General features: G+C 71.3%; 51 protein-coding genes and 1 tRNA gene (1 of these 52 running past the window's edge). 28 read left to right on the forward strand and 24 right to left on the reverse strand.

The window, feature by feature from the left end; genetic code table 11:
- Window positions 1-60: 60 nt before the first annotated feature.
- The 9 genes from PV682_RS08270 to PV682_RS08310 all read left to right on the forward strand — a co-directional run bounded on the left by PV682_RS08270 (window position 61) and on the right by PV682_RS08310 (window position 11730).
- Window positions 61-1152 carry an IS630 family transposase gene (locus tag PV682_RS08270; protein WP_319725628.1) on the forward strand — a complete coding sequence of 364 codons (1092 nt, stop codon included), beginning with the start codon at window positions 61-63 and terminating at the stop codon, window positions 1150-1152.
- An 81-nt stretch (window positions 1153-1233) separates the two neighbouring features.
- Window positions 1234-1851, forward strand: coding sequence for a TetR/AcrR family transcriptional regulator (locus PV682_RS08275; RefSeq protein ID WP_319725631.1), 618 nt, complete (start codon window positions 1234-1236; stop codon window positions 1849-1851).
- A gap of 177 nt (window positions 1852-2028) precedes the next feature.
- A complete protein-coding gene (locus PV682_RS08280) occupies window positions 2029-4260 on the forward strand; it encodes a molybdopterin oxidoreductase family protein (RefSeq protein ID WP_319725632.1) in 2232 nt (743 codons plus the stop codon).
- A gap of 153 nt (window positions 4261-4413) precedes the next feature.
- The gene (locus PV682_RS08285; RefSeq protein ID WP_319725634.1) at window positions 4414-5835 is read left to right on the forward strand and encodes a CitMHS family transporter; all 1422 of its coding nucleotides are present in this window, start codon (window positions 4414-4416) and stop codon (window positions 5833-5835) included.
- 41 nt (window positions 5836-5876) lie between these two features.
- Window positions 5877-7160 carry an MFS transporter gene (locus PV682_RS08290; RefSeq protein ID WP_319725637.1) on the forward strand — a complete coding sequence of 428 codons (1284 nt, stop codon included), beginning with the start codon at window positions 5877-5879 and terminating at the stop codon, window positions 7158-7160.
- Between the two features lie 164 nt (window positions 7161-7324).
- Window positions 7325-7873 (forward strand): hypothetical protein, encoded by a 549-nt coding sequence (locus PV682_RS08295; RefSeq protein WP_319726278.1) that lies wholly within the window; start codon window positions 7325-7327, stop codon window positions 7871-7873.
- Window positions 7874-7889: 16 nt separating this feature from the next.
- Window positions 7890-8771, forward strand: a complete 882-nt coding sequence (locus PV682_RS08300) for a class F sortase (RefSeq protein ID WP_319725639.1) — start codon at window positions 7890-7892, stop codon at window positions 8769-8771.
- A gap of 188 nt (window positions 8772-8959) precedes the next feature.
- Entirely contained in the window at window positions 8960-10255 is a 1296-nt protein-coding gene (locus PV682_RS08305) for an ABC transporter ATP-binding protein (RefSeq protein ID WP_319725641.1), read from the forward strand.
- 155 nt (window positions 10256-10410) lie between these two features.
- A complete protein-coding gene (locus tag PV682_RS08310; RefSeq protein ID WP_319725643.1) occupies window positions 10411-11730 on the forward strand; it encodes an MFS transporter in 1320 nt (439 codons plus the stop codon).
- Here PV682_RS08310 and PV682_RS08315 read toward each other — a convergent pair.
- Complete coding sequence (locus tag PV682_RS08315; protein WP_112472855.1) at window positions 11696-12355, reverse strand: TetR/AcrR family transcriptional regulator; 660 nt, start codon at window positions 12353-12355, stop codon at window positions 11696-11698. The two genes, PV682_RS08310 and PV682_RS08315, sit on opposite strands and share 35 nt — an antisense overlap.
- A 126-nt stretch (window positions 12356-12481) precedes the next feature.
- Between PV682_RS08315 and PV682_RS08320 the strand changes: the two genes are divergently transcribed.
- The 3 genes from PV682_RS08320 to PV682_RS08330 all read left to right on the forward strand — a co-directional run bounded on the left by PV682_RS08320 (window position 12482) and on the right by PV682_RS08330 (window position 14750).
- Window positions 12482-13633 (forward strand): acyl-CoA dehydrogenase family protein, encoded by a 1152-nt coding sequence (locus tag PV682_RS08320; protein ID WP_319725648.1) that lies wholly within the window; start codon window positions 12482-12484, stop codon window positions 13631-13633.
- A gap of 97 nt (window positions 13634-13730) precedes the next feature.
- Window positions 13731-14015, forward strand: a complete 285-nt coding sequence (locus tag PV682_RS08325) for a YiaA/YiaB family inner membrane protein (RefSeq protein WP_319725650.1) — start codon at window positions 13731-13733, stop codon at window positions 14013-14015.
- A 108-nt stretch (window positions 14016-14123) separates the two neighbouring features.
- Window positions 14124-14750 (forward strand): TetR/AcrR family transcriptional regulator, encoded by a 627-nt coding sequence (locus PV682_RS08330; RefSeq protein ID WP_055720743.1) that lies wholly within the window; start codon window positions 14124-14126, stop codon window positions 14748-14750.
- A gap of 60 nt (window positions 14751-14810) precedes the next feature.
- Here PV682_RS08330 and PV682_RS08335 read toward each other — a convergent pair whose 3' ends face one another.
- Entirely contained in the window at window positions 14811-15272 is a 462-nt protein-coding gene (locus PV682_RS08335; RefSeq protein ID WP_319725655.1) for a MaoC family dehydratase, read from the reverse strand.
- Window positions 15273-15387: 115 nt separating this feature from the next.
- Here PV682_RS08335 and soxR point away from each other — a divergent pair, with 115 nt between their 5' ends.
- A complete protein-coding gene (soxR, locus tag PV682_RS08340; protein WP_055720745.1) occupies window positions 15388-15852 on the forward strand; it encodes a redox-sensitive transcriptional activator SoxR in 465 nt (154 codons plus the stop codon).
- Between the two features lie 76 nt (window positions 15853-15928).
- Here soxR and PV682_RS08345 read toward each other — a convergent pair whose 3' ends face one another.
- A complete protein-coding gene (locus PV682_RS08345; protein ID WP_319725658.1) occupies window positions 15929-16996 on the reverse strand; it encodes an RNA ligase (ATP) in 1068 nt (355 codons plus the stop codon).
- Window positions 16997-17107: 111 nt separating this feature from the next.
- Window positions 17108-18007, reverse strand: a complete 900-nt coding sequence (locus PV682_RS08350; protein WP_319725660.1) for a helix-turn-helix domain-containing protein — start codon at window positions 18005-18007, stop codon at window positions 17108-17110.
- Between the two features lie 250 nt (window positions 18008-18257).
- On the opposite strand from PV682_RS08350, the gene PV682_RS08355 reads away from it, so the two are divergent.
- Window positions 18258-19064 carry a G1 family glutamic endopeptidase gene (locus tag PV682_RS08355; RefSeq protein ID WP_319725662.1) on the forward strand — a complete coding sequence of 269 codons (807 nt, stop codon included), beginning with the start codon at window positions 18258-18260 and terminating at the stop codon, window positions 19062-19064.
- A gap of 146 nt (window positions 19065-19210) precedes the next feature.
- Here PV682_RS08355 and PV682_RS08360 read toward each other — a convergent pair whose 3' ends face one another.
- Window positions 19211-19813 (reverse strand): hypothetical protein, encoded by a 603-nt coding sequence (locus PV682_RS08360; RefSeq protein WP_055720749.1) that lies wholly within the window; start codon window positions 19811-19813, stop codon window positions 19211-19213.
- Window positions 19814-20044: 231 nt separating this feature from the next.
- Here PV682_RS08360 and PV682_RS08365 point away from each other — a divergent pair, with 231 nt between their 5' ends.
- Window positions 20045-22801, forward strand: coding sequence for a penicillin acylase family protein (locus tag PV682_RS08365; RefSeq protein ID WP_319725666.1), 2757 nt, complete (start codon window positions 20045-20047; stop codon window positions 22799-22801).
- A gap of 68 nt (window positions 22802-22869) precedes the next feature.
- On the opposite strand, the gene PV682_RS08370 is transcribed toward PV682_RS08365, so the two are convergent.
- Window positions 22870-24132: a serine-threonine protein kinase gene (locus tag PV682_RS08370; protein ID WP_319725669.1), complete on the reverse strand. Its 1263-nt coding sequence runs from the start codon at window positions 24130-24132 to the stop codon at window positions 22870-22872.
- A 211-nt stretch (window positions 24133-24343) separates the two neighbouring features.
- Here PV682_RS08370 and PV682_RS08375 point away from each other — a divergent pair, with 211 nt between their 5' ends.
- The 3 genes from PV682_RS08375 to PV682_RS08385 are packed head-to-tail and all read left to right on the forward strand — an operon-like array spanning window position 24344 to window position 27378.
- Window positions 24344-25108, forward strand: coding sequence for an SDR family oxidoreductase (locus tag PV682_RS08375; RefSeq protein ID WP_319725671.1), 765 nt, complete (start codon window positions 24344-24346; stop codon window positions 25106-25108).
- Window positions 25105-26760: a class I adenylate-forming enzyme family protein gene (locus PV682_RS08380; RefSeq protein WP_319725673.1), complete on the forward strand. Its 1656-nt coding sequence runs from the start codon at window positions 25105-25107 to the stop codon at window positions 26758-26760. Before PV682_RS08375 ends, PV682_RS08380 begins: the two co-directional genes overlap by 4 nt.
- A 24-nt stretch (window positions 26761-26784) precedes the next feature.
- Entirely contained in the window at window positions 26785-27378 is a 594-nt protein-coding gene (locus PV682_RS08385; protein ID WP_055720753.1) for a TetR/AcrR family transcriptional regulator, read from the forward strand.
- Between the two features lie 73 nt (window positions 27379-27451).
- On the opposite strand, the gene PV682_RS08390 is transcribed toward PV682_RS08385, so the two are convergent.
- The 3 genes from PV682_RS08390 to PV682_RS08400 form a co-directional block, all read right to left on the reverse strand.
- Entirely contained in the window at window positions 27452-28666 is a 1215-nt protein-coding gene (locus PV682_RS08390; protein WP_319725675.1) for an acyl-CoA dehydrogenase family protein, read from the reverse strand.
- A gap of 5 nt (window positions 28667-28671) precedes the next feature.
- Window positions 28672-29697, reverse strand: coding sequence for a phosphotransferase family protein (locus PV682_RS08395; RefSeq protein ID WP_319725678.1), 1026 nt, complete (start codon window positions 29695-29697; stop codon window positions 28672-28674).
- Window positions 29698-29870: 173 nt separating this feature from the next.
- On the reverse strand, window positions 29871-30167 hold the full coding sequence (locus PV682_RS08400; protein WP_055720756.1) for a hypothetical protein: 297 nt from the start codon (window positions 30165-30167) through the stop codon (window positions 29871-29873).
- 124 nt (window positions 30168-30291) lie between these two features.
- On the opposite strand from PV682_RS08400, the gene PV682_RS08405 reads away from it, so the two are divergent.
- A complete protein-coding gene (locus PV682_RS08405) occupies window positions 30292-31236 on the forward strand; it encodes an NADP-dependent oxidoreductase (RefSeq protein WP_319725681.1) in 945 nt (314 codons plus the stop codon).
- 128 nt (window positions 31237-31364) lie between these two features.
- Here the strand turns inward: PV682_RS08405 and PV682_RS08410 are convergent, their stop codons facing one another.
- The 4 genes from PV682_RS08410 to PV682_RS08425 form a co-directional block, all read right to left on the reverse strand.
- Window positions 31365-31784, reverse strand: coding sequence for a DUF202 domain-containing protein (locus tag PV682_RS08410; protein WP_319725683.1), 420 nt, complete (start codon window positions 31782-31784; stop codon window positions 31365-31367).
- Window positions 31781-32173, reverse strand: coding sequence for a YidH family protein (locus tag PV682_RS08415; RefSeq protein WP_112472843.1), 393 nt, complete (start codon window positions 32171-32173; stop codon window positions 31781-31783). The genes PV682_RS08410 and PV682_RS08415 overlap by 4 nt, the downstream gene beginning before the upstream one ends.
- Before the next feature lie 455 nt (window positions 32174-32628).
- Window positions 32629-33141, reverse strand: a complete 513-nt coding sequence (locus PV682_RS08420; RefSeq protein ID WP_319725685.1) for an NUDIX domain-containing protein — start codon at window positions 33139-33141, stop codon at window positions 32629-32631.
- Between the two features lie 737 nt (window positions 33142-33878).
- On the reverse strand, window positions 33879-34766 hold the full coding sequence (locus tag PV682_RS08425) for a DMT family transporter (RefSeq protein ID WP_319725687.1): 888 nt from the start codon (window positions 34764-34766) through the stop codon (window positions 33879-33881).
- Window positions 34767-35242: 476 nt separating this feature from the next.
- Here PV682_RS08425 and PV682_RS08430 point away from each other — a divergent pair, with 476 nt between their 5' ends.
- From PV682_RS08430 to PV682_RS08440, 3 genes are all read left to right on the forward strand, one after another.
- Complete coding sequence (locus PV682_RS08430) at window positions 35243-36313, forward strand: hypothetical protein (protein ID WP_319725688.1); 1071 nt, start codon at window positions 35243-35245, stop codon at window positions 36311-36313.
- 81 nt (window positions 36314-36394) lie between these two features.
- Entirely contained in the window at window positions 36395-37129 is a 735-nt protein-coding gene (locus PV682_RS08435; protein WP_319725691.1) for a molybdopterin-dependent oxidoreductase, read from the forward strand.
- Window positions 37113-37748 (forward strand): cytochrome b/b6 domain-containing protein, encoded by a 636-nt coding sequence (locus PV682_RS08440; RefSeq protein ID WP_319725693.1) that lies wholly within the window; start codon window positions 37113-37115, stop codon window positions 37746-37748. The genes PV682_RS08435 and PV682_RS08440 overlap by 17 nt, the downstream gene beginning before the upstream one ends.
- Here PV682_RS08440 and PV682_RS08445 read toward each other — a convergent pair.
- From PV682_RS08445 to PV682_RS08465, 5 genes are all read right to left on the reverse strand, one after another.
- Entirely contained in the window at window positions 37690-38721 is a 1032-nt protein-coding gene (locus tag PV682_RS08445; RefSeq protein ID WP_319725694.1) for a hypothetical protein, read from the reverse strand. The genes PV682_RS08440 and PV682_RS08445 overlap by 59 nt on opposite strands.
- Window positions 38722-39000: 279 nt before the next feature.
- Window positions 39001-40008: an L-idonate 5-dehydrogenase gene (locus PV682_RS08450; RefSeq protein ID WP_319725695.1), complete on the reverse strand. Its 1008-nt coding sequence runs from the start codon at window positions 40006-40008 to the stop codon at window positions 39001-39003.
- A 14-nt stretch (window positions 40009-40022) separates the two neighbouring features.
- The gene (locus PV682_RS08455) at window positions 40023-40781 is read right to left on the reverse strand and encodes a glucose 1-dehydrogenase (protein ID WP_112477305.1); all 759 of its coding nucleotides are present in this window, start codon (window positions 40779-40781) and stop codon (window positions 40023-40025) included.
- A gap of 10 nt (window positions 40782-40791) precedes the next feature.
- Complete coding sequence (locus PV682_RS08460) at window positions 40792-42189, reverse strand: GntT/GntP/DsdX family permease (RefSeq protein WP_109364583.1); 1398 nt, start codon at window positions 42187-42189, stop codon at window positions 40792-40794.
- A 176-nt stretch (window positions 42190-42365) separates the two neighbouring features.
- Window positions 42366-42884: a gluconokinase gene (locus PV682_RS08465; RefSeq protein WP_319725699.1), complete on the reverse strand. Its 519-nt coding sequence runs from the start codon at window positions 42882-42884 to the stop codon at window positions 42366-42368.
- Between the two features lie 141 nt (window positions 42885-43025).
- On the opposite strand from PV682_RS08465, the gene PV682_RS08470 reads away from it, so the two are divergent.
- The gene (locus PV682_RS08470; protein WP_319725702.1) at window positions 43026-43727 is read left to right on the forward strand and encodes a FadR/GntR family transcriptional regulator; all 702 of its coding nucleotides are present in this window, start codon (window positions 43026-43028) and stop codon (window positions 43725-43727) included.
- Between the two features lie 3 nt (window positions 43728-43730).
- Here the strand turns inward: PV682_RS08470 and PV682_RS08475 are convergent, their stop codons facing one another.
- Window positions 43731-44111: a YchJ family protein gene (locus PV682_RS08475; protein WP_319725704.1), complete on the reverse strand. Its 381-nt coding sequence runs from the start codon at window positions 44109-44111 to the stop codon at window positions 43731-43733.
- Here PV682_RS08475 and PV682_RS08480 point away from each other — a divergent pair.
- A complete protein-coding gene (locus PV682_RS08480) occupies window positions 44110-47715 on the forward strand; it encodes a helix-turn-helix domain-containing protein (protein WP_319725707.1) in 3606 nt (1201 codons plus the stop codon). The genes PV682_RS08475 and PV682_RS08480 overlap by 2 nt on opposite strands.
- A 158-nt stretch (window positions 47716-47873) precedes the next feature.
- On the opposite strand, the gene PV682_RS08485 is transcribed toward PV682_RS08480, so the two are convergent.
- The 3 genes from PV682_RS08485 to PV682_RS08495 form a co-directional block, all read right to left on the reverse strand.
- On the reverse strand, window positions 47874-49220 hold the full coding sequence (locus PV682_RS08485) for a M1 family metallopeptidase (RefSeq protein ID WP_319725710.1): 1347 nt from the start codon (window positions 49218-49220) through the stop codon (window positions 47874-47876).
- Between the two features lie 83 nt (window positions 49221-49303).
- On the reverse strand, window positions 49304-53146 hold the full coding sequence (locus PV682_RS08490) for a Pls/PosA family non-ribosomal peptide synthetase (protein ID WP_319725712.1): 3843 nt from the start codon (window positions 53144-53146) through the stop codon (window positions 49304-49306).
- 270 nt (window positions 53147-53416) lie between these two features.
- Window positions 53417-53501, reverse strand: a tRNA-Leu gene (locus tag PV682_RS08495).
- Between the two features lie 183 nt (window positions 53502-53684).
- On the opposite strand from PV682_RS08495, the gene PV682_RS08500 reads away from it, so the two are divergent.
- The 3 genes from PV682_RS08500 (at window position 53685) to PV682_RS08510 (ending at window position 56301) form a co-directional block, all read left to right on the forward strand.
- A complete protein-coding gene (locus PV682_RS08500) occupies window positions 53685-55010 on the forward strand; it encodes a M20/M25/M40 family metallo-hydrolase (protein ID WP_319725714.1) in 1326 nt (441 codons plus the stop codon).
- Between the two features lie 133 nt (window positions 55011-55143).
- Entirely contained in the window at window positions 55144-55377 is a 234-nt protein-coding gene (chpH, locus tag PV682_RS08505; protein ID WP_010350369.1) for a chaplin ChpH, read from the forward strand.
- Between the two features lie 123 nt (window positions 55378-55500).
- On the forward strand, window positions 55501-56301 hold the full coding sequence (locus PV682_RS08510) for a chaplin (protein WP_319725716.1): 801 nt from the start codon (window positions 55501-55503) through the stop codon (window positions 56299-56301).
- Window positions 56302-56497: 196 nt separating this feature from the next.
- Here the strand turns inward: PV682_RS08510 and PV682_RS08515 are convergent, their stop codons facing one another.
- Window positions 56498-56686, reverse strand: a complete 189-nt coding sequence (locus tag PV682_RS08515) for a DUF5703 family protein (protein WP_010350366.1) — start codon at window positions 56684-56686, stop codon at window positions 56498-56500.
- Between the two features lie 47 nt (window positions 56687-56733).
- On the opposite strand from PV682_RS08515, the gene PV682_RS08520 reads away from it, so the two are divergent.
- The gene (locus PV682_RS08520; protein ID WP_319725719.1) at window positions 56734-57435 is read left to right on the forward strand and encodes a hypothetical protein; all 702 of its coding nucleotides are present in this window, start codon (window positions 56734-56736) and stop codon (window positions 57433-57435) included.
- A 112-nt stretch (window positions 57436-57547) separates the two neighbouring features.
- On the opposite strand, the gene PV682_RS08525 is transcribed toward PV682_RS08520, so the two are convergent.
- Window positions 57548-57671: the 3' portion of a helix-hairpin-helix domain-containing protein gene (locus PV682_RS08525; RefSeq protein WP_319726280.1), read on the reverse strand. Its footprint extends 2372 nt past the window's final position; 124 of the gene's 2496 nt are visible here — the last part of the coding sequence; its start codon lies off the right edge, out of view; the stop codon is at window positions 57548-57550.

The raw sequence follows: 57671 nt of genomic DNA on the forward strand, positions 1-57671 counted from the left end.
CTAGTGTCCTGAGTCGGGAATTCGCTGCGTAAGTCAGTGCTGGTTCGGCATGATGGCCGGATGGCGAGGACGGGACGGCCGAAGGCCGAGCTGGTGCTGACCGACGACGAGCGTGAGACATTGGCCCGCTGGGCCAGGCGCCGGACTTCCTCTCAAGCGCTGGCCCTGCGGTGCCGGATCGTGCTGGAGAGCGCAACGGGTGCCACCAACAAGGATGTTGCGGACCGGCTGGGCGTCGAGGCACACACGGTGAGCCGGTGGCGGGCCCGGTTCGTGCGGGACCGGCTGGACGGCCTGACCGACGAACCGCGTCCGGGCGGGCCTCGGAAGATCTCCGACGACCAGGTCGAGGAAGTGGTTGTCAGGACGCTGGAAGCCGCACCGAAGGACGCCACGCACTGGTCGACGCGGTCGATGGCCAAGGAGGTGGGCCTGTCGCAGTCGGCAGTCTCACGGATCTGGCGGACCTTCGGTCTCAAGCCGCACCTGGTGAACACCTTCAAGCTCTCGAAGGATCCGCAGTTCATCGAGAAGGTCCGTGACGTGGTCGGGCTGTACCTCGCTCCGCCCGAGCATGCGCTGGTGCTGTGCGTGGACGAAAAGACGCAGATCCAGGCGCTGGACCGGTCGGCACCGGTGCTGCCGATGATGCCGGGGATGCCCGAGCGCCGTACTCATGACTATGTGCGCGGCGGTGTCACCACCCTGTTCGCCGCGCTGAACACCGCCACCGGCGAGGTGATCGGCCAGATCCACCGCCGGCATCGTGCCGTGGAGTTCAGGAAGTTCCTCGTGCGGATCGACAAGGAGGTGCCCGACGGGCTGGACGTGCACCTGATCTGTGACAACGCCTCGACGCACAAGACACCCGCCATCCAGCGGTGGCTGACCGCACACCCGCGCTTCCACGTGCACTTCACCCCCACCAGCAGTTCCTGGCTCAACCAGGTCGAGCGGTGGTTCGGCCTGCTCACCGACAAGCAGATACGGCGAGGCGTCCACAAGAACGTCCAGGCCCTGGAGAAGGACATCCGCACCTGGATCAAGATGTGGAACGAAGACCCGAAACCGTTCGTCTGGACGAAGACCGCGGACGAGATCCTCGAACGCCTCGCCGGATATCTGAACCGAATTCCCGACTCAGGACACTAGCACCCCCGCGCGGCCGAGCGTGGCCGGCGGCCCGTTCCGTCCCGAGGAGCGGGGTACCCCGGCCACCGGCGGAAAGGCATCATGAACTCCGTGCCTCAAGCGACATCGCTGCGCCGAGCGCCCGTCCAGCGCCGGAGTGCGGAACGGCTGACCAGGATCCTCGACGCGTGCGCGGACCTCCTCGACGAGGTGGGCTACGACGACCTCTCCACGCGGGCCGTCGCTCAGCGGGCCGGTGTGCCCATCGGCTCGGTGTACCGCTTCTTCGGGAACAAGCGGCAGATGGCCGACGCGCTGGCCCAGCGCAACCTGGAGAGGTACTCCGCCCGGGTGACCGAGCGCCTCGCGCGGGCCGGTACGGGGGACTGGCGGGCGGCGATGGACGCGGTGCTCGACGAGTACCTGGAGATGACCCGTACCGCCCCCGGCTTCTCCCTCGTCGACTTCGGCAACCAGATCCCGGTCGGCTCCCGGCACGCCGAGCCCAACACGCGCGTCGCCGACCGCCTCACGGAACTCCTCTCGGCGTACCTCGACCGGACGCCGGACGACGACCTGCGCCGTACGTTCCTGATCGCCGTCGAGACCGCCGACACCCTCGTCCACCTGGCCTTCCGCCTGTCCCCCGAGGGGGACGAGCAGGTGATCGAGGAGACGCGGCAGCTGCTGCGGGCGTATCTGGCGCGGGTGCTGGACTGAGAGAGCCGGGCCGGGGGCGTCGTAGCCCCCTCCCTCTCAAGGACCAGCCCCAAAGGACTCCCCGTAATACCTACCGGTCGGTACGCTCGGAGTAGCACTACGCACGTACTAGTACCCGCGTACTAGTACCCGCGTACCAGTACCCGCGCCGAAGCCGTCGCCTCTCCGGGAGGACCCGTGTCCCGAACCGCCCTGCGTGTCTGCCCCCTGTGCGAGGCCACCTGCGGTCTGACGCTCACGATCGAGGGGACCGCGGTCACCCGGGCCAGGGGAGACCGGGACGACGTGTTCAGCAAGGGCTTCGTGTGCCCCAAGGGCGCGTCCTTCGGCGCGCTCGACGGCGACCCCGACCGGCTGCGGACGCCACTCGTCCGCCGGGACGGCGAACTGCGGGAGGCGACCTGGACGGAGGCGTTCGACGCCGTGGCCGCCGGGGTGCGCGGCGTCGTCGAGCGGTACGGCGCCGACTCGGTCGGCGTGGTGCTGGGCAACCCCAACGTGCACACCGTCGCCGGCGCGCTCTACCCGCCCGTCCTGCTCGCCGGCCTCGGCACGCGCAGCTACTTCACCGCCTCGACGGTGGACCAGATGCCCAAGCACGTCTCCTCCGGCCTCCTCTTCGGCGACGCGAACGCCATCCCCGTACCCGACCTCGACCGCACCGACCACCTCCTGCTGATCGGCGCCAACCCCCTTGAGTCCAACGGGAGTCTGTGCACGGCCCCCGACTTCCCGGGCCGCCTCAAGGCGCTGAAGGCGCGCGGCGGCACCCTCGTCGTCATCGACCCGCGCCGCACCCGCACCGCGAAGCTCGCCGACCGCCACGTCCCGATCCGCCCGGGTACGGACGCCCTGCTGCTCGCGGCGATGGCGCACACCCTGTTCGCCGAAGACCTCGTGGAGACCGGGGAGTTGACCCCGCACCTCCAGGGCCTGGCCGAACTCCGCGACGCCGTCGGCGAGTTCACCCCCGACGCCGTGGCCGCCGCCTGCGACGTCGACGCGGACACGATCCGTACGCTCGCCCGGGACCTCGCAGCCGCCCCAACTGCCGCCGTGTACGCGCGGATCGGCAGCTGCACGGTCCCGTACGGCACGCTCGCGAGCTGGCTCGTGGACGTCCTCAACATCCTCACCGGCAACCTCGACCGCGTCGGCGGCGCCCTCTTCCCGCAAGCGGCGACGGACAGGACCCCGCGCCCGGCGGGCCCGAGCCACGGGTTCGCGCTGGGGCGGTGGCGGTCCAGGGTGAGCCGACATCCCGAGGCCAAGGGCGAGTTGCCGCTCTCCGCGCTGGCCGAGGAGATCGACACGGCGACGGCGGAGGGCGAGCCGATCCGCGCGCTGATCGCGGTCGCCGCGAACCCCGTGCTGTCCGCGCCCGACGGCGACCGGCTCGACAAGGCCCTGTCCGGGCTGGAGTTCATGGTCAGCGTCGACCCCTACCTCAACGAGACGTCCCGGCACGCCGACGTGGTCCTGCCCCCGCCGCCGCCCTCGCAGAGCCCGCACCACGACTTCGCGCTCAACACCCTCGCGATCCGCGCGCAGGTCCGCTACAACCGGGCCGCGATCCCGCTGGAGCCCGGCCGCATGGCCGAGAGCGAGATCCTCGCCCGCCTCACCCTCGCCGCGACCGGCATGCACGGCGCCGACCCGTCCGCCGTCGACGACATGGTCATCGCCCAGACCCTCGGCAAGGCCGTCAAAGAGGCCCACTCCCCGGCCCACGGCCGCGACCCGGAGGACCTCGCCGGTCAACTCACCGGCGAGAACGGCGTGGAGCGCCGCCTCGACCTGATGCTGCGCCTCGGCCCGTACGGCGACGGCTTCGGCGTACGGCCCGACGGCGTCACCCTGGAGAAGGTGCTCGCGCACCCGCACGGCATCGACCTCGGCCCCCTGCGCCCGCGCCTGCCGCAGCCGCTGAAGACGAGGAGCGGCAAGGTCGAGCTGTTCCCGGAGCCGATCGCCGCCGATCTCCCGCGACTTGCCCGCGCGATGACTCAACTCCCCGACGGACTGGTCCTGGTGGGCCGTCGCCACCTGCGCTCCAACAACAGCTGGATGCACAACGTGCCGCCTCTGACCGGCGGTTCGAACCGCTGCACCCTGCACATGCACCCCGAGGACGCCGAACGCCTCGGTGTCGCCGACGGCGGGTACGTCCGCGTCAAGGGCGCCGGGGGAGCGGTCACCGCACCCGTCGAGGTCACCGACTCGGTCCGGCGCGGCGTCGTCAGCCTCCCGCACGGCTGGGGCCACGACCGCCCCGGCACCCGGATGAGCCACGCCGCGCTCGATCCCGGCGTCAACGTCAACCAGCTCCTCGACGGCCGACTGCTGGACCCCCTGTCGGGGAACGCGGTCCTCAACGGCGTACCCGTCGAGCTGGACCCCGTCCGCTGATACCGCAGTACTAGAGCTCTAGTACCTGACCAGGAGTTTTGCGCTTATTGCTCGCGTGTCAACGTCTTGTTAACACTCTCGCGCGCCACCTAACGTCGTCGCACCGCCAGCCCCCGGTGGGATGTTCAAGGGCGAACGTTAGGTATCCAACTCATGCTGACCATCCTCGGCTTCACCATGATCGCGACATTCCTTGTCCTGATCATGCTGAAGAAGATGTCGCCGATCGCGGCGCTCGTGCTGATCCCCGCGCTGTTCTGCGTGTTCGTCGGCAAGGGCGCCCACCTCGGCGACTACGTCATCGACGGCGTCACCGGCCTCGCCCCCACCGCGGCCATGCTCATGTTCGCGATCGTCTACTTCGGTGTGATGATCGACGTCGGCCTCTTCGACCCGATCGTGCGGGGCATCCTGAAGTTCTGCAAGGCCGACCCGCTCAGGATCGTCGTCGGTACGGCGATCCTCGCGGCGATCGTCTCCCTCGACGGCGACGGCTCCACGACCTTCATGATCACCGTCTCGGCGATGTACCCCCTCTACAAGCGGCTCAAGATGAGCCTGGTCGTGATGACCGGCGTCGCCGCGATGGCCAACGGCGTGATGAACACGCTGCCCTGGGGCGGCCCGACGGCCCGCGCGGCGACCGCGCTGAAGCTCGACGCGAGCGACATCTTCGTCCCGATGATCCCGGCGCTGGCCGTCGGCCTGGTCTTCGTGATCGCCCTCAGCTACGTCCTCGGCCGCCGCGAGCGCAAGCGGCTCGGCGTGCTGACGCTGGACGAGGTGCTGGTCAAGGAGACGGAGACGGAGACGGTGCTGGTGGGCGCCGGTACTACGGGTACTACGGGTACTACGGGTACTGCGGCTGGCGGCAAGAGCAACGCTTCCCTCCCCGAGAACCCGCACGACCCCGAGGACTCCGACGACGACGGCTTCCGGGTCCTCGACCCCGACCGCCCCACCCTGCGCCCCAAGCTGTACTGGTTCAACGCGCTCCTGACGGTCGCCCTCCTCACCGCGATGATCATGGAGTGGCTGCCGATCCCGGTGCTGTTCCTGCTCGGCGCGGCCCTCGCCCTGACCGTCAACTTCCCCCACATGCCCGACCAGAAGGCCCGCCTCGCCGCCCACGCGGAGAACGTCCTCAACGTCTCCGGCATGGTCTTCGCCGCCGCCGTCTTCACCGGCGTCCTCAAGGGCACCGGCATGGTCGACCACATGGCGCGCTGGCTCGTCGACAACATCCCCGACGGCATGGGCCCCCACATGGCCTTCGTCACCGGCCTGTTGAGCCTCCCGCTCACCTACTTCATGTCCAACGACGGCTTCTACTTCGGCGTCCTGCCCGTCCTCGCCGAGGCCGGCCAGGCGCACGGCGTCTCCTCCCTGGAGATCGCCCGCGCCTCCCTCGTCGGCCAGCCGCTGCACATGTCCAGCCCGCTCGTCCCCGCCGTCTACGTCCTCGTCGGCATGGCGAAGGTCGAGTTCGGCGACCACACCCGGTTCGTCGTCAAGTGGGCCTGCCTCACCTGCCTGGTGATCCTCGCGGCGGGCATGCTCTTCGGGATCATCTAGCGCAGGACCCTGGCTCAACCGGCGTACATCTGGAGGTACTTGTGAGGCCCGGCGGGAACCGCGGCTGGCTGCTCAGGCTCGTCGTCGCCTTCTCCTTCGCGCAGGGGGCGGTGTCGATGGCCCGGCCCGCGGTCTCCTACCGGGCCCTCGCGCTGGGCGCGGACGAGCGGGCGGTCGGCGTCATCGCGGGGGTGTACGCGCTGCTGCCGCTCTTCGCCGCGGTCCCGCTGGGCCGCCGTACGGATCACGGGCGGTGCGCCCCGCTGCTGCCGGCCGGCGTCGTCCTCATCGCGGGCGGCTGCGCGCTCAGCGGCGCCGCGAACTCCCTGTGGGCGATGGCTCTTTGGAGCGGCGTGATGGGGCTCGGGCACCTCAGCTTCGTCATCGGCGCGCAGTCGCTGGTGGCCCGGCAGTCCGCGCCGCACGAACAGGACCGCAACTTCGGGCACTTCACCATCGGCGCCTCCCTCGGCCAGCTCGCCGGACCCGTCGCCGCCGGTGCCCTCATCGGCGGGGACGACCTGGCCGGCACCAGCGCGCTCGCCCTGCTCGCCGCCGGGGCGGGCGCGGCCGTCGCGGTCGGTTCGCTGTGGCGGATCGAGGACCGGGGGACCGTCCCCAAGTCCCGTGCGCGGCAAGGCGATCGGGTGTCCGTGACGGGGATCCTGCGGACCCGGGGCGTGCCCGCGGGGATGCTGGTGAGCATGTCGGTGCTCTCCGCGACGGACATCCTCACCGCGTACCTCCCCGTCGTCGGCGAGAACCGCGGCATCTCTCCTACGGCCGTCGGCCTCCTCCTCAGCCTGCGCGCCGCCGCCTCCATCGCCTGCCGCCTGATCCTCACCCCGCTGCTGCGGCTGCTCGGCCGTACGTGGCTCCTCACCCTGACCTGTCTGCTGGCCGCGCTGCTGTGTGCGGCGATCGCGATTCCCGTACCGGTGTGGGTACTTGGGACGGTCCTCGCGGCGCTCGGCTTCTGCCTCGGCGTCGGCCAGCCCCTGTCGATGACGACGGTCGTCCAGGCGGCCCCCGCCTCCGCCCGCTCGACGGCCCTCGCGCTGCGCCTGACCGGCAACCGGCTCGCGCAGGTCGCGGCGCCCGCCGGGGCGGGTCTGATGGCCGGCGCCGCCGGGGTCGCCGCGCCGTTCCTGATGCTGGGGGTGCTGTTGCTGCTGTCGTCGGGGGTGGTGCTGCGGGCACCGAAACCTCGGGGGGACGGAGAGGGGGTACCTGAGAGCGAGGCACCTGAGAGCGAGGTACCTGAGAGGGACCGTCCTCCCCGGCGGCGGGGGCGCCTCTCGCTGAGCCGTAAGAGTGAGGACTGACGCCCCGTACGGCGATGCTCCCGCCCGATTCGTACGCCATGGGCACAGGCTTCCGAAAAAGATGACAATCATCCGACTCGGAGGACTGTGTGACCCGCAGGTATCTCTCTCGCCCGTACCCCTCCCATGGGGCCGCCGCCCTGACGGCCCTCGCCGCCGCAGGTATGACACTCCTGGGAGCCACGGCCGCCGTCGCCGCACCCGGTGACAACGGCGACATCAAGGTCCACATGGTGGACACCGCGATCGCCGCCCAGGCCAACCAGCCGAAGGTCTGCCGGTTCTACCTGGACGCCTTCAACTTCGACACCGCCCAGGGCATCGACTGGACGATCCAGCCGCAGGGCGGACAGTCCGGCTCCACCGCCACGCTCTCCGACTCCCTCACCCTGACGGGCGGCGCGGGCGTCACCGAGAACCTGCTGCTGCCGACCGGGCAGTACAAGCTGACCTGGAAGATCGTCGACGGCAACGGCGCGGGCAAGATGAAGGTCTTCAAGGTCGACTGCCCCGACACCCCGCCCACCAACCCGCCGAGCAGCCCCCCGCCGGGCGGTCCGGGCGGTCCCAACGGCGGTCCCCCCGCGGGCGGCGGCGGGCTCGCCAAGGCCGACGCCTTCAGCCCGCTGACCGGCGCGGCGGCCGTCGGCGTCACCGCGGTCGGCGCGGTGGCCTGGTTCCGGCTCCGCCGTCGCCCGCACGGTGCCGCGTAGCTCCGGAGCAGTACGCGTGCCCCCGTTCCCCGGCGCCCTCGCTTCCCCGGGCGCCGGGCCCGGCCCACGGGGACGGCGGCGTCCCCCCGTACGCCCCTGGTACCGCACCCGCGCCTATCGCCTCACCCGCACGCTCGTGGTGGCCGCCGCGCTGACGACGGGCTGTGTGTGGTGGGCGGGCGATCCGGAGCCGCCGACGGTGAGCGCCGCGCATGTTCCTGGCGCCGACGCGAAGAGCGTCCTCGCGGAGTCCGGCGCCGGTGCGGGGAACGGGCCCTCGGGCTCCGGTTCCGGCAGGGGGAGCGCCTCGTCGGCCGCGCGCCCCGGCGGCGGGAACGCGGGCCCGCCCCCTCGTCCGGGCGCGGGAAGCGTGCCCCCGGCCTCCGGCGCCGACCCGGGAAAGGCGTCCGGCGCACGGGACGCCACCCCCTACCCGTCCCCCTCCAGAGCCACCCGCCTCGTCATCCCCTACCTCGACGTCGACGCCCCCGTCATGCCCCTGTCCCTCGACCGCGCCCGCCGCCTCACCGTGCCGCCCGGCGACGACCCCAACCTCGTCGGCTGGTACACCGGCGGCCCCGCGCCCGGCGGCTCCGGTACCGCCGTCGCCGTGGGACACCTCGACACCGACACCGCGGGCGCCGTCTTCGCCGGGCTCAAGGAGCTCACCCCGGGTCACCTCGTGGAGGTACGCCGCGCGGACGGGCGGACCGCCGTCTACACGGTCGACACGGTCACGACGTACGACAAGAAGAGCTTTCCCGACCGGGAGGTGTACGGGGACCGGGGGCGGGCGGAGCTACGGCTGATCACGTGCGCGGGGCGGTACGACCGGCGTACGGGGTACTCGGGGAACACGGTCGTGTTCGCGCGTCTCACGGGCGTGCGCGGGAGCTGAGCAGGCGGTTCGCGCACCCCGGACCGGTCGGCCGGCGCCCCGCCCCACTGAATCCGGACGTCCGCTTTCTCACCCCTCGGACCGTGCCGCCCGATCCCTTCCCCCACCGGCGCACGGTCCGTTAGCTTCCCTTGCTCACCCGTCCCGTACGACCCGTGGGGGACGGCCGAGCGCCGGGGACGAGTCTCATGACACGCGCGATCTCTCTGCACGACGTGAGCAAGGTGTACGCGAAGGGCGTCCGCGTCGTGGACGGGCTGACGCTGGACGTCGAACCGGGGGAGTTCCTCGTGCTGCTCGGCCCGTCCGGGTGCGGCAAGTCGACCGTGCTGCGGATGATCGCGGGTCTGGAGGACATCACCGAGGGGGAGTTGCTGCTCGACGGCGCGTACGCCAACCAACTCCCGCCGTCCGGGCGGGACATGGCGATGGTGTTCCAGAACTTCGCGCTGTACCCGAACATGACGGGCCGCGCCAACATCGGCTTCCCGCTGCGGATGGATTCGCCGAGCGTGGACCCCTCGCCCCAAGTGGACGCCACCGCGCGGATGCTGGGCATCGAGGACCTGCTGGAGCGCTACCCCTCGCAGCTCTCCGGCGGCGAGCGCCAGCGGGTCGCGATGGGCCGGGCGCTGGCCCGCCACCCCTCCGCGTTCCTGATGGACGAGCCGCTCTCCAACCTCGACGCGAAGCTCCGCACCCACTTACGGGCCGAGATCTCGCAGCTGACCACGGCGCTGGGGGTCACGACCCTGTACGTCACGCACGACCAGGCCGAGGCGATGTCCCTCGGCGACCGGGTCGCCGTCCTGCGCGGCGGCGTCCTCCAGCAGGTGGACACGCCGCGCAACGTCTACGCCCTGCCGCGCAACGTCTTCGTCGCCGCGTTCATCGGCACGCCCCGGATCAACCTCCTGCGCGGCGTGGTCCGCGCCCCGCTCGACGGCGCGATGTCGGTCGGCCTCGGCAGACAGGCGCTGCGGCTGCCCGAACCCCTGTCCCCGGAGCACAAGTTGCTCCGCGTCCAGCAGGGCCGCGAGGTGATCGTCGGCCTGCGCTCCGAGGCGATCCGCATCGCCCCCGGCCGAGCGGCACGCCCCGGCGAGACCCTGATCACCGGCCTGGTCCGGCACGTCGAGTTCCAGGGCCACGAGGTCCTGGCCCACTTCGACACGGGCTCGACCCCGGCCCAGGTCCCCACCCTGGAATCCCCCCGCCCCGTACCTCTCCACCCACCGCGCCGCCGCAGAACACCCCCACTCCTGACCCGCTTACGCCCCCACCCCGTACCCCCGACGCCCCCACCCCCTACCCGTACCCCTCAGGTACCCGGCGACCTGATAGTCCGCACCACCCCCGCCCTGGACCTCCGCCCCGGCACCCAACTCCCCCTCCTCGTCGACCTCGCCCACCTCTTCGTCTTCGCCCCCCAGGGCGAACGCATCTCCCCGGCCCCGGCCCACCTCCCGGACCTGGCGGAGTGACCGCCCCGCCCGACGATCCGGGCGTACTCCCTGAGGGCTGGCTCCCCACGCCCGAACAGGTCATGCACCCCGTTTCCCGTCCACCCCGTTGACCCCATACCGTCCGGTCAGTATGTTCCCGGGAACGTCCCCCGCACCCCCCGGAGTGTGCACGCATGGACACGTTCCCCACCGCTCACCCCCGTACCACCCCTACCCGCCCGGCGTCCCACCGCAGGGTCGCCACGGCTGCCGCGCTCGCTTCGGCCGTGGAGTGGTACGACTACTTCGTCTTCGGGATCGCCGCCGCTCTGGTGCTCGGAGACCTCTACTTCCCGTCGGGGAGTTCCACCGCCGGGATCCTCGCCGCGTTCGCGACGTTCGCCGTCGGCTTCCTGGCCCGCCCGATCGGCGGGATTGTCGCGGGGCAGCTGGGTGACAAGCGGGGCCGCAAACCGATGCTGGTCCTGGCGCTGACCCTGATGGGGGTCGCCACGACCGCCATCGGGCTGCTCCCCACGTACGACACGATCGGCGTGGCCGCGCCGATCCTGCTGGTGCTGCTGCGCGTCGTGCAGGGCATCGCCGTCGGCGCCCAGTGGGGCGGCGCGATGCTGCTGGCGACCGAGTACGCGCCGGAGGGCAAGCGCGGCATCTACGGCAGCTTCGTCCAACTCGGCGTCCCCATCGGCGTGGTGAGCGCGAACTCCGTCTTCCTGCTGGCCGGCGCCTTCACGAGCGAGAGCGCGTTCGAGGCGTGGGGCTGGCGCATCCCGTTCGTCATAGGGCTGTTCGTCCTCGGCCTCGCCTGGTACATCCACCGCCATGTCGAGGAGACCCCCGAATTCCGCGCGGCGGAGCGGGAGTTGGCGAAGAAGGAGCGGTCCGAGCAGGGCTCCCCGCTGCGCACGGTCCTGCGCCACCACCTCGGCACGGTGTTCCTCGCCGGCGGCTCCTTCGCCGTGAACACCGCGACGTTCTACATCCTGATCACCGGCGTCCTCGACTACACGACCCGCGACCTCGATATGAAGAGGAGCGCCGTCCTGACGGTCTCCCTCTGCGTCAGCCTCACCCAACTCGTCCTGATCCCGGCCTCCGCCGCCCTCTCCGACAAGGTCGGCCGCATCAGGATCTACGCGCTCGGCGCGGCCGGCATCGCCCTGTGGGCCGTACCGATGTTCCTCCTCATCGACACCGGCTCGCTGCTGTGGCTGGCCGTCTCGACCTTCGTCGCCGGCTGCTTCCTCAGCATCATGTACGGCCCCCAAGCCGCCCTGTTCGCCGAGCTGTTCACCCCGGAGATGCGCTACACGGGAGCCTCGCTGGGCTACCAGATCGCGGCGGTCGCCGGCGGCGGACTCGCGCCGTTCGTGATGGTGCTGCTCCTGGAGACGACGGGTACGTCGATGTCGGTCTCGGCGTACATCATCGGCCTCGCGCTGATCGCCCTGGTCTCCATCAAGGTCCTTGCGGACCGGGCCCGTTCGCGCTGAGCCGGCCGAACTGCCCTTCCAGGCCGTCGAGCAGAGCCGTCAGCCCCGTCTCGAAGGCCCGCTCGTCCACCTTCTCCTGCTGCTCGGCCAGCAAGTGCGCCTGGCCGAGGTGGGGGTAGTCGGCGGGGTCGTACGCGCCGCGGTCCTTCACGAACCCGCCCGCGAACGACCCCAGCGCCGACCCCATCACGAAGTACCGCATCAGCGCCCCGACGGACGTCGCCTGCGCGGCGGGCCACCCGGCCCGGACCATCGCGCCGTACACCGCGTCGGCGACGCGTAGTCCCGCGGGTCTACGACCGGGGCCCTGGGCGAGTACGGGGACGATGTTGGGGTGGTCCCTCAGGGCCGCCCGGTACGACGTCGCCCAGTCGTGCAGCGCGGTGCGCCAGTCGCGGCCGTCCTCGAACATCGACAGGTCGACCCGCGCGCTCACCGCGTCCGCGACCGCCTCCACGATCTCGTCCTTGGTGCGGAAGTGGTTGTACAACGAGGGTCCGCTGACGCCGAGTTCGGCGGCGAGCCGGCGTGTCGAGAGCGCGGCGAGCCCCTCCGCGTCGATCAGCTCCCCGGCCGCGGCGACGATCCGTTCGGTGCTCAGCAAGGGCTTGTGCGGTCGGGCCATGGCGTTCATAGTAGGGCTGCGCCAGAAAACTAGCAGTGGTAATTAACCGGTGCCGGAACCGGAACCGGGACCGAACCGGAACCGGAACCGGTGCCGGAACTGCCGGACAGATCGGGGAGCGGCACCGTGAACCTGGAACTCACCGAGGAACAGACCGCCGTCCAGCGCCTGGCCCGGGACTTCGTCGCCCGCGAGATCACCCCGCACGTCCGCGACTGGGACCGCGCCGAGGCCGTCGACCGGGGCATCGTCAAGAGACTCGGCGAGGTCGGCTTCCTCGGCCTCACGATCGACGAGGAGTACGGCGGCTCGGGCGGCGACCACCTCGCGTACTGCCTGGTCACCGAGGAACTGGGGCGCGGCGACTCCTCGGTGCGCGGCATCGTCTCCGTCTCCCTCGGCCTCGTCGCCAAGACGATCGCCGGGTGGGGGAGCGAGGAGCAGAAGCGGGAGTGGCTCCCAGGTCTGACGTCCGGGGCATACCTGGGGTGCTTCGGGCTGACGGAACCCGGCACCGGCTCCGACGCGGGCAACCTCGTCACCCGGGCCGTACGTGAGGGGGACACATACGTCGTCAACGGCACCAAGATGTTCATCACGAACGGCACGTGGGCCGACGTCGTCCTGCTCTTCGCGCGCTCCACCGACGCGCCCGGCCATCGCGGCGTCTCCGCGTTCCTCGTCCCCACCGACACCCCCGGCCTCACCCGCCGCACGATCCACGGCAAGCTCGGGCTGCGCGGCCAGGCCACCGCCGAGCTGGTCTTCGAGGACGTCCGCGTTCCCGCGTCCGCGCTGGTCGGCGAGGAGGGCAAGGGGTTCTCCGTCGCGATGTCGGCGCTGGCCAAGGGGCGGATGTCCGTCGCGGCCGGCTGCGTCGGGATCGCGCAGGCCGCGCTGGACGCGGCCGTCGGGTACGCGGGGGAGCGCGAGCAGTTCGGTACGCCGATCGCGGGCCGCCAGCTCGTGCAGGAGCTGCTCACCGACATCGCGGTCGACGTCGACGCCGCCCGCCTGCTGACCTGGCGCGTCGCCGATCTCGTCGACCGGGGGCTGCCGTTCGCCACCGAGGCGTCCAAGGCGAAGCTCTTCGCCTCCGAGGCCGCCGTACGCGCCGCGAACAACGCGCTCCAGGTGTTCGGGGGGTACGGGTACATCGACGAGTACCCGGTGGGCAAGCTGCTGCGGGACGCGCGCGTGATGACGTTGTACGAGGGGACGAGCCAGATCCAGAAGCTGGTGATCGGGCGGGCCCTGACCGGGGTATCGGCCTTCTGAGGTCCCCCTCGGGTCCCCCTCAGGTCCCCCTTGGTTGAGTACCTCCTGAGTACGACGGCGGATGTGGCGCGGGCCACGTCCGCCGAGACTCGTCCCCATGAGTGACACACCCAAGCAGCAGAGCACCGCCGCCTTCTACGGCCAGGCGGTGGCCTCCTTCGCCGTCGCCATGGCGGCCACCGCCGTCGGCATCTACCAGCTCAGCGCCGACGCCTGGGTCCGGGCCTTCCTCGCGATCGCCGTCCTCTACCTGGTGACGTCCTGCTTCACCCTCGCCAAGGTGATCCGCGACCGCCAGGAGGCCAGCAGCATCGTCGGCCGCGTGGACCAGGCCCGCCTGGAGAAGCTCCTCGCCGAGCACGACCCGTTCGAGAAGCTCTGAGCGCGGGCAGACTCCGCGCGTGGACACCGCCCCGACCGGCCCGGCTAAGCGCCCGCTCACCTTCGGCGGTATGGTGGGGCGACTGTCTGTGAGAAGGGTCGGTGAGCGATGAGTACGGCGCAGGACACGATCGGCGGCGAGGCCGAGCCGTGGGAAGAGGTCACGCCCGACGCGGCCCGGCGTCTGCTCGTCGCCGCGGTCGAGGCGTTCGCCGAGCGCGGCTACCACGCCACCACCACCCGGGACATCGCGAGCCGCGCCGGCATGAGCCCGGCCGCGCTCTACATCCACTACAAGACCAAGGAGGAGCTCCTCCACCGCATCAGCCGCATCGGCCACGACAAGGCGCTCGGCATCCTGCGCACCGCGGCCCGCCGCGAGGGCAGCGCCGCCGACCGCCTCGCCGACGCGGTCAGCTCCTTCGTCCGCTGGCACGCGGTACGGCGTACGACGGCCCGGGTCGTCCAGTACGAGCTCGACGCGCTCGGCCCCGACGCCCGCGCCGAGATCGTCGCCCTGCGCCGCGAGGTCAACGCGGAGGTGAGCGGCATCCTCGACGACGGGGTCGCCTCGGGGGAGTTCGACGTCATCGACGTACGCGGGACGACGCTCGCGATCCTCTCCCTGTGCGTGGATGTCGCCCGCTGGTTCAACGTGAACGGGACGCGGACACCGGAGGAGGTCGGCGAGCTGTACGCCGACCTCGTACTGCGGATGGTGGGGGCACCGAAGTAGCCCTCCGGGGGTAGCTCCCGCGGGGTAGCTCTGCGGGTGTAGCCCCTGAGAGGTAGCCCTCTAGAGGTAGTACCGCGACACCGACTCCGCCGCGCACACCGGCTTGTCGCCGCCCTCGCGCTCCACCGTGAACGCGAGGGTGATCTGCACCCCGCCCTGGACGTCCTCGACGGAGCTGATCCGCGCGGTGGCGCGCAGCCGGGAGCCGACCGGGACGGGCGCGGGGAAACGGACCTTGTTCGTGCCGTAGTTGACGCCCATCTTCACGCCGTCGACCTGGATGAGCTGGGGCCCGAACAGCGGCAGCAGCGACAGCGTCAGGTACCCGTGCGCGATGGTCGTGCCGAACGGCCCGGCCGCCGCCTTCTCGGGGTCGACGTGGATCCACTGGTGGTCCCCGGTGGCCTCGGCGAACAGGTCGATCCGCTTCTGGTCGACCTCCACCCAGTCGCTGTACCCCAACTGCTCGCCCACCGCCGCCTTGAGCTCGTCGGTGGACGTGAAGATCCTCGGCTCTGCCATGGTCCCGGCCTCTCGCTGCGAAGTCCCGATATCTAAGCAACTGCTTAGCATGGTCGGTCGGTGGGACCCTGTCAACGGACCGGATCAGGCGCGCTCGCCCCACTAGGCTGGACGTGTGCCCCAGATCCACGAGAACGTCCAAGAGCTGACCGTCGGCCAGTTGTCGGCGCGCAGTGGTGTCGCCGTGTCCGCGCTGCACTTCTACGAGGCCAAGGGGCTGATCGCCAGCCGCCGCACCTCCGGGAACCAGCGCCGGTACGGCCGTGACACCCTGCGGCGCGTGGCGTTCGTGCGGGCGGCCCAGCGGGTCGGCATACCGCTCGCGACGATCAGGGAGGCGCTGGCCCAGCTGCCGGAGGAGCGGACGCCGACGCGGGAGGACTGGGCGCGGCTGTCGAAGGCGTGGCGCTCCGAACTGGACGAGCGCATCAAGCAGTTGAACCGCCTGCGCGACCACCTCACGGACTGCATCGGCTGCGGCTGCCTCTCCCTCGACACCTGCGTCCTGTCCAACCCCGACGACGTCTTCGGCAACCGCCTCACCGGCTCCCGGCTGGTGGTGGAACACCGGGAGGGGTAGGGGGGACTACCCCTCCGGGGCTACCCCTCAGGAGCCACCTCCCCGGACGTACCCCCGAAGCCCCGCCCGGCGTCCCTCACTCGTACTCCGTCCCGCCCTTCCGCGTCAGATACGCCGGACTCACCGCCTTCGCGATGGCCCGCCCCCCGACGACGGGGCTGTACCTCTCGACGGCGGGCCGGATCACGACCCCCTCCCGGAGATGCAGCTCCCTCCCGGACACCGTCTCCCGGCCGGTCGCCAGCGCCAGCACCCGGCCAGGGTCGTACGGCCCCTCGAACAGCCGCGGTACGAGGGGCAGTTCGCCCTCCAGCACCGCCCCCGCGTCCAGCCACCGCACGGCCCCGTCGACCTCCGCGGCCACGTCGAACACCGCGTACCCGAGGGACTCGCGCCGCCCGTCCGCCCCGTACGACAGATCCTGCACGCCCTCCCCGTACACCTCCCCGAAGATCCCCACCCGCCGGGCGCCCAGCCGCGCGGCGAGCCGGGCGGCGGCCTCGGGGACGCCGTGACCGCGTACGGCTCTCCAGTACAGGTTGCGCGGGTCCTCCTTGAGAGCCAGGGACTTGGCGCCGAACCCCTTGGAGGAGACGTACACGCGCTCCTCGTCGGCGACGTACGTCAGCAGGCAGGCCGAGCCGTGCAGCTTCTCCGTGAGGACCACGGCCTCTCCGGGCGTGAAGACGTCCGGGTAGCGCTGGATGTTCTCGATGTCCACCCAGGGGACGAGGTCGGGCGCCGGCTCCACGTCCCCGCTCATCGTCGGCGGGATCGGCGGCACCCACTTGGTGATGCCCAGCGCCGCGGCGAAGTCGGCCCCCTCGGCGGCGGCCCGCGCCAGGTCGACCCCCGCCAGCGCGCGGGGCCGGCACACGATCCCCTGCGACAGCTCCCCGCGCAGCCGTACCGCCTTGACCCGGTCTGCCTTCCCGCCCGCGAGCCGCCCGGTCAGCCCCAGCTCCTCGATCAACCCGGCCGGAAGCACGGCCTGTTCGGGGATGTACACGGCGATGTCCCCGGTCCGGTACGCCCCCTTGGCGACGACCGCGCGGTACAGGCCCACCTGGGCCAGCTCAAGGGCGTCGGCGTTCGGATGCTCGTGAACGGTCAGGACTTCGGCGGTGACGCGCAGCGTCGACATGGGGTGCTCCTACGGATGCGGTTTCATCGGCCCCAACTGTCCTTGCGGGAATGGGGTGGAGCGACCCGTTTTCGGCCTGCTACGGTCAACGGCCTTTGTGCGAACCCCACTTCACCCCCACACCCACCGGATCCCGAACCGGCACTCCCCGGCCCCCAGCGCCACCGCGTGCACCACCCCCGCCGCGTCCACCCGCAGCCGCTGCTCCCGCCGGAACCGCGCGCCCCTGCCGTCCCCCTCAAGTCCCGTGGTCCGGTAGGAGTAGCAGGCGTACGGCAGGGCCCGCGGATCGAACCGCACCTCCAACAGGTGCTCCCGCATGGGGACATGGATGGCCGTCTCGATGTGCCGGGTCACCGGCCGGGGCTCCCGGTGTTCGACGGTGTAGTCCACGATGACCGTCTCCCCTCGCGCGAGCGGCCGTTCGAAGAGCATCTCGGCGACGATCAGCCCCTCCTCGGGGAGTTCGACGACGGTCCCGAGCCGCAGGGGTTCGGCGAGCCGGACGAGGGGGAGCGGCCCGGGGGAGTCGAGCCGGTAGAGGGCGATCCACCGGTCCGCCCCGTCGGCCTCCGCCCGCAGCAGCCGCCGGCTGGACAGCGACCGCAGCCGCCGCTGCCCGTCGACCTCGGCCCGGTTGTGGCAGCTGAGCCGGGTCAGCGAGGAGTCCCACCGGACGTCGACGGCGTCCCGGGCGTCCCCGAGCGGCCAGGCCCGGTCGAGCGAGGGGAGCCCGTCGCCCGGCGGCAGCCACCGGCCACGCGGCCGGGGCGGGGCCAGCCGGGCGCTGAGACTGGCGGGCGGCAGTGACAGGACGTCCTCCAAGGCCGCCAACGCCGAGAGGGAGCGCCGCCGTTCGGGCTGGTGGCGGCCCGACTGCCAGGAGCTGAGGGTCGCCGCGGAGACCGGGACCCCGCGCAGCCGCAGCCGCTCGTGGATCCGGTCCAGGCTCAGGCCGCTGGCGGCGATGGCGGCCCGCAGCTCCTCGTGGAACGGTCTCTCGCCGTGCATCCCCCAGTCTCCGCCCGGGCGCACCGCGGAGCGGAAGACCGCCGTCCGGATGTTTGATCAAAGTTTCCGCTTGTTTGATCGAAACCGCCCGAAGCTAAAACCTTCTCCTGGTCGCCGTTTCGGTCGTATTGCCCCTCAATTCCCGCAGGACTGAACGCACTCGGACTTCTTGCCATGCCCATGAGGGCTCACGGAAGCTGCTGACCACCGCCGCATGTCCCCCCACCTCCCCCGGAAACATGGAGAGTTCATGTCCAGCATCAGGTCCGCGAGCCTCGCCGTCCTCGCAGCGGGCACCCTCACCGCCGCCCTCGCCACCCCGGCGCTCGCGGCGACGCAGACCACCGCCGCGCAGGCGACGGGTCGGCTCACCCAGTCCATCGAGAGCCACGAGAACCACGCCCTGCACGGCGCGCTGAAGCACTCCGGCAAGGTCAACGCCTCGGAGACGTCCACGAACTGGTCCGGGTACGCGGCCACCGGCTCCTCCGGCGCCTTCACCTCCGTCACCACCTCCTGGACCCAGCCGACGGTCACCTGCGGTTCGGCCACCACGTACTCCTCGTTCTGGGTCGGCCTCGACGGCGACGGCAACGACGCGCTGGAGCAGACCGGCACCGAGGCCGACTGCATCAACGGCCGGGCCGTGTACGGCGCCTGGTGGGAGGTCCTGCCGGCCGCCTCGACGGCGTGGGACGACGTCACCGTCAAGGGCGGCGACAAGCTGACCGCGACCGTGACCTACAACGGCAGCAACTTCACGATGACTCTGAAGGACTCCACCCAGGGGTGGACGAAGTCCCAGACCGACGCGGGCTCCTCCGACTTCCAGAACGCCTCCGCCGAGGTCATCGCCGAGGCGCCCGAGGTCGACGGCTCGCTCGCCAAACTGGCCAACTTCGGCAGCGTCGGCTTCACGGGCGCGAAGGCCAACGGCTCCGCGCTGGACAACGCCTCGCCCGACAAGATCACGATGACCAACAGCAGCGGTACGGTCCGCGCGCAGCCGGGCTCGCTGTCCAGCGGGGCGTTCTCGGTGGCGTGGAAGTCGGCGTGACCCACCGGTAGTACACGGGTAGTACCGGCGTCGCGCCGAACCGGCGCCGTACTGAACGGCGCCGTACTGAACCGGCGTCGCGCCGAATCAGGGGGGTGCGGCATCCCCGTCGCACCCCCGCCTCCCTCTCGGGTATCACTCGGGTACTACGCCGACACCAGCAGCCGCCCCCGGCGCGCGAACGCCAGCGCCTCCGGCGTGAGGACCGGACGCGGGACCAATATGCCGCAGTCCGTGCAGACCGGTCCCGCCGACGGCTCGTGGTCGAGGTCGTACTTCCACAGGAGCCGTTCACCACCGCACACCGGGCAACTCTCGCCCGGTTCCCGCTCCAGCGCGGCGATCAGCCGGCGCAGTACCTCGGCCAGCGGCTCACGGGGGTGCAGCCGCGGGTCGTCGCACCACGCCACGCCGAACCCGCCCCAGGTCAGCCGGTGCCAGTCGTCGAAACTGCCGGGCCTGCGCAGTCCGTCGTGCTTCTCTTTCCTGCGCCGTTCGGCGAAACCCGCCTCGTACGCCAGCCACACCGTCCGCGCCTCCTCCAGCTCCTCCAGTGCGGCCACGAGCCGCGCCGGGTCGGGAGAGCGGTCCTCGGGGCCGAACCCGGCCCGCGAGGAGAGGTGGTCCCAGGTCGCCCTGTGCCCGTAAGGGGCGAACCGCTCAAGGCACTTGCGCAGCGAGTAGCGCCGCAGCGCCAGATCGCTGCGCGGATCGCGCGCCTGTCTCGCCAGACTCCGGAAACCTGCCATCGCCTTGCACCTCCGTCACACCTGCACCTGTACTTCGGTCACTTCGGCGCCGCCGCGCCGAACTCGCGCGACGTCGTCGAATAGACGTATCGACTCTCGATTCGGCTCCATCCGATTTCAGGACAGTTCCCGTCGAGGTAAGAAGCCGGGAAAAACTTGACGCATGTTCATCTTCAATCCCGGGGATACCGGCGGTAACCTTCCGGCCACCCCCGTCGCTAGGAGCTGCACATGCCACGGCGAACTCCCCTCGACAGACTGAGAACTCCCGGCAGATTCCCCGGGTTCCTGAAGAGCGCGACCGTATGCGCGCTCCTCGCCGGTCTGTTGTCCCCACTCACCCAGGTCGCCACCGCCGAGGCGGCCGAACCGAACGACTACTGCGGCGGACAGTGTTCCGACATCCTGCCGCCCGGTCAGAACGGCAACGCGACCCTCGCGCAGATCATCCTCAACCAGGCCTTCGGCACCCAGCCCGAGCACGCCGAGGACCAGCTCGGCCCGTACAACAACCTGGCCAAGGGCTATCCCGCCCTCACCAACGCCACCATCAACACCTTCTTCAACGACGCGTCGTTCGGCGTGCCCGCGGGCCAGGTCGCCTCGACCCTCCAGCCGGCCGGCCGCACCGACGTCAAGATCGTCCGCGACAAGAAGACCGGCGTCCCGCACATCACCGGCACCACCCGGTACGGCACCGAGTTCGGCGCCGGGTACGCGGCGGCCCAGGACCGGCTGTGGCTGATGGACGTCTTCCGCCACGTCGGCCGCGGCCAGCTCACCGGCTTCGCCGGCGGCGACCCCTCCAACCAGGGCCTTGAGCAGCAGTTCTGGCGCAACGCCCCCTACACCGAGGCCGATCTCCAGGCGCAGATCGACAACGCCGTCGCCACCAGCGGGGCGCGCGGCCAGCAGGCCCTCGCCGACGTGAACGCCTACCTCGACGGCATCAACGCCTACATCGACGCCTCCGACAGCGGGCGCTACTTCCCCGGCGAGTACGTCCTCACCGGGCACAAGGACTCGGTCACCAACGCCGGCACGATCGACCACTTCAAGATCACCGACATGGTGGCGCTCGCGTCCGTCATCGGCGCCCTCTTCGGCTCCGGGGGCGGCGGCGAGGTCAACAACGCGATCTCCCTGCTCGCCGCGCAGGAGCAGTACGGCGTCACCGAGGGCACCAAGGTCTGGGAGTCGTTCCGCCAGCGCAACGACGCCGAGGCCGTCCTCACCGTCCACAACGGCGAGAGCTTCCCGTACGCCACGAAGCCCGCGAACCCCCAGGGCGCGGCGCTCCCCGACGCGGGTACGGTCGCCGCCGAACCGCTGATCTACGACGCGACCGGCACCGGAGGCCCCGCCGCCTCCGCCGCTGCCGCCGCGACGACCTCCGCCAAGCGCGGCATGTCCAACGCCCTCGTCGTCAGCGGCGCGCACACAGCCAGCGGCCACCCCGTCGCCGTCTTCGGCCCCCAGACCGGCTACTTCGCTCCACAGCTCCTCCTTCTCCAGGAGATCCAGGGTCCCGGAATCAGCGCCCGTGGCGCGTCGTTCGCAGGTCTCTCCATGTACGTGGAACTCGGGAGGGGCCAGGACTACGCCTGGAGTGCCACGACGTCCGGCCAGGACATCATCGACACGTACGCCGTCGAACTCTGCCAGGACGACTACCACTACCTGTACCACGGCAGTTGTACGGCCATGGACAAGGTCGAGCAGAAGAACGCGTGGAAGCCGACGACCGCCGACGGCACCGCCGCCGGCTCGTACACGATGCGCGTGTGGCGCACCAAGTACGGCCCCGTCACCCACCGCGCGACCGTCGGCGGCAAGAAGGTCGCCTACACCACCCTGCGCTCCTCCTACCTGCACGAGGCCGACTCGATCATCGGCTTCCAGATGCTCAACGACCCCGGCTTCGTGAAGGGCCCGGACACCTTCAAGGAGGCTGTCCAGCACATCAACTACACCTTCAACTGGTTCTACGCCGACTCCCAGCACACCGCGTACTACAACTCCGGCGACAACCCGGTCCGCGCGAGCGGCGTCGACGCCGAGTTCCCGGTCTGGGCGCAGGCGGCGTACGACTGGAAGAACTGGAACCCCACCACCAACACCGCCGACTACACGCCCTCTTCGCAGCACCCGCAGTCCGTCGACCAGGACTACTACATCTCCTGGAACAACAAGCAGGCCAAGGACTACACCAGCGCCCCCTGGGGCGAGGGCTCGGTGCACCGCGGCAACCTGCTGGAGACCCGCGTGAAGAAGCTCGTCGCGGCGGGCGGCGTCACCCGTGCCTCCCTCACCAAGGCGATGGCGGACGCGGCCCTCGCCGACCTGCGCGCCGAGGACGTCCTCCCCGACCTCCTCAAGGTCGTCAACAGCTCCGCGGTGACCGACCCGACGGCCGCCGCCGCGGTCACCAAGCTCCAGACCTGGCTGGCCAACGGCGGTAAGCGCACGGAGACTTCGGCCGGCTCCAAGACGTACGCCGACGCCGACGCGATCCGTATCCTCGACGCGTGGTGGCCGCTCCTCGTGCAGGCCGAGTTCCAACCCGGCCTCGGCAGCGGCCTGTTCAACGCCATCACCACCAACCTCCCCGTGGACGAGGCGCCTTCGGCGGCCCACGGCCCGACCGGCTCGCACGCGGGCAGCTCCTTCCAGTACGGGTGGTGGAGCTACGTCGACAAGGACATCAGGTCGGTCCTCGGTGAGAGCGTCCAGGACCCGCTGGCCCGGAAGTACTGCGGGGGCGGCGTCCTGACCGCCTGCCGCGACACCCTCATCAGCACCCTGAAGACCGCGGCCGGCAAGACCGCCGCCCAGGTCTACCCCGGCGACGCCCTGTGCGCGGCCGGCAACCAGTGGTGCGCCGACTCGATCTTCCAGCGCCCCCTCGGAGGCATCAAGCACTACAACATCAGCTGGCAGAACCGGCCCACCTACCAGCAGGTGGTGGAGTTCACGTCACACCGATGAGCGCCGACCGGTAAGTGCCGTACGGCGGGGCCGGGTTCACCTTCGGGTGCCCGGCCCCGCCCGCTGCCTCAGCCGATCCGCCCCGCCGCCAGGACCACCCTGGCCAGTTCGGGGTGCGCGATGTCGCTGTGCGCGCCCGACGGGGGACCGCCCCTGCGGACGACGGCCGCCGCGTCCACGTTGACGCACCCGGACGCCGGGAACGGGCCCCGCAGCGCGTCCGCGAGGGTCAACGCCCTTGTCCCCGGCACCGCTTGGACCCCGTTGTGCCCCATGGCGCCCCACTTCTCGCCCAGCAGCTCCCCGACCGCCCCGCGCGCGTCCCCCGCCATCCGCGAGGCCAGCGGGTACATCGTCCCGAGCGCCTGGTCGTACGAGGAGTAGCAGCACGCCAACGGCCCGTCGATCCGGGCCTGTTTGCCCTGCAACGCCCCGCACGCACCCTGGTCGTGCGGCAGCTTCGCCGCGAACGCGTAGTGGGAGAACGCCCCTTGGAGCAGCGTCACGGACTTCACCGAACGCACGCCGGGAGCAAGCCCGCCCAGCGCGAACGACACCAGCCGGCCGCCGAAGCTGTGCCCGACCAGGTGGACCCGGACACCGGGTACGGCTGCCGCCAACTTGCCCAGGAACGGCCCGAGTCCACGCTCGCCGACCGTCCCGGCCCGGCGCTTCATCGCGTAGTACGTCGCCTGCCGCAGCAGCTCCTTGGCGCCGTCCCAGGGGTTCGGCAGCGAGAACTCCCGTGTCCCGTCCGCCTCGTGGAGCGCCTCGGCGAACTCCGCGCACATCTGCGCCGCCGACTCCGAGAGCATCGCGGGCACCCCCTCGTCCGGCGTGTCCGTCACGCACCTCGCCGGCACGGCGTCCACGAGCCGCCCCACCAGCTCCCCGAACTCCGCCAACCCGGCGTCGCCGGGCGGGCGTCGGTCGAGCAGCAGGGCGATGCGCTCGACGGTGGCCGCCTTGCCGGGGAAGGTCTCCAGGAGGGCGCTCTTGGTGTTGCCGTCCAGACACCTTTCCTGACGGGCCGTCAAGTGCGGGAAATCGGGGATGGGTTCGTCGCAGAACCGCATCGACGGCCACATGACGCCCACGTACCCGAGCTTCGCGTTCGGCGCAAGCCGCGGGAAGGGCGCGAAGAAGGCCCGGTAGAGCGCGGTCGCACGGGACCGGTCGTTGTTCCAGCCGTGCGAGAAGAACACGAGGTCCCGGACCTTCCGGGCCCCGACCTCGGCCGGCAGCCGATCACGCTCGCCGGGGTCGGCATCCCCGTCCGCGTCGAAGGTGAGCTGCCAGTAGGGAGAAACAGTCATTGCGGGTCCGGCCATCACGGCCTCCGTCCCCCGGGGTGATGTGGGCGCAGTGTCCTGCCAACGGCGGAACTTGGCCATACGTCACGCACTACGCCCGGTACTCCAGCGGAGCCACCCCCACCCCGCCCACCGGGCCGCACCGCTCCCGACCCCCCTTCCCCCTCACATACCGACTGGTTAGTCTGTACCCGTTCCGAGCCGCACGTGTCGTGTCGAAGGAGACCCGATGGTGGAAGCCGTTCGAGGTGCCGGAGTTGTCGTGACCGGAGGCGGAGGAGGCATCGGCGCCGCACTGGCCCGCCGTTTCGCCGCCGAGGGCGCACGCGTCGTCGTCAACGACCTGGACGGCGCGAGGGCGAAGGCCGTGGCGGACGAGATCGGCGCCATCGCGGTCGCAGGGGACGCCTCGGTCGTCGTGGACGAGGCCCGCGAGGCGCTCGGCGGCCGGGTGGACGTGTACTGCGCGAACGCCGGCGTCGGCTCGGGCGGCTCGGAGTCGGCGGGGGAGGCCGTCTGGGCCCTGGCCTGGGACGTCAACGTCATGGCGCACGTCCGCGCGGCCCAGGCCCTGCTCCCTGAGTGGCTGGAGCGCGGCGAGGGCCGCTTCGTGTCGACGGTGTCGGCGGCGGGCCTGCTCACGATGGTCGGCGCGGCCCCCTACAGCGTCACCAAACACGGCGCGTACGCCTTCGCCGAGTGGCTCTCCCTGACGTACCGCCACCGGGGCCTCAAGGTCCACGCGATCTGCCCCCAGGGCGTACGCACCGACATGCTGGAGGAGTCGGGCAGCGCCGGAGACCTGGTGCTCAAGCCCACCGCGATCGATCCCCCGGAAGTGGCGGAGGCCCTCATGCGGGGCATCGAGGACGACCGCTTCCTGATCCTCCCGCACCCGGAGGTAGCCGGGTACTACCAGGGCCGCGCGGCCGACCCCGACGGCTGGCTCGCGACCATGAACCGCCTCCAGCGCAAGTGGGAGGCGGCCCGGTGACGACGTACGCCGACAAGCCCTGGACCGCCCTCCTGGACGACGTTCAGCGCGCCCCGGTCACCCCGCTGGACTCGATGGTCGACGCCCTGCGCGAGGCGGTACGCACGACCCCCGACCGCACCTTCCTCACCTACTTCGACGGACGCCTCACGTACGCCGAGACCGACACCCTCACCGACTCCGTGGCGGGGTACCTGGCCGACCGGGGCATCGCCCAGGGCGACCGCGTCGCCGTCATCCTCCAGAACTCCCCCCACTTCGTCCTCGCGCTCCTCGGCGCCTGGAAGGCGGGCGCGATCGTCGTACCCGTCAACCCCATGTACAAGTCGGGCGAGGTCGCCCACGTCCTGCGGGACGCCGAGGCCACCGCGCTGATCTGCACGGAGCGCGCCTGGGACTCGTACCTGAGAGCTACGGCGGCCGGCTCGCCGGTCCGGTTCGCGCTGACCGCGAGCGAACTGGACTTCCAGACGCGGTACGACACACGCGTACTGGGCTTCGAGCCGCACCCCACCGACGCCGACGACCTCGTCGAGGTGGCCCGGCGCGGCGGCAAGGCGCCCGAGGGGCGGGCCCTCACCCCGGCCGACATCGGGCTGATCAGCTACACCTCGGGTACGAGCGGTACCCCCAAGGGCGCCACCAACACGCACGGCAACCTCATGGCCAACGCCGACCGCCAGCGCGCCTGGCTGCACCTGCCGGACGCGCCCGTGTACTACGCCCTCGCGCCCCTGTTCCACATCACCGGCATGGTCTGCGAACTCGGCGCCTGCCTCAACAGCGCGGGCACCCTCGTCCTGACGTACCGCTTCGAACCCGGCGTCGTCCTGGACGCGTTCACGGAGCACCGGCCGCACTACACCGTCGGCCCCTCCACGGCGTTCATGGCCCTCGCCGCGCACCCCGGGGCGAGCCGGGAGCACTTCTCCTCCTTCGTCCACATCAGCTCGGGCGGCGCGCCGGTGCCCCCGGCGCTGGTCGAGCGGTTCCGGGCCGGCTTCGGGCCGTACATCCGCAACGGCTACGGCCTCACCGAGTGCACGGCGCCCGCCGCCTCCGTACCGCCCCAGCACGAGGCGCCCGTCGACCCCGTCTCCGGCACCCTCGCCGTCGGGCTGCCGGGCCCCGACACCGTCGTCCGCATCCTCGGCGACGACGGAGCGGAGGTGCCCTTCGGGGAGCACGGGGAGATCGTCGTGCGTGGTCCTCAGGTAGTACCCGGGTACTGGCGCCGGCCCGAGGCGACCGCCGAGACGTTCCCCGGCGGGGAACTGCGCACGGGGGACATCGGGTTCATGGACGAGCAGGGGTGGCTGTACGTCGTCGACCGCAAGAAGGACATGATCAACGCGTCCGGGTTCAAGGTGTGGCCGCGCGAGGTCGAGGACGTCCTGTACACGCACCCCGCCGTCCGCGAGGCCGCCGTCGTGGGGGTACCCGACGGGTACCGGGGTGAGACCGTGCGCGCCTACATCAGCCTGCGTCCCGGCGCCGACGCGACCCCGGACGACCTCGCCGCGTACTGCAAGGAGAGACTGGCCGCCTACAAGTACCCGAGGCAGGTGGAGATCCTGCCCGAGCTGCCCAAGACGGCAAGTGGGAAGATCCTGCGTCGGGAACTGCGTTCCCGTACGGCAGAGAACGATTAGTCCCCAGAAAGGCAGGTGGCGGCAGTGCCCAGAACGACGGACAACGACGGCACCCCCGTCCCGCAACGGCTTCTCGCCGCCGCCACCCGGCTCTTCGCCGAGCAGGGCTACGACCGCACCTCGGTCCAGGAGATCGTCGAGGCGGCCGGCGTCACCAAGGGAGCGCTGTACCACTACTTCGGCTCCAAGGACGACCTCCTCCACGAGGTGTACGCGCGCGTGCTGCGCCTCCAGCAGGAGCGCCTCGACGCGTTCGCGAACGCCGACGAGCCGATCGAGCAGCGCCTGCGCGGAGCGGCGGCCGACGTGGTGGTCACGACGATCGAGAACCTCGACGACGCCGCGATCTTCTTCCGCTCCATGCACCACCTGAGCCCCGAGAAGTACAAGCAGGTCCGCTCGGAACGCCGCCACTACCACGAGCGGTTCCGGGCCCTGGTGGAGGAGGGTCAGGAGGCGGGCGTCTTCTCGAAGGCCACCCCGGCCGACCTGGTCGTCGACTACCACTTCGGCTCGGTCCACCACCTGCCGACGTGGTACCGCACGGACGGGACGCTGAGCCCGCAGGAGGTCGCGGAACACCTCGCGGACCTGCTGCTGAGGGCACTGCGACCCTGACGGCACCGCGACCCTGACGGAGCGCATGAGTAAGGGGCGGTCACCCAGGTGACCGCCCCTTACCCGTGCATCCCTACGCGTACTTCCTCAGCTCCCGCCGGGCCAGCGACCGCTGGTGCACCTCGTCCGGCCCGTCCGCGATCATCAGCGTGCGCGCACCCGCGTACAGCTCGGCCAGCAGGAAGTCCTGGCTCAGGCCCCCCGCGCCGTGCAGCTGGATCGCCCGGTCGATGATGTCGACGACCGCGCGCGGGGTCGCGATCTTGATGGACTGGATCTCCGTGTGGGCGCCCCGGTTGCCGACGGTGTCCATCATCCAGGCCGTCTTGAGCACGAGCAGCCGCAACTGCTCGACCGTCACGCGCGCGTCGGCGATCCAGTTGTGCACGACCCCCTGCTGGGCCAGCGCCTTCCCGAACGCCTCGCGCGAGACGGCACGCCGGCACATCAGCTCGATGGCCCGCTCGGCCATCCCGATCAGCCGCATGCAGTGGTGGATGCGCCCGGGGCCGAGCCGCGCCTGCGCGATGGCGAAGCCGCCGCCCTCCTCGCCGATGAGGTTGGTGACCGGCACGCGCGCGTGGTCGAAGACCACCTCCGCGTGGCCGCCGTGGTAGTGGTCCTCGTACCCGAAGACCTTCATGGCCCGCTTCACGGTCACCCCGGGCGTGTCGCGCGGGACGAGGATCATCGACTGCTGACGCCGTATGTCGGCCCCGTCGGGGTCGGTCTTCCCCATGACGATGAAGATCTTGCAGTCGGGGTTCATGGCCCCGGAGATGTACCACTTGCGGCCCGTGACGAGGTACTCGTCGCCGTCGCGCTCGATGAACGTCGTGATGTTCGTGGCGTCGGAGGAGGCCACCTCGGGCTCGGTCATCGCGAACGCGGACCGGATCTCCCCGGCGAGCAGCGGCTCCAGCCACTGCTTCTTCTGCGCGTCGTCCCCGAACTGCGCGAGGACCTCCATGTTCCCGGTGTCGGGGGCGGAGCAGTTCAGGACGGTCGGCGCGAGCTGCGGCGAACGCCCGGTGATCTCGGCGAGCGGCGCGTACTGGAGATTCGTGAGGCCGGCACCGTACTCGGCATCGGGCAGGAAGAGGTTCCACAGGCCCTGTCGGCGCGCTTCGGCCTTGAGGTCGTCCACGACCGCCGGGGTGTCCCACGGGGACGCCAGAGCGGCACGCTGCGCCTCCGCGACCTCCTCGGCGGGATAGACGTACTCGTCCATGAAGGCGAGCAGCCGCCCGCGCAGCTCCTCCGTGCGCGCGTCGAACGCGAAGTCCATGCCGGTCAGCCTTCCTGGAGAGTGGTCAGTCCGTGCGAGATGAAGACGGGGACGAGCTCCCCGATGCGGTCGAAACCGCGCCCGACCGTCTGGCCGAGGGTGTAGCGGTAGTGGATGCCTTCGAGGATGACGGCGAGCTTGAACCAGGCGAACGCGGTGTACCAGGACACGTCGGAGACGTCCCGCCCGGACCCGCGCGCGTAGCGCTCGATCAGCTCGGCGGGGGAGGGGTGCCCGGGAGCCGCGGCGGTCGTCGACACGGGCGAGTCCGGCATCTCCAGCGGCACGCTGTACATCACGAGAAGACCGAGATCGGTCAAGGGATCGCCGAGAGTGGACATCTCCCAGTCGAGAATCGCTCGGATCCGGTCGTCGTCCCCGACGAGGACGTTGTCGAGCCGGTAGTCGCCGTGCACGATCGCGGGCGCGGGCGAGGCGGGCAGGCTGCGGCCGAGCGCCGAGTGCAGCTCGTCGATCCCCGCGAGGTCCCGGTTGCGGGACGCGTCCAGCTGCTTCCCCCAGCGCCGCAGCTGCCGGTCCAGGAACCCCTCCGGCCGCCCGAAGTCCCCGAGCCCGACCGCGCCGGGGTCCACGCCGTGCAGCTCGACGAGCGTGTCCACGAGCGACAGCATCACCCCGCGCGTCCGCTCGGCGCCCAGCGGCACGAGCTCCTCGGCGGTCCGGTACGGCGTCCCCTCGACGAACTCCATGACGTAGAACGGCGCCCCCAGCACCTCCTCGTCCTCGCACAGCAGCACCGGCCCCGGCACGGGTACGTCCGTCTCGCGGTGCAGCGCGTCGATCACCCGGTGCTCGCGCCGCATGTCGTGCGCGGTCGCCAGCACGTGCCCGAGCGGGGGCCGCCGTACGACCCACCGCTGCGCGCCGTCCGAGACGGTGTACGTCAGGTTCGAGCGCCCGCCCTCGATCAGCTGCCCGGACAGCGGTCCCGTGACCAGGCCGGGCAGCTCTCTGTCGAGCAGAACGCGCAGCCGGTCGAGGTCGAGCCCGGGTGGATGATCGGTGCTCATACGGCACTCCTGGATGCGTGCGACGGTGGACGTGGATCACATGATGCCGACCGGTCGGTATGTCGTCCAGTGCCAGGTGCCCACGTGATCGGGGCCACCCTAGGGGTACGGCTCCCCGCGCGAGTGCGCGGGGAGCCGTACAGGAGCGTTTTTCGGACGTACGCGCGTACGCGTCAGTGGTCGTCGTAGTGGTCGTCGTGCTCCGCGTGCCGGTGCCCGTCGTGCACGTAGTCCACATGGTCGCCGTGCTGCACGCGCGCGTGGCCGCAGTTCTCGTCGTGCCGGTGGTCGTGGCCGTCGTGCGCGACGTGGCCGCCGGGCTCGCACTCGTCCCAGTGGCCGTCGTGCGAGCGGTGCAGGTGGCCGTCGTGCGCGTAGTCGACGTGGTCGCCGTGCCGGACCTCCGTGTGACCGCAGTCCGGGCCGTGCGCGTGGGGGTGCGTGGGGTGTTCCTGGTGCAGAACGCTCATGGTGCTCACCTTCGGGAGGTGTGGGGGAATTGCCTCCCCTCAGGCTGCCACGCGAACGGCCCATATGGCGTATATCGGGGCATACGGCTTGCGTGGCGCGCACCCAGCCCGGAGGGTCGGAGCCATGAAGGCCATCAGCTACAGCCGGTACGGCGGACCCGAGGTGTTCGAGTACGGCGACGTCCGCGAGCCCAAGGTCGGCCCCGACTCCGTGCTGGTCAAGGTACGGGCCGCCGCCGTCAACCCCGTCGACTGGAAGGCCCGCGAGGGGTACCTCGACGGGATCATCGACACGGTGTTCCCGGTCGTCCCCGGCTGGGACGTGTCCGGCGTCGTCGTCCAGCCGGGCGTCTCCGTCACCGAGTTCGCCGTCGGCGACGAGGTCATCGGGTACGTCCGCGAGGACTTCCTCTCCCGGGGGACCTTCGCCGAGTACGTCGCCGCCCCCGTCCGCACCCTCGCCCGCAAGCCCCGCAACCTCTCCTTCGAGGAGGCCGCGGGGCTCCCCCTGGCGGGCCTCACGGCCTACCAGGGCCTCGTCCACGCCCTCGGCGTCAAACGGGGCGAGACCGTCCTCGTGCACGCCGCAGCGGGCGGCGTGGGCTCCCTCGCCGTCCAGATCGCCCACCACCTCGGCTGCCGCGTCATCGGCACGGCCAGCGAACGCAACCACGACTTCGTGCGCTCCCTCGGCGGCGAGCCCGTGACGTACGGCGAGGGCCTCGTCGACCGCATCCGCGGCCTCGCCCCCGAAGGCGTCGACGCGGCCCTCGACACGGTCGGCGGCGACGCCCTCAAGGCCTCCGTCAACGTCCTCAGCGGCGACGGCCGCCTCGCCTCCATCGCCGACGGCGACGTCCTCGGCTACGGCGGTCGCTACTTCTGGGTCCGCCCCGACACGGCCGACCTCACCCGCCTGTCGGAACTCGCCGAACAGGGCGTCGTCTCGGTCCACGTCTCGCAGACGTTTCCGCTGGACCAGGCGGCGGAGGCGTACCGGCTGAACGAGGAGGGGCGGACGCGGGGGAAGATCGTGGTGACGGTGGACTGGGGGGAGGACGGGGTGTAGGCGGGCGTAGGCGGGGCGGTTGGCCGGAGGTTTCCGCCGCAGCGGTCCCCGCGCGCGTGCGCCCCCGCTCGTGATCGGGGCCGGTCTCCGTGACCAGGTAGCGGTCCCCGCGCGCGTGCGCCCCCGCCCTACACCACCACCAACGCCGCCGCGCAGACCGCCGTAGCCACCGTGCACAGCACCGCCGCAGTGGCCAGGCGCGGTGTGAGGGACGGCGGGTGGGGTGTGGACGACAGGGTCACTATGCGGCGGTGGGCCACTGTCAGGAACGTCAGCCACAGGGCGCAGCACGCCGCGCAGATCAGTGACCCGGCGACTGTGGGGCCCCCGTGCAGGGAGGTCTTCATCGCGAGGACGGTGGCGACGGCGCCGGCGAGGGTCGTACGGCGCCATGCGAGCCGCGTACGTTCGGGCTGGAGGCCGGGGTCGCGGGTGTCGGGGGCGGCGGTGGGGGAGTGCGACTTGCCGGTGTGATCATCGGAGTCGGCGTCCGAGGTTCGAGCCCCATCGGGAACCCCCGCCCCCGTAGGAGCCTCCGCCCCGCTCACTCGTTCCACCCGAGAACGACGACCACCACCATCGCCACCGCGACAAGAGCCACGACGAGGGTCAACACAGCCGGGAACCGCGACGTCGGCAGATCCTCCCCCCGCCGCATCGCCCGCTCGCACCGCACCCAGTGATTGAGCGCCCGCACGGCGCACAGCACCCCCGCGACGAGCAGCGCCAACGCGAACCCGACCCGCCACCCCCACCGCAGGTCGGGCAGGAACTGGTCGACCGCGAACCCGCCTCCGACGAGGGCCATGGCGGTGCGGAGCCACGCGAGGAACGTGCGTTCGTTGGCGAGGGAGAAGCGGTAGTCCGGCGTCGTCCCTTCCTCGCGGACCGCGGAGGGCGCGAACCACAGACGGACGTTCCGAACAAAATCGATCACGCCGAAAACCCTACCCGGCGGTCGGGGAGGGGGGCGTTGTCAGTGGCGGCCGTTACGGTCGGTGCATGGAGGTTCCCACGCCGCTGAACGGCTACGCGCACCCCGGTCACGGCATAGCCCCGGCCGAACACCACCTCACCCTGCGCGGCTCCCGACGACCCGGGCACCGACTGCCTCCTCACGGACCCCGCGCACCCGGGCAGCCCCCGTACGCTCGCCGCGACCGAGGGGGCCTTCCCGGGCCCGGCGCTCCCCTGGCCGGACCTCCTCGCGCTGGCGGAAGCGGTGCCGGAGACCGGCGAGGGCGTACGCGACCCGCTCGCGCGGGAGGCGCGGGAGCGGACGGCCGCCGCGCTGACGGCGATCGGCGTCCCCGCGCGAAGCGCCCCCGCCCTGACCGGCCACCTCCTGGACCGGCACCCCCCGGACCTGGGACGTCTCCGGCACCAGCCCCCTCAGCGGCGCCGGAACTCCTTGAGCCGCCCGTACGCCGCGAGCCCGTCCGGCACCCACTCCCACTCCTGGAGCCGCCCCTCGACCTCCTCCTCGGACAGGAACCCGTACCACTCGACCTCCTCGACCTGGGGGAGGACCGGCAGGTCGCACAGCACCTCGTACACGGCGGACCACCAGCTCCGCCCCGCCCCGTCGTCGTACAGGAACTTGAAAAGGAACTCCGGCTGCGGCAGCCCGCTCACCCCGAGCTCCTCCTCGGCCTCCCGCAGCGCGGCCTCGTCGTACCCTTCCCCGGCTCCGACGACCCCGCCCACGAACATGTCGTACAGGGAGGGAAACACCAGCTTCGTCGGGGTCCGCCGGTGCACGAACAGTCGCCCCTCGGCGTCGCGCGCCTGGATGAACACACACCGGTGCCTGAGCCCGTCCGCGTACACCTCCCCGCGGGGCAACTGCCCGATCACGTTGTCCCGTTCGTCGACGATGTCGAGGATTTCGTCAGCAGCGCTCATGGCACCATCCAAGCAGCCACCTGGGGCCGGCGGTCCGAACGGCGGCTCCCGGGCAGCACGTTGAGCGCCCACACGGGAACGCCGAGCACCTGTGCTGGATCGGCGAGCATCGGCCCGCACTGGATCGCCGAGCGCCCGCCCGCACCGGATCGCCGGGCACCGCGCCGGACGGGTGACCCGAAACATCGCCCGGCCCCCCGAACCAGCTTGCCGCGAGTCTCGCCCCGGCCTCGGCCGTGGAGCCTTCCGTGTCCCTGCCCCTGGCCCTGGCGCGGAGCCGTGCTTGCTCCCGGTTGCCGCAGATCCTTCTGATCTTCAGTCGGGCCCGCCGCCGGGAGCCGCCCCTGGCCTCGGCAGGGAGCCGCGCCCAGCCCTGGTCCGAAGCTCCCCGGCTCCGGCCCCGGAGCATTCCTTCCCTGGCCTGGCCTTAACCCGGTTCCTCGCCCGATCCCAGTTACCGCAGATCCCCAGATCCCACCCCCGCCTCGCCGCCCGCCCCCGACTCCGATCTCGCCGGCCCCGCAGCCCTGCCCCGCCGCCCGCCTCCGACTGCCCGGACCCTTCCGATTCCGGTTGTCGCAGACCCCTCATCCCACCTGCCTCGCCGCCCGCCCTCTCGACTGCCCTGAGCCCTCCGATTTCGGCGGCCCCGGAGCCCCGCCTCGCCGCCCGCCCCTCGACTGCCCGCCGCCCCCGACCTGGCTGACCCCGCAGCCCCGTCCCGCCCACCCCACCCCTCACCGCGGCTGAAGAACCCGCTCCCGCACCGCCACCCCCTGCGGCATCGCCGGATGCAAGCCCAGCAGCACGATCCCCGCGACGATCCCCGCCAACCCCGCCGCCTCCCAGGCCAACGCCCCCGTGTCCGTCCGCAGCCGGTCGCCGAGGAAGCCCACCCCGCAGATGATCCCGGCGAGCGGCTGCGCGGCGGTGAGGGCCGGCAGGGACATCCGCAGCGGCGCCGTCTCGAACGCGCTCTGGACGAGGACGAGCCCGGTCACGCCGAGCGCGAGGACGGCGTACGGCTGCCACCCGGTGAGGAGTTCGACGACCCCGCCGGCCGCGAACCGCTCGCCGCTGACCCGCGTCAACGCGTCCTGGACGCCGTACAGCAACCCGGCGGCGAGCGCGAGCAGCACGGGCCCGGAGCTGAGCCGGGACCGCTTCGCGTACGTCGTGAGCAGCAGCGCGAGCCCGATCATCGCGCCGATGATCAGCCAGTGCCGGAAGGGATCGGCCACGGCGTGCCCCCCGCGCGGCTCGCCGGCGACGATGAACGCGGTCACCCCGCCCGCGAGCAGCGCGAGCCCGGCCCACCCCTGCCGCCCGAGGGACTGCCGGGTGCAGCGGCGGGAGAGGGCGAGCGCGAAGAGCAGGTTCGTCGCGAGCAGCGGCTCGACGAGGGACACCTCGCCCTGCCCCAGCGCGACCGCGCCGAGCACCATCCCGGCGACCATCAGCGCGAGCCCGCCGAGCCAGCGCGGCACCCGTACGAGGTCGAGCAGCAGGCGCGGCGAGAGGAAGTCACCGAGCGGCGCCCGCTGCGCGGCCTGCTGCTGGAGGACGAACCCGAAACCCAGACAGCAGGCGGCGCTCACGGCGAGAGTCAGAACCAGAACCGACACGCTGCGTACCTCGATGATCATCCGGTCGGGCCACGGTCGTCGTGAGCCGACTGTAGTACTCAGGAGCTACGACCGTTCCCGGGTAGTACGAGAACGACTCCTACGGGTACCCCGGGACCGGGGCCCCGACGCCGGCCGCGACCCCACCAGGAAGCAACGTGAAGCAAAGCACGCGGGGGGTACGGCCGTACCGCCATCGTGGGGCGCGCGGCCTCGCAGCGCCATGGCGTACGCCACACCCTCGTCACGTTCGCGCCATACGCACCACCCGCGTCGGACGCCGCGCACACCCCCCGACCAGCGCGCCCACCTCGCCGATCACCCGGACAAGTCCCTTGTGCGGACCGCCACTTGATACGTGTCATGTTCCCCCGGCCCTTGACGCTGACCACTGCCTGGGGCTTTGCTGTGCGTGATCGGCCGATCGCAGGCCGACGGCAACCAGTGTCGCGCCAGGAGGACGAGGAAAACCCGCGGTGCCCCCACCCCCGCCTTCCCCGGTTCCCGGTCGCGAACGCGAGCCCAGGATCCTCGACGCCACCCTCGACGACGCGGAACTCGGCGTCGCCCGCGCCGCGTTGGCGCAGGGCCGCTGGCAGGCCGCCCGCACGCTGCTGGCCCGCACGGGCGACGACTGGGACCGCCGAGGCCACCGAGCCGCCGTCCTCGCCCTGGAACCGGACACCGCGGCCACGGACTGGCTGCACGCCGAACCGGACAACGCCGACGCGGCCACCCTCCGCGCCCTGACCCTCGTCCACCGCACGGTACGGGGCAGGACCGAGGGGTACGACGACGCCCGCGCGGCCTGCCGCATCGCCGCCGACCTGGCCCCCACCGACCCGACCCCATGGCTGGGCCTCCTGCGGCTGGCCCTGTTCCGCGGGGGCGGGGGAGAGGACGCGGGGCTGGTACGGGGGGAGGGGTATGACGACGCCGAGGCGGCCCGGCAGGACGGGTACGACGGCCCCGAGGTGGCCCGGCAAGGCGGCGACGCCGAGGTGGTCCGGCTCTTCGAAGAAGTCCGTGCCCGTCACCCCGACCACCACCAGGCCCACCACCTGATGGTCGCCCACCTCGCGGAACGCCGTGCCGACAGCGGCCCCGACCCCCTGCACGAGGTGTACGACTTCGCCGCGTGGGCCGCCGAACAGGCCCCCGCGGACTCCCCGCTCGCGATCCTCCCGGTCGTCGCGCACGCCGAGCGCTACCGCGTCCTCGCCGCCCGGGGCCACCTCTCCGCCGACCCGGCGGCCTCCGGACACTGGGCCGACGACCGCGCGCGCGAGGTGATGAAGACCGCGTACGACTGGTGGCTGGAGTGGGAGCACGAGGGCCACCCGCGCCGCCTGCTCGACCTCAACTACCTGGCCCACGCGACGGTCTGCGCCGGCCGCACCGCCGAGGCGTCGGCCCTCTTCCACCGCATCGCCGACCACGCGACGATCCGCCCCTGGTCCTACCCCGCCAGGGACCCGTACGAGGCGTTCAGGGCGGCGAGGGAAAGGGCGCTGGGCAGGGGCTGCTGCGAGGACCACCCCGCGTAGTACCCGGCTCATACCTGAGAACGAGGTGTGACCGCCCCGCAGGACTGGCCCCCACCCACCTCCGAGTGCTCGAATGGATACGTGAATCCCGAACCACCCGAGGAGACCCCCGCAGCCGGCACCCCCGTCGGCCGCCGTGTCTTCCTCGGCACCCTCGGCCTCGGCGCCCTGGGCGTGGCCGCCGCGCCCGCCCTCCAGCGCGGCATGGAGTCCGTGCTCGGCGCGATCGCGGGGAAGGACCCCACGGGCCTGACCGGCCTCCTCCCGAACGGCGGCGGCTTCCGCTACTACTCGGTGACCGCGTCCGTCCCCCGCAAGAACGACACGAACTACCGCCTCACCGTCGACGGCCTGGTGGACCGCCCCGCGACGTACACCCTCCCCGACCTGAGAGCCATGCCGCAGACCCGCATGGTGAAGGACGTCCAGTGCGTCACCGGCTGGCGCGTCCCCGGCACCCCCTTCGAGGGCGTACGCCTCTCCCACCTCCTGGACGCGGCCGGCGTGCGGTCCAAGGCGGGCGCGATCCGCTTCACCTGCTTCGACGGCGCCTACACCGAGAGCCTCACCCTCGCCCAGGCCCGCCGCGCCGACGTCCTGGTCGCCCTGCGCATGCAGGACAAGGACCTGGGCCACGACCACGGCGGCCCGGTCCGCCTCTACGTCGCCCCGATGTACTTCTACAAGTCCGCCAAGTGGCTCTCGGGTATTACGGTCACCGAGGACGTGCGGCCCGGCTACTGGGAGGAACGCGGCTACGACGTCGACGCCTGGGTCGGCAAGTCGAACGGACGGGACGATGACCCCACCGGCTGACACCCTCCCCGCCACGACCGACGTCCCCCGCTTCTCGCCGGCCGTCCGGTGGATCCACCGCACCACCGCCCTCCTCATGGGCATCTGCGTCGTCACCGCCGCCTGCCTCTACCTCCCGGAGCTCGCGGAACTCGTCGGCCGCCGCGAACTGGTCGTCCGCGTCCACGAGTTCGCGGGCCTCGCGCTGCCCGTCCCGGCCCTCGCCGGCCTCGCCTCGCGCGCGTTCCGCGGCGAGCTGCGCCACCTCAACCGCTTCGGCCCGCACGACCGGATCTGGCTGCGGGCGGCTCTCCGGCGGGACCGGCGCCACTCCTCCCGCCCGGCCGCCAAGTTCAACGCCGGCCAGAAGGTCTACGCCGCCTGGATCGCCGGAGCCACCCTGGTCATGCTCGGCACCGGCCTGCTCATGTGGTTCACCCACCTCGCCCCGATCATGTGGCGCACCAGCGCGACCTTCGTCCACGACTGGCTGGCCCTCACGATCGGCGTAGTACTCGCGGGCCACATCGGCATGGCCTTCGCCGACCCCGAGGCCCGCCACGGCATGCGCACGGGCTCGGTCAGCCGTACCTGGGCCGGCCGCGAACACCCCCTCTGGCACCCGGAGGACGAACGCTGACACCGAGAGCGCCCGGACAGCCGTAGGCCACCGGCTGGAGGGCGCCCCGGCGGCGGACGACGGCCACTCGACCGAACGCCCCGGCTCCTCGGCGGGCGGCGACGACTCCCCGGCCGAAGGCGAAGGCCCCTGCACGGCGACGTCCCCCGCAGGGAACAGCGGCACCCGCACCCCCCTCGACGACCGCGCCCCCTTCGGCCACCAGCTCCCCGAAGCCGAAGAACCGCCCCCGCAGCCGGACCCGCACCACATCCCCCGCCGCCACCTCCCCGCCCCCGACGACCCGCACCCCGAAGGAACAGGCAGGCACACCACCGGAGTCGACGACCAACCGCACCGAATCCCCACCCCGCGCCCCGCACCGGAACGCCAGCAACTCGCCCAACACCCGTCGCGCGGCAACCCCCTTGCCACTGACCCCACGCACCGGCTCGGACGCCTCCGCCCAACTCCCGCCCTCACCCCGCGCAGCGAGACACGCGTGCGCCAACGCCTTCAACACCCGCCACTCGTCCCCGAGTTCGCCCCCAGGGATCATCCCCAACGCCTCCCGGCACCGCGCCGGGGACCGCAGCACGTCGTACACGCTGTCCGGATCGGCCAGCCGGTCCGCGTCGGGCGACACCGGCCCCGGCGGCAGCCAGGAGACCGTGACAACACGCGGCGTACGACCGGGACTTGGCGTGGGAAGAGCCGGCGCCTCAGGAACCACGGAAGGCGCGGGCGTGCTCCGCCCGACCGTGCCCCCTTCCAACCCACCGGTCCGAGGCGCCGGAGAAGAAGTGACCGCAGGCGTCGACCGCACCGCCGAGGAACTGGCCTCCGGCACCACACCCCCGCCCCGCACCCGAGGCGCGTCCCCCTCCTGAAGCGCCACGGTCACCACCGCCACGGCCCCCGCGAGCAGCACCACCGAGATCCGTGTCCCCAGCGAAATCCCCATGACGTCCCCCCAGTCGTCACCCTCCAACATGCGCCGCCCCACCCCGCACCGAAACCTGCCCCACGACGCCGGGCGCGAAGGAGCCCTGGGAAACCGGCGAGCAGACAAGGGAGTTCACCCCACCCCGCTGAAACCGGCGAGCAGACAAGGGAGTTCACCCCACCCCGCTGAAACCGGCGAGCAGGCCGGGGAGTTCACCCAGCCCCGCCGAAATCGGTGAGCGAGCCGCAGAGTTCGCCCCACCCCGCCGAAACGACCGAGCGGGCCAGGGAGTTCACCCCGGCCCGCTCGTTCCAAGAGGCCCGCCCCTCAGCCCCCGAAGTCCAGCAGCACCTTGCAGGACCGCCCCCGGTCGGCGGCGAGGGTGAACGCCGACTCCGCCTCCTCGACCGGCACCACCGCACTCACCAGCCCGTCGAACGCGGGCTGAACGGCGAGGAGCCGGAGCGCCTCGTCGAACTCCGTGTCGAAGCGGAACGCCCCGCGCAGCTCGATCTCCCGGCTGACGACGAGGTTCCCGGCGAAGGGACTCTGCCCGGCCGGCAGCATCCCGAGCTGTACGACGACCCCGCCCCGCCGGACGATCCGCAGACACGTGTCGAGCCCGGCGGCGACCCCGGACGCCTCGATGGCGACGTCGACTTCCGCGGGCCACCCGGGATCTGACGGATCGTCGGCGCGCACCACGTCGGAGGCGCCCGCGATCCGCCCGAACTCCAGCGCGGCGGGCAGCAGATCGGTCACCGTCACCCGCGCCGCCCCGGCGGCCTTCGCGGCGGCGACGACCAGGCACCCGATCGGCCCGGCCCCGGTCACCAGCACATGCCGCCCCCGCACGTCCCCGGCCCGCCGCACGGCGTGCAGCGCGACGGACAGCGGCTCGGCGAGAGCGGCGCGCCGCAGATCGAGCCCGTCCGGCAGCACCCTCAACTGCTCCTGCGGCACGGCGATCCGCGCCGCGAACCCGCCCTGGACGTGCGGCGTGCGCGCCGCGCTGCCCAGGTACCGCGTGTCCCGGCAGACATTGCGCCGCCCGTCCACGCACTCCGGACACACCCCGCACGGAGTCGCCGGGTGCACGGCGACCGCCCGCCCCTCGTAGGGCCCCGACAGCGCCGTGCCGACGACCTCGTGCCCCAGGACCATCGGCTCCTTGAGCCGGAAGTCGCCGACCCCGCCGTGGCGCCAGTAGTGCAGGTCGGAACCGCAGACCCCGCCGTAGCGCACGGCGACCAGCACCTGTCCGGGTCCCGGCTCGACCGGCGTCAACTCCTCGACGCGCAGGTCGCCTTGAGCGTGGATGACACAGGCCCGCATCCGTGTTCCCCCGTTCACAGCACGCTCGTCATGCCGCCGTCGACGTACAGGATCTGCCCGCTGACGAAGTCCGCCGCCGGGGAGGCGAGGAACAGCACCCCGCCGACCAGGTCCTCGGTGCGGCCCCACCGTCCGGCCGGGGTCCGCCTGCGCACCCAGGCGCTGAACTCCTCGTCGTCCACGAGGGCTTGGGTGAGTTCCGTCTCGATGTAGCCGGGCCCGAGGCCGTTGACCTGGACCCCGGACGGCCCCCAGTCCGCGCACATGCCCTTGGTCAGCATCTTCAGCGCGCCCTTGGTCGCCGCGTACGGCGCGATGCCGGGCCGCACGACCTCGCTCTGCAACGAGCAGATGTTGACGATCTTCCCGTGCCCGCGCGCGGTCATGTACCGGGCGGCCTCGCGGCCCACGAGGAACGCGCTGGTGAGGTTGGTGTCCAGGATGCGGTGCCAGTCGGAGTCGGTGAACTCCAGGAGCGGGGCCCGCAGTTGCATCCCCGCGTTGTTGACGAGGATGTCGAGCGGACCGACGCGTTCCTCGACGTCCTTGATCCCGGCGGCGACCGAGGGGCCGTCGGTCACGTCGAAGACCGCGGTGTGGACCTTGCCGGGCAGCTCGCGCGCCGCCTCGGCCAGCCGCCGCTCGTCCCGCCCGTTGAGGACGACCGTGCAGCCCGCTTCCGCGAGACCCCGGGCGAGCGCCAGGCCGATACCTCGGCTGGACCCGGTGACGAGCGCGGTCCTGCCGGTGATGTCGAAGAGAGGATGAGTCATCGGCGTACCCCTAAAGGACCAGAGACAGAAGGAAGACCAGGCCACCCGCGACCACGGAGATGACCGTCTCCATGACGGACCAGGTCTTGAGGTTCTGGCCGACGCTCAGCCCGAAGTACTCCTTGACCATCCAGAACCCGGCGTCGTTGACGTGGCTGAAGAAGAGGGAGCCCGCGCCGATCGCGAGGACCAGCAGGGCCGCGTGCGCCGTGGACATGTCGGCGGCGAGGGGCGCCACCAGACCGGCCGCCGAGACGGTCGCGACCGTCGCCGAACCCGTCGCCAGCCGGATCGCGACCGCGATCAGCCAGGCCAGCAGGATCGCCGAGATCGACCAGTCCTCGGAGATCTCCAGGACCATCTGGCCGACGCCGGAGTCGATCAGCGTCTGCTTGAAGCCGCCGCCCGCGCCGACGATCAGGAGGATGCCGGCCATCGGCGCGAGGCTCTTCTCGACCAGCTCGTTCAGCCGCTGCTTCGAGAACCCGGCCGGGCGGCCGAGCGTGAAGATGCCGACCAGGACGGCCGACAGCAGCGCGATCAGCGGCGAGCCGACGACGTCGAAGACCCGCTGGACGGTGTTCTCCTTGTCGTCGATCACGATGTCGACCAGCGCCTTGGACAGCATCAGGACGACCGGCAGCATGATCGTGAACAGGGTCACGCCGAAGCTCGGACGCTTCTCCAGATCCTCCGACGGCCGCTGAGGGACCATCTTGTCCGGCGCCTGGACGTCGACCCAGCGGGCCGCGTACCGCGAGAACACCGGGCCCGCGATGATCACCGTCGGGATCGCCACCAGCACGCCGAGCGCCAGCGTGACGCCCAGGTTCGCGCCGACCGCGTCGACCGCGACCAGCGGGCCGGGGTGCGGCGGGACCAGCCCGTGCATCACGGACAGGCCGGCCAGCGCCGGGATGCCGATCCGCATCAGCGAGTAGTTGCCGCGCTTGGCGACCATCAGCACGACCGGGATCAGCAGCACGACGCCGACCTCGAAGAAGAGCGGCAGGCCGATCACCGAGGCGATCAGGACCATCGCCCACGGCATGCTCCTGCCGTTCGCCTTCGCGAGGATCGTGTCGACGATCTGGTCGGCGCCGCCGGAGTCCGCGAGCAGCTTGCCGAGGATCGCGCCCAGCGCGATCAGCACACCGACGCTGGCGACCGTCGAACCGAGGCCGGAACTGAAACTCGAGATCGCCTTGTCCAGCGGCGCCCCGGCGAACGCGCCCAGCGCGAGCGTGCCGATGGTCAGCGACAGGAAGGCGTGGAGCTTGAACTTGGTGATGAGCAGGACGATGACGGCGATGCCCGCCAGCACGGCGATACCGAGCTGAGCGTGCCCGGCCGAGGTGATCGGCTCTGGCGCGTCCGCTGCCAGCATCTCGACGCTGAGTCTGGTCACGGGAGTCCCTTACGGAGACGGGGAGGGGTGGACGGGGTGAGAGAGCTACGCCGGGTGGGGTAGCCCTGAAGGTGTAGTACTGGTGGGGTAGTCCTGGCGGGGTAGTCCTGCGGAACGAGGAACGATCAGCCCTACGGAACGGTCAGCCCTACGGAACGGTCAGCCTTACGGAACGATCAGTCCCGCGCCCCGGCAGCCGTACCGATCGCGGCGATAGCCCGCTCGGCGATCTCCTCCGGCCGTCCCGAGACCTCGACCACGACACCCGCCTCGTCCGCCCGCAGCGGCTCCAGCGCGGCGAACTGCGAGTCGAGCAGCGCGGTCGGCATGAAGTGGCCCTCCCGGTGCCCCATGCGCTCCCCGATCAGCTCGCGCGAGCCGCTGAGGTGCACGAAGAGCAGGCCGGGGGCCGCCGCACGCAACCGGTCCCGGTACGACCGCTTCAGCGCCGAACAGCTGACGACCCCGCCGAGCCCGGTCCGCTCGTGCGCCCACGCGCCGATCGAGTCCAGCCACGGCCACCGGTCGTCGTCGTCCAGCGGGGTACCGGCCGACATCTTCGCGATGTTCGCCGGCGGATGGAAGTCGTCACCCTCGGCGTACGGAACGCCGAGCCGGGCCGCGAGCAGGGGACCGATCGTGGTCTTGCCGGTACCCGCGACGCCCATGACCACGACGACCTGGGGGGTGCTCATCACTACCTCGCTGTCTTCCTCGACGTACTGCCGACACGTGATGTCAACGCCACTGAAACCTATTAGGTACGACGAATTCAAGCCCTCGACTCAAATAAATCTGACTTTTTGAGTCCGTGACGGACGCCGTACTCTGAGTGCATGACCATTCCGGGCCGAGGTCTGCACGGCCATGTACTCGACACCCTCGGCCCCGCGATCACCGCAGGCGAGTACCCCCCTGGCAGCGTCCTGCGCACCGACGAGCTGTCCCAGCGCTTCGACGTCTCCCGCTCCGTCATGCGCGAGGCGGTACGGGTCCTGGAGTCGATGCACCTCGTCGAGTCCCGCCGCCGCGTGGGCGTGATCGTCCGCCCCACCGCCGAGTGGAACGTCTACGACCCGCAGGTCATCCGCTGGCGCCTGGCCGGCGCCGACCGCCCCCGCCAACTGCGCTCACTCACGGTCCTGCGCTCGGCGATCGAGCCGGTCGCGGCGGGCATGGCGGCGAAGAACGCGACGCCGCAGCAGTGCGCCGAGCTCACGGAATGCGTCCTGGGCATGGTCGCCAACTCGCGCGGCCACAAACTGGAGGGCTACCTCATCCACGATGTGGCCTTCCACCGCGTCATCCTCACGGCCTCGGGCAACGAGATGTTCGCCCGCCTAGGAGACGTCGTCGCCGAGGTCCTCACCGGCCGCACCGAACACCGCGTGATGTTCGCCGACCCCGACCCCGCCGCCGTCACCCTCCACGTCCAGGTCGCCGAAGCGGTCCGCGAGGGCGACGCCGCCCGCGCCGAACAACTCACCCGCGAAATCACCGAGGGAGCCCTCCAGGAACTGGACATCCTGGCCCCCTGACCCTCACACGCCGGGAAACTCCCCGTCCACGTACACCCACGCCCCGTCGACCCGCTCGAACCGACTCACCTCGTGCAGCGACCCACCCCGGTACGAGGCCCTGAACTCCACAACACCCTTGCCGTGGAACGCGGTTCCGTCCTCCACCCGGAGAATCTCCAACCCGGTCCACCGCATCCCCGGATCCAGCTCCAAGCTCCCGGGCCGAGTCCGGGGATGCCAGGTCCGCACCAGATACGCCGAGTCCCCCTTCACGAACGCGCTGTACCGCGACCGCATCAACGCCTCGGCGGTGGGCGCACCGACAGGGCCCGCGTGGTAACGCCCACAACAGGCCTCGTACGACGAGGAGAGACCACAAGGGCAGGAGCTAGGACGTGCCATGCCCCCATTCTGCCGGAACCCCTCGGCCACCGCGCCGCGTCCTCCTAAGCTCACCGCAGGTGACACGTACGACGAGGGGGTCGGGGTGGCGGACAGCGAGCCGTTCTGGCGTGCGCTCAAGGCCGAGATCCGCAAACGGGGCGTCCCCCAACGGGACTTGGCCCGCCGCCTCCACCTGAGCCCCTCGGCCCTCTCCGAACTCCTGAACGGCAAACGGACGAACACACCGGACTGGGACGTGGTCCGGAAACTGGTGGAGGCGATCGGGGGCGATGTGGGGTACTGGCGGCGCCGACTTGAGGAGTCGGAAGCCACGGAGAGCGCCCCGGACCGCAACTCCGTTCGGGAGCCCGCGGGTTGCGCCGTCTGCGAGAGCGCGCACACGACCCGGTACGACGATGTCGAGCCGAACGGCCTCGGCGCGGCGGCCCGCATCCTCGCCGGACGGGACATGCGCCTGCTCGACGAGATGGCGGCCCTCGACCGGGCGAGGCTGGATCAGGAACCCCAACTGCTGGATTTCCGCGACCTGTTCGACAAGGCCGCCCGGCGGTTGCTGACCGGTCTGCGCGGCAAGGTGCGCCACGCCTGCCACACGCACAGGGCCCGTCTGTTCCAAGCCGCACGGGCGCTGCTGATCGCCGAGGTGTGCGTCAAAGGGCCGCTGCTGTACGAGTCCCTGGACCTGGACTCCGGAGGTTCCGGACTGATCGACGCGAGCCTGGACGGTGAACTCGTCCTCGTGTCCCTGTCCGAGGCGGACCACCACGCCCGTGCCGTCCAGCACTTCGAACGGGTCGCCAGGGAGCTGAGCCCCTTTTCCCAGCCGGAAGACACCGGTTCGACCATCGCGCTGTACAAGTCGCGCCTGGCCGAACTCGCCGTGCAGTGCCCTGAGTTGTTCATCTGGATCACCGTGCACGATCCCGTGTACGCGGTGGATGCCCTCGCTCACTGTCCGACCGGCCGATCACGGACGGGACTTGAGCAGCTCTACGGTGAACTCGCTGCCCAGAAAACGGGACTTGTCGGCCTGGAAACCCTCCTCCGCGCCCTCGCCCGCGACGTACCCCCCGCCGAATGGCCCGCACGCCTCTCCGAGATCCACCGCCACGAACTGACCCGTCCCCTCTCCGCAGCCGGCGAGACAGGCGAGGCGGGTGAGGACCACTCCAGCCCGCGCATCCCCAAACTCGCCCAGGGATACATCAACCCCGCCTACCGCGTCGCCACCCACGCCCTCGACAACAGCCCCCATGTGGACGCCTGGTGGCGCACTCTCCCTGTGCACCAGGACGTCCAGGCCCTCCTCGCCGCCCACCTCACCACGTACCCCACCCTCGACCATCCACTGATAGTCCTGGGCGACCCCGGCACCGGGAAATCCCTCCTCACCAAGCTCATCGCAGCCCGCCTCCCACCCACCGACCACCTCCCGATCCGCATCGAACTCCGCACGGTCCCCGCCGACGCGGGCGTTCTCGAACAGATCGACCACGCCCTCCACCAGCTCACCCAACGCACGATCACCTGGCCGGAGTTGACCGAGGCGTCCCCCGGCGTCCTCCCGGTCCTGATCTTCGACGGCTTCGACGAACTCCTCCAAGCGGGCGGCACCGACCACTACCGCTACCTCCAGGACATCGCCGACTTCCAACGCCGCTCGGCCACCAACGGACTCCCGGTAGCCGCGATCGTCACCAGCCGCACAGTCGTCGCCGACCAGGCCGCGATCCCGCCGGGCAGCACCATCGTCCGCCTGGAGCCGTTCGACGAGGAACGGATCGCCCACTGGACGCGCATCTGGAACACGGTCAACAAAGCCCACCCCTGCCGCACCGACCTCGCCGCCCGACACCCCGAACTCGCCCCCCAACCCCTCCTGTTGCTCATGCTCGCGCTCTACCACTCCATCGAGCCCGACGCCGAGGCGACAGCGACGATGAGCCGAGTCACCCTCTACGAACGCCTCCTGAAACTCTTCGTACGCCGCCAGATCACCAAACTGGAACCCGGCCTCCGCCCAGCCCACCTGGAGGAAAAGGTCGAGAACGAACTCGACCTCCTCTCCGTGATCGCCATGGCGATGTTCAACAGGGGCAGCCAAGGCGTGAGCGCGACGGACGCGGAACACGACCTCGCGTATCTCCGAGACCCCGCCAACTCCGCGACGGATTCCGCACCGTGGCTCCTCTTCGGCCGCTTCTTCTTCATCCACGAGGCGAAGGCCACGTACGAGAGCGGGGAGGACCACCTCTGGTACGAGTTCCTGCACGCGACGTTCGGCGAGTACCTGGTCGCTCGGAAGATCGCCCGCACGCTGGCCCGTTGCACGGACGGAGGCGCATACGGCGCCCTCCTGTTCGCGCTCCTGTCCTGCGCACCCCTGAGCGACCGAGCACAGATCATCGAGGATGTGGGGGACCTCCTCCCCGAGACGACTGCGGATGTGATCCCCGCTCTGTTCCCCCGAGCCCTGTACCCCGTCGACCACGACAGCGGCTACAGCACGGGCCCAACCCCGGTCACCTACCGCCACGCCTGCTACAGCGCCAACCTCCTGCTGCTCGCGTTCGCTTGGTGGAACACCTTCCTGTTCTCCGAGATCGCCGGCACCACTTCGGATCCGGCTGAGAACTGGCGTACCCACGCGACCCTCTGGAAGTCCCAGTTCGAACCGGGCGCGTGGGACGCGTTCACGCAACTGGTCGAGACAGCGGTTCTCGAGCATGACATTGGGGTGGGGCCGAGTGAGTATGACGGCCCAGGATTCACGGCAGGCTGCCGCACGCTGTTCCTCCGAGACCCAGACATCGACAACCTGCTGAGACCGGCCCTTCCGGTGTGGGAGGAGTTGAGAGGCTTCGCACGGGAGGGCTTCGAGGGACATGCCTCCTACGCAGGTCGTGCCCTGGTCGCCCTCCTGGTGGCCCCGCCAGCACCTCACAGGGACCTGCCGGGCCTGTACGGAGCGTGTCTGGAAAACCTCGTGAACTTCGGCACAGAAACAGGCACACCGCGATTGCACAGCGCGATCAGCCGCCGCCTCGCCGCAGAGAGCGGGCGCCTCCCCGCCGCCTTCGTCAACGACACCCTGAAGGAACTGGCGAAACCACAGTCCATGGAGGACGAAACCCGCATCGCCCTCCTGGCCTGCGCCTGCCGCCAACTCACCCGCCCCGGCGCCGACGAGCCCCTGGCGAGGGTGATCGCACGACTCCTGGGCGTCTCGTCAGTACAACTCGGCTTCCAGATCGACTTCCTGACCACCCCGACCACCGAGTCCGCGATCGAGGCGCTCCACGACACCCTTCAGGCCGCCCGCCCCCGCATCTGGCTCCTGAGAACGGCCATCCACCTGGACCTGCACGCCTGGTGCACCCGCCACGCCGCCCACCTCCTCGGCGACGAAGAGCTCCGGGACGACTTGACCCCCTACGAAGCCGAATACCTCCACCTCACTCCCCGACCATCCGATCCAGCCTCTCAGCCACCCACACCCCCACCACCCCCGCCACCCATCCCCCCGGCGTCCCCAACTCCCCACCCACCTGCACCCCCACAAACCCCGAAACCCCCAGAATCACCGCACTACGAAGGCTGATGAGTTTCCGCACGCCGTCCTCCCGGACCGACCGAATCGAGTAGGTCCCCCCACTCTCCCGACCCCCGGAAACTCACCCCCCACCCTCCGAACACCCCCGAACCGAACGCCGAACCCCCAGCTCAGCGCCCCGCCCCGCCGAACCCCGCCGAACCGCCCTACGGCAACGGCGGAACCGGCGGCATCGACGGAAACGCGGGCAACGCCCCCTCATAGACCCACGCGTCGAAGAACTCGTCCACCGGCTCAGCGGCGAACCGCCCCACATGGGCCACGAACGTGGACGTGGTCACAGCACCCCCCCGATGCAGCCCGGCCCACCCCCGCAGCATCGGGAAGAACGCGGCATCCCCCAGCAGACACCGCACCGCGTGAATCACCACCCCACCCCGCTCGTACAGCCGGTCATCGAACATCGACTTCCGCCCGGGATCGGCGAGCCGCAGATCCTGAGGCAGCCCGGAGAGCAACCGATAAGCGGCCGAGGCAAGTTGATGCGCGCTCCGCCCCCCGGACCGCTCGGACCACAACCACTCCGCGTACTTGGCCAGCCCCTCGTTCAGCCAGATGTGCCGCCAGTCGGCGACGGAGACACTGTTCCCGAACCACTGATGGGCCAGCTCATGGGCGACGAGCCGCTCCGAACCCCGAGCCCCGTCGACGTGGTTGACCCCGAAGAGGGACAACCCCTGCGCCTCGACGGGCACATCGAGCTCTTCCTCGGTGACGACGACGGCGTACTCGTCGAACGGATAAGGCCCGAACACCTCCTGGAAAAGCTCCATCATCGCGGGCTGCCGAGCGAAGTCCCGCGAGAAGAGGGGCAGCAACTCGGCGGGGATGTGCCCGTGTTGAGGCACACCCCCGGGCCCGAGATCCCCGAGCAGGACAGTCTGGTACTTCCCGATGGCAAGCCCGACGAGATAACTGGAGGTGGGGGCGGACTGCTCGTACACCCACGTGGTCGTGGACGCCCGGGTGGTACGGGTGAGCAACCGCCCCCCGGTCACCACGGAGTACGCGGAGGGAACGGTCACCGACAGCAGATAGGACGCCTTGTCGGCGGGCCGGTCGTTGCAGGGGAACCAGGACGGCGCCCCGACCGGCTGACTGGCGACCAGCGCCCCGTCCCCCAGCTCCTCCCAACCGAGCCCGCCCCAGGGACTGTTGACCGGCTTGGGATTCCCGGACCAGTGCACCTCGACGGTGAACGCCGCACCCCCGCGCACGGACTTGGCGGGCCGGACCCGCAACCGCCCGCCGCGGTGGGTGTATTGAGCCTGACGCCCGTCGACCCGCACCCGCCCGATCCGGAAGTCCGCGAGGTTCAGGAAGAACTCGCCGAGCGCCCCCCGCCCGGCGATCGCGTTGATCCGGGCCGTCCCGGACAGCCGGTTCGGCCCGGGACGGTAGTCCAGCGTGATCTCGTAGCGATGCACGCGGTAGCGAGGGTCGCCGTTGTCCGGGAAGTACGGGTCCGCCCCCGCTGCCTGCTGAACTGCCACTACCGTGTCCGCTCCCTGCGCCGTGCCACTCGAACCGTCGCTCATGGAGCCCATGGAGCTCACGGACACCGAGTGGCCCGCATTCACGGGCGCCACGCCTCGATGGGGTTGCCCAGCCAGCGGGTGTCGTCGGGGACGGACTCCGCGGCCATGACGAGCGACGCGGGACCCAGTGTCGTACGGGCCCCGATCGTGCTGCCGGGCAGCACGATTCCGCCAGGGCCCAGCGTGGCGCCCTCACGGAGTACCACAGTATCCGTCCGCAAGATCCGGTCGTGGAAGAGGTGAGTCTGGAGGACACAGCCGCGATTCACGGTGGAACCGTCGGAAAGCGTCACCAGATCGGCCTCGGGAAGCCAGTGCGACTCCAGCCAGACACCCTTCCCGATACGCGCGCCGAGCCCGCGCTGGAAGGCGGTCATGAGGACGGTCCCGGGCACCGAACCGGCCAGCCACGGCACGGCGACGACCTCGACGAACGTGTCCGCCAGCTCGTTGCGCCACACGAAGGAGCTCCACAGCGGGTGCTCCCCGGCCCGATGCCGCCCGACGAGCGCCCACTTGGCGACGACGGCCAGCAGCGCACCCGCGAGCCCCGCCCCCAGCAGCACGACCCCGCCCAGCAGGAACCCCCACGGCCCGAGCGGGCACAGCGCGGCCACCACCAGCACCGCGATCCCCGCCGAGCAGAACACCGGCACGATCCGGCACAGTTCGACCAGCCCGCGCGCCCACAGCAGCCGCGCCGGCGGGTCGTACGTACGGCTCTGGTCGCCGCCCGAGGCGCTGCGCGGCAGCTTCACCGGCGGCAGACCCAGGTACGAACTGCCCTTCTTCGCCTTCTTCGGCGTCGCCGACAGCACCCCGACGAGCCCGCCCTCGGGCACGGACCGGCCCGGCGCGGTCATCCCGGAGTTCCCGAGGAACGCCCGCCGCCCGATCTCGGCCTTCCCGATCCGCACCCAGCCACCGCCGAGCTCGTACGGCGCGGTCAGCGTGTCGTCGGCGAGGAACGCGCCCTCACCGACCGTCGTCAGACTGGGCAGCGCCAGCACGGTCGACACCTCGGCCCCCCGCCCGATCCGCATGCCGAGCGCCCGCAGCCACACGGGCGTGACCAGCCCGGCGTACAGCGGGAACAGCGTCTCGCGGGCCTGGTCCATCAGCTGCGTCACGGTCCACGCCTGCCACCCGACGCGGCTGTGCGTCGGATACGTCCCCTCGCCGAGCCGCAGGCTCAGCAGCCGTACGCCGAGAAGGATCAGGGCCGCGTAGACGAGGCCGTACGCGAGGGTCGCCGGGACGAGCGCGTACAGGACGCCCGGCCACACCGCGCCGCCGGGGCGCACGAACACCGACGCCACCAGCAGCGCGACGGCCGCGGCGGCCACCGGCAGCAGGCTGAGCGCGCCGCCCGTCAGGCCGTACATGAACCGCCAGTACGTGCCCCGCGCCGGCCGCTCCTTGGGCCAACTCCGCTTCGCCTTGCCCAGCTTGACCGCCGGAGCCCCCGCCCAGCGCTGCCCGGTGGGGACTTGGCCGGCGACGGCCGAACCCGGCGCCACCTCGGCCCGCTTGCCGACCCGCGCACCCGGGAACAGCACACTGCGCGTCCCGACGACGGCATGTGCGCCGACCTTGATCGCGCCGACCTCCAGCCGGTCCCCGTCCAGCCACCAGCCCGACAGGTCGACCTCGGACTCGACGGCCGCCCCGCGCCCCAGCTTCAGCATGCCGGTCACCGGCGGCAGCGAGTGCAGGTCCACCTCGGGCCCGATCTTCGCGCCCAGCGCCCGCGCGTACCGCTCCAGCCAGGCCCCGGTCAGCGAGGTCGCCCCGCTGAACTCGGCCAGCCGCTCGGCCGTCCACAGCCGCAGATGCACACTGCCGCCGCGCGGATACCGGCCCGGCCTCACCCCACGCAGCAGCAGCCGCGCGCCACCGGCCGCGATCCCCAGCCGCCCGGCCGGGGTGAACAGCACCAGTGCGACGAGCCCGATCACCCACCACGACGCGGCCGGCAGCCAGGTGTACCCCGGCAGCAGATTCCCGGCGGCGGCCAGCGCCACCGCCCAGCGCAGCCCCGTCAGCGTGAACAGCGGCAGCAGCGCCAGGAGTTGGGCCACCTGCGCGCGCACCGGGACCGGCGCGACGACCCGCGCCGCCCCGTCGTCCTGCGCCGACTCCTCCAGATGCCGGGCGAGTTTGCGCAGCACCGGCCGCTGATAGATGTCCAGGACGGCCGCCGTCGGATACCGCTCCCGCAGCCGCGTCGTGAGCTGAGCGGCGGACAGGCTGCCACCGCCTATGGCGAAGAAGTCGTCCGAGGCGCTCGTGACCGGCGTACCGAGGACGTCCGTCCACTGCTCCGCGAGCCACGCCTCCGTCCCGTACAACTCCTCCTTCACCAGCGAGGTCTGAAGATCCGGCAGCGGCCACGGCAGCGCGTTCCGGTCCACCTTCCCCGAGGTACGGGTGGGGAGTTCGTCGACCGGCGCCAGCAACGGCACCAGCGCGGCCGGGAGTTCGGTCCGCAGCCGCGCCACGGCCGCCGCCTGGTCCCAGCCCTCCTGCGTCACGACGTACCCGACGAGCAGCTGATTCCCGCTGCGCGCGGTCCGTACGGCCGCCGCGGCGCCCGCCACGCCCGGCAGCGCCTGCAACGCGGCGTCCACCTCGCCGAGTTCGATGCGCCGCCCGCCCAGCTTGATCTGCTCGTCGGCCCGCCCGAGGAAGACCAGCCCCTCGGCGTCGGCCCGCACCAAGTCACCGCTGCGGTACGCCCGTTCCCAGCCGAGGGACTCCAGCGGCGCGTACTTCTCGGCGTCCTTCTCCGCGTCCAGGTACCGCGCGAGCCCGACCCCGCCGATCACCAACTGCCCGGTGCCGCCCATGAGGACGGGCTCACCGGCGTCGTCCACGACGGCCAGCTCCCAGCCGTCCAGCGGGAGCCCGATGCGGATCGGCTCCTCGCCGGTCATCAGCGCGGCACACGCCACGACCGTCGCCTCGGTCGGACCGTACGTGTTCCATACCTCCCGCCCCTCGGTCACCAGCCGCTGCGCCAGCTCCGGCGGGCACGCCTCGCCGCCGAAGATCAGCAGGCGTACGTCGTTGAGGGTCTCGGGCTCCCACAGCGCGGCGAGCGTCGGCACCGTCGACACGACGGTGATCTCCTGCTCCACCAGCCAGGGCCCGAGGTCGGCGCCGCTGCGGACCTGGGAGCGCGGCACGGGGACCAGGCAGGCGCCGTACCGCCAGGCGAGCCACATCTCCTCGCAGGACGCGTCGAACGCCACCGAGAGGCCCGCCATGACCCGGTCGCCGGGCCCGATCGGCTCCTCGGCGAGGAACAGCCGCGCCTCGGCGTCCACGAACGCCGCCGCGCTGCGGTGCGTGACCGCGACACCCTTGGGCTTGCCGGTCGACCCGGACGTGAAGATGATCCACGCGTCGTGCTCGACGCCCGGCCGCCCCGCAGGACCGCCCTCGCCGGGCTGGACGGTGATCGTGTCCCCGCCGGTGATCACGGCTCGGACGTCCGCCTCGCCGAACACCAGGTCGGCGCGCTCGTCCGGGTCCTCGGCGTCCACCGGGACGTACGCGGCGCCGACCGCGAGGACGGCCAGGATCGCGACGTACAGACCGTTCGTCCCCGAGGGCACCCGCACCCCGACCCGGTCGCCGAGGCCGACGCCCGCCTGCGCGAGCCGGTCCCGCAACCGGGCGACCTCACCGGCGAGTTCGCGGTAGGTGAGCTGGGTGGTTCCGTCGTCGAGCGCGGGCTCGTCGCCGTAGAAGCGCACCGCGCTGTCGAAGACGTCGACGAGCGTGCGCGCCGGGGCGGCGGAGCCCCCCGAGAACCGCGCGAACGCCGTCTCCTCCTCTTCGAACAAGGCCGTGCTGACCTCGTGTATGGCCGCCATCAGGTCCCTCGCGTCTCGTGCCCGGAAACCTCCGGGGCGCTGGCGGGCCCGCAGGTATGCCTGGGGTTGTCCGGCTCCAGCCCGTAACAAGCCGGAAATTTTAGTACGACGCTATGGATCAACCGGTTCGACGGCCACCGGAGAGACCCGTTCGAGCCACCGATCAAGGCCGTGAGCAGCGTCCTGACCTGCGCGATCTTGGTAAGGGGGAGAGATCCACCACATAACCAGCGAAGGCCCCGACCAACTGGTCGGAGCCTTCGCTCACTGTGTCCGAGGGGGGACTTGAACCCCCACGCCCGATAAAGGGCACTAGCACCTCAAGCTAGCGCGTCTGCCATTCCGCCACCCGGACGGGGTGTGTCTCGCGCGGGTTTCCCTCGCGGCGACGTCGTAAACATTACCAGGGTTTCCGGGGTGCTCGATCACGGGTGGTCCGGCGTGAACGGTGTGTGACGAGGCGGGAGCGGTCTTGGGTGTCGGGGGCGGGGGAGAGAGGATGAGGGCAGAGACAGCACCGGCAGCGGGAGGCACAGGCGTGAGCGACACGGGCACGGGCGGGTACGTCAGGGGCGAGGACGAGGTCGTCGACCTCTGTTCCGAGCTGATCCGGTTCGACACCAGCAACTACGGCGACCACTCGGGCCCGGGGGAGCGGCAGGCGGCCGAGTGGGTCGCGGAGAAGCTCGCCGAGGTCGGGCTCGAACCGAAGATCTTCGAGTCGCACCCCGGCCGCGCCTCCACCGTGGCCCGCATCGAGGGCGAGGACCCCTCGCGGCCCGCGCTCCTCATCCACGGCCACCTCGACGTCGTCCCCGCCAACGCGGACGACTGGACGCACCACCCGTTCTCCGGCGAGGTCGCGGACGGCTGCGTGTGGGGGCGGGGCGCCGTCGACATGAAGGACATGGACGCGATGACCCTGGCCGTGGTGCGGGACCGGCTCAGGTCCGGCCGCAAGCCGCCCCGGGACATCGTCCTCGCGTTCCTCGCGGACGAGGAGGCGGGCGGCACGTACGGCGCGCGCCACCTCGTCGACAAGCACCCCGGCCTCTTCGAGGGCGTCACCGAGGGGATCAGCGAGGTCGGCGGCTTCTCCTTCACCGTCAGCGAGGAGCGCCGGCTCTACCTCATCCAGACGGCCGAGAAGGGCATGCACTGGATGAAGCTGACCGTCGCCGGTACGGCGGGACACGGCTCGATGATCCACCGCGACAACGCGATCACCGAACTGTCCGAGGCCGTCGCCCGCGTCGGACGCCACAAGTGGCCCGTCCGCGTCACCAAGACCACCCGCGCCTTCCTCGACGAACTCGGCGACGCGCTGGGCACCCCCCTCGACCCCGAGGACATGGAGGCCACCCTCGCCCGGCTCGGCGGCATCGCCAAGCTGATCGGCGCGACCCTCAGCAACACCGCCAACCCCACCCAGCTCGGCGCCGGCTACAAGGTCAACGTCATCCCCGGCGAGGCCACCGCGCACCTCGACGGCCGCTTCCTGCCCGGCCACGAGGAGGAGTTCCTCACCGACCTCGACCGCCTCCTCGGACCCCGCGTCCGCCGCGAGGACGTCCACTCCGACAAGGCGCTGGAGACGTCCTTCGACGGCGCACTCGTCGACGCGATGTCCGCCGCGCTGCTCGCCGAGGACCCCACCGCCAAGGCCGTCCCCTACATGCTCTCCGGCGGCACCGACGCCAAGTCCTTCGACGACCTCGGCATCCGCGGCTTCGGCTTCGCGCCGCTGAAGCTGCCGCCGGAGCTGGACTTCGCGGGCATGTTCCACGGCGTCGACGAGCGGGTGCCGGTCGACGGGCTCCAGTTCGGGGTGCGCGTCCTGGACCGGTTCATCGACGCGTCCTGACGAGGTCGCGCGCCTGTTCGGTCTCCCTCGGACGGGTGAATCCGACCATACGCTCGTAGCCCCAATTGGCCCTCCTCGTTACAGGTCATGCGGCCCGCCCCTTGGGCCGCTTACCGACCAGGAGGAAATACACATGATCAAGAAGGTCGTCGCCGCCGCAGCCGCCACGGGCGGTCTCGTTCTCGCGGGCGCGGGCCTCGCCGTCGCCGACGCCGGTGCGCAGGGTGCCGCCGTGGGTTCCCCCGGCGTCCTGTCCGGCAACGTCATCCAGGTCCCCGTGCACGTCCCGGTGAACGTGTGCGGCAACACGATCTCCGTGATCGGCCTGCTGAACCCCGCCTTCGGCAACACCTGCATCAACAAGTGACGCCACCCCGCTGAGGGGGCGTCCACGCCGTACCGGCCCCGGAGCGCGCGCCATGCGCTCCGGGGCCGGCCGGTTTCGGCAACAGCGGACCACGTGGACATCAGTAAGGGCAGGTAATCAGGGATGCGACAGGTCACCCGCAAGGGGTTCATGACCGTGGCGGCGGCGACGGGGGCGATCGCCGCGGCGGGAGGGGTCGCGCACGCGGACTCCTCGGCGAGCGGTGCCACCGCGGAATCGCCGGGGGTACTGGCCGGGAACACGGTCTCCGTGCCGGTGCACGCGCCGGTCAACGTGTGCGGGAACACCGTGAACGTGGTGGGGCTCCTCAATCCGGCGATGGGGAACTCGTGCGAGAACCGGGGCGGGGGCAGCGCCGGGGGCGGGTACGGCGGAGGGGGCGGGCACGGCGCTTCCGGGGGCGCGCATGCGGGCGGGCACGCCGGGGGGTCGCCCGGAGTCGGCTCCGGGAACCACGTCGAGGTCCCCATCGACGTACCGGTCAACCTGTGCGGCAACAGCATCGACGTCGTCGGGGTCGGGAACCCGGCGTTCGGGAACGAGTGCGGGAACGGGACGTCGGGGCATCCGGGGAAGCCGGGGCATCCCGGTGGGCCCGGCGGTCCTGGCCATCCGGGTGGGCCCGGTACGCCGGGGCACCCCGGCAACCCCGGCAACCCCGGTCACCCCGGCAACCCGGGCACATCGAACCCCTCGGGCCCCACGAATCCCACCACCCCCATCCACCACACACCCCCGAACCACGTCCCCCAGACCACTCACCCCTCCGCCCAACCCCCCACCCTCTCCGGGGAACTGGCGAGCACGGGTGCCGAACTCCCCCTGGGGCTCGCCCTCCCGGCCGGCGCGGGCATGCTCGTCGCCGGTGCGCTGCTCTACCGCCGCAGGAACACGTCCGGCTGACGGCGATCTTCGGCCAAGCTGAGGCGACGGCCGCGAAAACCACGGCAAAGCGGCACGGAACACGTCAACTGCCGTGAAAACGCGAGGGTGATCCCGACCACACGGATCACCCCGCGCGCGAAGCGCGACGGAGCGGACCCCGACCCGGCGGGGCCCGCTCCGTCGTCCCGCCAGCCCCCTTGGTCCGCGTCTCAGCTCACCACGTGGCCCGTACCTGGCGGATGATCCGCCGCCGCAACCGCACCCTGCGGCTGCCGTCCCGCATGAGGCTCAGACGGTGCAACTCCCAGTGACCGTACTCGGCATGGTCCGTCAGCAGACGTGCCGCCTCCTTGCGGGAGACCCCGCGCGGTACGTACACGTCGACAAATTCGTATTCCGGCATCGCATCTATTGTGCGGGCTGGGGCCTCGTACGGATAGCGTCTGCACTATGTCTGATGCTGCGCAGCCCACCGCTGCCGAGGTACGCGCCGCCGCCGAGGCGGTCAAGACCGCGCTCGACCGCCACCTGGCCGCGGTCGAACGCCGGTCGGGTGAGGACGACCCGGCCGTCTACGAGGCGTTCAACGAACTGGCCGCTGCGGCGGAGACGTACGACGAACTGCTCTACGACCGGTACGACGAGGTCACCCCCTTCGAGATCCCCGGCACCGACGACTCCCTCCCGCCGTACGCGGGCCCGGAGGAGCCGAACGCCCTGAGCGTGCTGATCCGCCGCGACTACGCGGTCGCCGAACCCCAGCGGCTCCTCGCGCAGGCCCAGCGGGTCGAGGCGGCCGAGTACGACGGCGGCGAGGACACCGCGAGCACCGTCCACGGCGCCCTCGGCATCCTCTTCGGCGAGTACGAGCCCGACGAGATCGCCTCCCGGCACAAGGAGTTCGGCCTGGAGGAGGGTGACTCGACGCTCTGGGTGGTCGCCGCCGACGACCCGGCCGACCCCGGCGAATGGCTGGAGTCCCCCTTCGACCAGGCCGACCCCCAGCGGGTCGTCTGCCGCTTCGACGTCAGCGCGGTCTTCGACGAGGAGTCGGAGGACGAGGACTTCGAGGAGGACGAAGGCGACGAGGTGGATGACGTGGATGTGGTCGACGTGGAGGATCTGGAGCCGCTGGACGCGGACCGGCGGTAGGGGGCGCGGCGCGGGTCTCGCGAGAGGCCGACGGCGCGGGTGCTCATGGTGAAGGGCGCGGGGGTTTTCCCTCCGCGCCCTTCGCGTGCTCCGGTCCGTACTGCCTTGTTGGTTACCCCGTCGCCACCGGCACCTGTCCGCGCAGCAGCACCGGCAGCCGGGTTGTCCGCGGCTTCGGCAGGACCTCGGCGACCGCGTGCGGGAGGGCCTGTTCCACGCCGTGGACGACCGACAGG

This window comes from Streptomyces niveiscabiei, assembly GCF_033794345.1.
Classification (GTDB): domain Bacteria; phylum Actinomycetota; class Actinomycetes; order Streptomycetales; family Streptomycetaceae; genus Streptomyces; species Streptomyces niveiscabiei.

What these genes read in the sequence shown, in the direction of transcription:
- PV682_RS08270 (WP_319725628.1), top strand. Translation starts at nt 61, where the DNA reads ATGGCGAGGACGGGACGGCCGAAGGCCGAGCTGGTGCTGACCGACGAC.
- PV682_RS08275 (WP_319725631.1), top strand. Translation starts at nt 1,234, where the DNA reads ATGAACTCCGTGCCTCAAGCGACATCGCTGCGCCGAGCGCCCGTCCAG.
- PV682_RS08285 (WP_319725634.1), top strand. Translation starts at nt 4,414, where the DNA reads ATGCTGACCATCCTCGGCTTCACCATGATCGCGACATTCCTTGTCCTG.
- PV682_RS08295 (WP_319726278.1), top strand. Translation starts at nt 7,325, where the DNA reads ATGACACTCCTGGGAGCCACGGCCGCCGTCGCCGCACCCGGTGACAAC.
- PV682_RS08305 (WP_319725641.1), top strand. Translation starts at nt 8,960, where the DNA reads ATGACACGCGCGATCTCTCTGCACGACGTGAGCAAGGTGTACGCGAAG.
- PV682_RS08310 (WP_319725643.1), top strand. Translation starts at nt 10,411, where the DNA reads ATGGACACGTTCCCCACCGCTCACCCCCGTACCACCCCTACCCGCCCG.
- PV682_RS08315 (WP_112472855.1), bottom strand. Translation starts at nt 12,355, where the DNA reads ATGGCCCGACCGCACAAGCCCTTGCTGAGCACCGAACGGATCGTCGCC.
- PV682_RS08325 (WP_319725650.1), top strand. Translation starts at nt 13,731, where the DNA reads ATGAGTGACACACCCAAGCAGCAGAGCACCGCCGCCTTCTACGGCCAG.
- PV682_RS08330 (WP_055720743.1), top strand. Translation starts at nt 14,124, where the DNA reads ATGAGTACGGCGCAGGACACGATCGGCGGCGAGGCCGAGCCGTGGGAA.
- PV682_RS08335 (WP_319725655.1), bottom strand. Translation starts at nt 15,272, where the DNA reads ATGGCAGAGCCGAGGATCTTCACGTCCACCGACGAGCTCAAGGCGGCG.
- PV682_RS08345 (WP_319725658.1), bottom strand. Translation starts at nt 16,996, where the DNA reads ATGTCGACGCTGCGCGTCACCGCCGAAGTCCTGACCGTTCACGAGCAT.
- PV682_RS08350 (WP_319725660.1), bottom strand. Translation starts at nt 18,007, where the DNA reads ATGCACGGCGAGAGACCGTTCCACGAGGAGCTGCGGGCCGCCATCGCC.
- PV682_RS08355 (WP_319725662.1), top strand. Translation starts at nt 18,258, where the DNA reads ATGTCCAGCATCAGGTCCGCGAGCCTCGCCGTCCTCGCAGCGGGCACC.
- PV682_RS08360 (WP_055720749.1), bottom strand. Translation starts at nt 19,813, where the DNA reads ATGGCAGGTTTCCGGAGTCTGGCGAGACAGGCGCGCGATCCGCGCAGC.
- PV682_RS08365 (WP_319725666.1), top strand. Translation starts at nt 20,045, where the DNA reads ATGCCACGGCGAACTCCCCTCGACAGACTGAGAACTCCCGGCAGATTC.
- PV682_RS08370 (WP_319725669.1), bottom strand. Translation starts at nt 24,132, where the DNA reads ATGGCCGGACCCGCAATGACTGTTTCTCCCTACTGGCAGCTCACCTTC.
- PV682_RS08375 (WP_319725671.1), top strand. Translation starts at nt 24,344, where the DNA reads ATGGTGGAAGCCGTTCGAGGTGCCGGAGTTGTCGTGACCGGAGGCGGA.
- PV682_RS08390 (WP_319725675.1), bottom strand. Translation starts at nt 28,666, where the DNA reads ATGGACTTCGCGTTCGACGCGCGCACGGAGGAGCTGCGCGGGCGGCTG.
- PV682_RS08395 (WP_319725678.1), bottom strand. Translation starts at nt 29,697, where the DNA reads ATGAGCACCGATCATCCACCCGGGCTCGACCTCGACCGGCTGCGCGTT.
- PV682_RS08400 (WP_055720756.1), bottom strand. Translation starts at nt 30,167, where the DNA reads ATGAGCGTTCTGCACCAGGAACACCCCACGCACCCCCACGCGCACGGC.
- PV682_RS08405 (WP_319725681.1), top strand. Translation starts at nt 30,292, where the DNA reads ATGAAGGCCATCAGCTACAGCCGGTACGGCGGACCCGAGGTGTTCGAG.
- PV682_RS08420 (WP_319725685.1), bottom strand. Translation starts at nt 33,141, where the DNA reads ATGAGCGCTGCTGACGAAATCCTCGACATCGTCGACGAACGGGACAAC.
- PV682_RS08440 (WP_319725693.1), top strand. Translation starts at nt 37,113, where the DNA reads ATGACCCCACCGGCTGACACCCTCCCCGCCACGACCGACGTCCCCCGC.
- PV682_RS08445 (WP_319725694.1), bottom strand. Translation starts at nt 38,721, where the DNA reads ATGTTGGAGGGTGACGACTGGGGGGACGTCATGGGGATTTCGCTGGGG.
- PV682_RS08450 (WP_319725695.1), bottom strand. Translation starts at nt 40,008, where the DNA reads ATGCGGGCCTGTGTCATCCACGCTCAAGGCGACCTGCGCGTCGAGGAG.
- PV682_RS08455 (WP_112477305.1), bottom strand. Translation starts at nt 40,781, where the DNA reads ATGACTCATCCTCTCTTCGACATCACCGGCAGGACCGCGCTCGTCACC.
- PV682_RS08465 (WP_319725699.1), bottom strand. Translation starts at nt 42,884, where the DNA reads ATGAGCACCCCCCAGGTCGTCGTGGTCATGGGCGTCGCGGGTACCGGC.
- PV682_RS08470 (WP_319725702.1), top strand. Translation starts at nt 43,026, where the DNA reads ATGACCATTCCGGGCCGAGGTCTGCACGGCCATGTACTCGACACCCTC.
- PV682_RS08480 (WP_319725707.1), top strand. Translation starts at nt 44,110, where the DNA reads ATGCCCCCATTCTGCCGGAACCCCTCGGCCACCGCGCCGCGTCCTCCT.
- PV682_RS08475 (WP_319725704.1), bottom strand. Translation starts at nt 44,111, where the DNA reads ATGGCACGTCCTAGCTCCTGCCCTTGTGGTCTCTCCTCGTCGTACGAG.
- PV682_RS08490 (WP_319725712.1), bottom strand. Translation starts at nt 53,146, where the DNA reads ATGGCGGCCATACACGAGGTCAGCACGGCCTTGTTCGAAGAGGAGGAG.
- chpH (WP_010350369.1), top strand. Translation starts at nt 55,144, where the DNA reads ATGATCAAGAAGGTCGTCGCCGCCGCAGCCGCCACGGGCGGTCTCGTT.
- PV682_RS08510 (WP_319725716.1), top strand. Translation starts at nt 55,501, where the DNA reads ATGCGACAGGTCACCCGCAAGGGGTTCATGACCGTGGCGGCGGCGACG.
- PV682_RS08515 (WP_010350366.1), bottom strand. Translation starts at nt 56,686, where the DNA reads ATGCCGGAATACGAATTTGTCGACGTGTACGTACCGCGCGGGGTCTCC.
- PV682_RS08520 (WP_319725719.1), top strand. Translation starts at nt 56,734, where the DNA reads ATGTCTGATGCTGCGCAGCCCACCGCTGCCGAGGTACGCGCCGCCGCC.